The sequence below is a fragment of the Pseudomonas sp. Marseille-P9899 genome, assembly GCF_903166565.1.
GTDB lineage: Bacteria > Pseudomonadota > Gammaproteobacteria > Pseudomonadales > Pseudomonadaceae > Aquipseudomonas > Aquipseudomonas huaxiensis.
This window is the reverse complement of record NZ_CAESCG010000001.1, coordinates 858766-916436: the sequence shown is the minus strand read 5'-3', so window position 1 is coordinate 916436 and position 57671 is coordinate 858766. Positions and strand designations below refer to the sequence as shown.

Here is a 57671-nt window from a genome sequence, read left to right as displayed (position 1 = left end):
GGATCTGCGCACGCACCGCCTGGTCGTGGACGTCGCCATAGGTATGGTCGTCCACCAGATTCTTCAGTTGGCCATCCTTGCTCTGATCGACGAAGGCCACTCGCGCTGCCAGCCGGTCCTCCACCAGGGTGCCGCCGTAGGCGCCCTCGTAGAGCCGCGAATCGTAGTTGCCGGCGTCTACCTTGAAGTAGCCATTGCCCTCTTCGAAAGCCGGCTTGCGCGAAACGAAGTTGATCGCCCCGCCGGTGGTGTTCTTGCCCCACAGCGTGCCTTGCGGACCGCGCAGGATCTCCACCCGTTCCAGATCATAGAGCGGACCGCCGGTGGCGATATGCGGGCTGATATAGGTGTCATCGACATAGATGCCCACCGGGTAGACCGTGGTCGACGCCATATCGCCCGAGCCCATGCCGCGGATGTACCAGCGCGGCCGCTGGTTGCCGGCGAACTCCGGGGCGATGGCGTTGGGCACATCCTGCAGCGCCTTGCCGGCAGTGAAGCCGCCGCCGGTATTGCGGATGCTGTCGCCGGACACCGCAGACACTGCGGAGGCCACATCCTGCAGCGACTCCTCGCGCTTCTGCGCGGTCACCGTGACCGTGGGCAAAGCGTCCTGGTTCTTCACCGAAGCGTCTTCGCTTTCAGCGGCCAGCACCCCCTGGACAGGCAGCACGGCGGCAGCGATCAACAACGCCAGGCTATGGCGACGGAACGGAACATTCATGTGGGCAGATCTCTTTTTTCAAGTTTCTGCCCGTATGGCAAGGCCCGTGCCAAGCGCTGCAGGCCAAGCAGGCCGTGGGTTCGGCCGGCGTGATGAAGTTGACTGCTGCGTCAGAAGCAGTGTGCCAGCAGCGGTGTGTTGCCTGGGATGCAAGTTGCCATCATCCTCTTGAGTCCGCGCACGGCCCGCCGTTAACCTGCATGCTGCGCCTCGCGGCGAGAAAGCCCCCTCCACTCAGCAAGGACGTGCAAATGGGTCAGCTCAAAGAAGTACTTAGCTCGTTTAACGGTGATGCGTTTTCAGAAGCACGGGAGCAGGTAGAGACGCTGTTTGAACTGGGCGCCACGCGTGCCGCGCTGATGGAACTTGAACTGAACCAACACCTGAACGCCCTGCTGGCGAACGATGACGGCGACCAGAGCATTCCTGTGTCGAGCATCATTGGTGCGTACTCGCACGTTCACGCAATGACCCGCTATACAGACCCGAATCATATCGTCGCCACCTTCAGAAACGCCCTGACCAAGGCCGTGACGGTTGGGCGTTTCAGGGCCATCGACAGCATCAGCGTCCTGCTTGCCGAGAGCCTGAAGTCGGCCTTGCAAGACCCCAACACCCACACCGAGGGCAAAGCGCTATATGTGGTGCTGGCGGATGGGCAGTCGCTGGTGAGGCTGGACATCAAGATGTGGTACGCCGATGTACCGTCCCACACCCTGCACAAGGCCGCGGAGAAAATCGTGGTCGTCTCTGCGGTCAAATCGACGATCGACGTTACCCGGCTGACGCTGAATACCTTTCTCAACATCTATCAGCGCCAGTTGAGGGGCGGCTCCGTGGGAGGGAGTGATCTCATGAGAGAAATCGAAGACATTGCCGCGTTGTTCAGGGCGTTGAAGCGGGTTCACGAGGCGTAGTCGGTGTTGCTCGCGATACTGTCATCGCGAGCAAGCTCGCTCCTACGGGAGGAGGCGTGCGTGCAGCCAATGGGCAATGTCGTCCCACAGTCGCTCTACCCGCTCTACCCCGAACGCCCGCAACCCGGAATGCACCAGCCCTTCCACCACCCGCACTTCGGCTTCTCCACCCGCCTCCCGCAACGCCTCGCCATAGGCGACCCCGTGATCCCGTAGAGGGTCGATCCCGGCCACGCCGATAAAGGCCGGGGCCAAGGCGCTGAAGTCGCTGGCTTCCAGCGGCATGGCGCAGGTGTCGAGGCGCTGGTGGGCATTTGGCAGGTAGCCCGCCAGCGATTTGTTCAAGCCCACGACGTTGAGCATCGGCGCCTGGGCGTGTTGGTGCATCGACGGCAGGTGGTCCCGCGCGGTCAGCACCGGATAGGCCAGCATCTGGCCCAGCGGCTGGGGCTGGGCATCGCGACGCAGGGCCAGGCACACGCTCGCCGCGAGGCTGCCGCCAGCGCTGTCGCCGCCGACGACCAGACGCTCGCGACTCAGCTCGACATCGATCAGCCCACGACGCAGCCCGTGCCAAGCCGCCAGGCAATCGTCCAGCGGCGCCGGGTAGCAATGCTCCGGCGCCAGTCGGTAATCCGTGGCGACGATGGCGATCTTCACTCGGGTTGCCAGGGCGTAGGCGAACCAGTCGTGGGTGTCGAGGCTGCCCAGGTCCCAGCCGCCACCATGCAGGTACAGCAGCGTCGGCCAGCCACCGTCGGGAGTCTCGCCTTGTGGTTTGTAGAGCCGCAGGCGCAGGCCATCGAGCGAGTGATCGGCCACCCGCAACCCCGCCGGTTTTGCCGGGGTGCAGGCCAGGCAAGCGCGCAGGAAAGCTTCGCGGCGGGCGTTGATGTCGCCGCTGACGGGAGCAAAGCGCTGCGCGGCTTCGACGTAAGCACGGATATCAGGATCAAGCGTTTTCATTGGGACTCCGGAGAAGCAGTTGCAAGCGGCAAGCGACAAGCCGCAAGTAAAGGCAGGCCGTGTCGCCGCCGCTTTTCTATTGCCGCTTGAAGCATGCAACTTGAAGCTCGCCGCTAGAAAAGCGGCAAGGTGTACGCCAGGATCACCCGGTTTTCATCGCGCCGGCCGGTGGCGTCGCCTTGCAACTGGACGTTGCGCCAGCGCAGGGCGAGGTTTTTCAGCGGGCCGTTTTGCACGACGTAGGTGATGTCGATGTTGCGTTCCCACTCGCTGCCGTCTTCGCCCGCAACCTTGAAGTTGTCGCCCTTGACGTAACGGGCGAAGGCGCTCAGGCCGGGCACGCCGAGTGGCGCGAAGTCGAGGTCGTAGCGGGCCTGCCAGGAACGCTCCTGGGCGCGGTCAAAGCGCAGCACCTGGACGGCGTTGGCCGCCGCCGGCAAGTCGGTGTCGTGAATGAACGGCAAGGCGCTGTCGCCGGCGTTGTACTGGTAGCCGAGGCGGAAGGTCTGCGGGCCGAGGTTGGCGCTGAGCATGCCCGAAGTCATGCGACTGTCCAGCTTGCCGGCCTTCTCGGCGCCGGACTCGCCGGTGTCGAGGTAGTTGAGGGTGCCGCCGAGGGTCCAGTCACCGAGCTTGCGGCTGTGGGTGACGGTAGCCAGGTTCTGCTGGTAGACATCCTCCAGACGCCCGCCCCACAGGCCCGCCGACCACTGCGGGGTGATGCGCCAGGTGCCGCCGAGGTAGTTGAAGCGGTCGCTGAACACGCTGTAGTAGTTGCCCACCTGGATATCCCGGGCGCCGGCGAATTCCCGCTGGTTGACCTGACGCATCTGCCCGGCGCTGAGGTCGAGGTTGTCGATCTCGCGGACATCGAGCATGGCGCCTTCGAAGAATTGCGGCAGCAGCCGCGCATCACCGGAGCTGACCAGCGGGATTTTCGGGAACAGGCCACCGACCTTCAGCTCGCTCTTCGAGTACTTGAACTTGATGGCCGCGGTGGCTTCGGAAAACTGATCCACCGAACGCGGATCGGCGTTGCGCGGGCCACCGGCGCGGTCGTAGGCGCCTGGCAGCAGCGCGGTACCGCTGCGCGAGGGCGAAGAATCCAGCTTCAGGCCCAGGCCGGCGTAGAAGTCCACGCCGACACCAATGGTGCCCTCGGTGTAGCCCGACTCACCCTTGAGGATAAAGCCCTGGGCCCACTCCTCAAGCTTGGACTGGGCCGGCGCGGTGGAGTCGCGCAGGTCGTGGTTGTAGTAAAAGTTGCGCAGGGTCAGGTTGGCCTTGGCGTCGTCGAAGAACGCCGCGTGGGCGCCCAGTGGCGCGAGGCCGAGCAGCAGGGTGAGGGGTTTTGCGGTGCGAGCGAAGCCCGCCCCTTTCGAGGAGTCTTTCATTGTTTTTGTTCTCGTTTGTGGTGTTGGATCAAGGTTGCGCGGCAGGTCTCAAGGGCCTTGCCAGGTAAACGTCAGGGTTGCCTCCAGCGAGGCGCCGGGCGCCAGTTCGCGGGTGCCGGTTTCAGCCCAGGCGTCTCGCGGCTGATTGAAGGCATCAGCCAGGTGCGACACCGGTTCCAGGCACAGGTACGCGGAACCGGCCGGGGCAAAGGCGACGAAGTGGCTGAGCACGGGCGAGGCTTCAACGCTCAACCGACCTTGCGGGTAGTCCAGCTCAAGCTGGCCGTCCCAGCGCGACTGGTAGTGCGCCCGTCCAGCGCGGTCGTCGGCGGCGAGGGTCCAGGTCTGCGGCGCATCGTCGAACGCGCCGGTCGCCAGGTATTCCTCGTCGATCCGCCACTCACGGCCCGTCCGCCACCGCGCGCACATCCCCGCATGGCGCTGGAAGTACGGGTGCAAGCCGAGCCCGGCCGGCATCGATGTGTCACCGTTATTGCTCAGGCGCAGGGTGACGATCAGGCGGTTACCGTCGAGGACGAACGCCTGCTCGGCACGAAACGCCCAGGGCCAGTGCTCGCCCTGGTAATCGCAGCGGATCAGCGCCTGCCCGGCATCGGCGCTCAGCACTTGCCACGCTTGCGTGTGGCTTACGCCATGCAGGGTGTGCGGTCGCGCCGCCGGATGCGCCGGCAACGCATGCTCGACACCGTTGAACGCCAACCGCGCATTACGCAGCCGGTTGGAATACGGCACCAGCGGATAGGCACCCGCCCTTGGCCAGTCCAGCGGATCGAAGGCGTCGCTGGCGATCGGCAACAGCAGCTCCAACCCCTCGGCGCTCAGCCCGGCGATGCGCCCGCCCCACGCGGGCAGCAGGCGCAGGTTCCAGATCGAATTGCTCAGTACAACGGCTTGCATGGGACCTCCACTACCCGAAATCGGGCATGACCAACCCCTGCCGCCACTGGAAGCCAGTGGCGGAGGTTGACGATGGAATGAAGAGCCGCGATCAGTGGCGGCGGAAGCGCTCGATCACCTGCAGGTCGATATCCACGCCCAGGCCTGGGCCCTGCGGGATCTGCAACTGGTGGCCGCTGCGCAGCGCCTCGACCGGGTACAGCCAGTCCGCCGGCTCGACGAACAGGTACTCGATCTGCGGCACCCACGGCTGCACCGCTGCCAGGTGCAGGGTGGCGATCAGGCCGGGACCGAAGTACGGGCAGTGCGGCAGCACCACGGCGTCATGTTGGCGGGCCAGTTCGCCGATGCGCAGGGCTTCGGAAATCCCGCCGACCTTGGTCACGCTGGGCTGCACCGAGTCCACCGCGCCACGGAGGATGGCCTGTTCGAACTGCACCGCGGTGCACCAGTTCTCCCCCGCCGACAACGGCACGCCCTGCCCGCGCAAGCTGGCCAGGGTGGCGAAGTCTTCGGGCGGGAAGATCGGTTCTTCCAGCCAGGCCAGTTTCATCTCGCGCAGCGCCGGCAGCCACTCGCGGGTGTCGCTGACGCTCCAGCCGCAGTTGACGTCGGTAGCCATCGGCACCGCGTCGCCGATGGCGCGGCGGCAGGCGGCGATTTCATCGAGGGTCACTTCGTGCAGCTTGATATCGCGAAAACCCATGTCCAAGGCTTTTTCGCAGATGGCCGGGGCCACCTCGTTGTCGGCGTAGCGCACCAGGCTGGCGTAGGCCGGCACCTGCTCGCGCATGGATTCGCCCAGCAGACGATGCAGCGGCACGCCCTGGCGGCGGGCGCTCAGGTCCCACAGGCCGATGTCGACGCCGGAAATGGCAAACATCGTCACGCCGTAGCGCCCGAACAGGTGCAGGCGCAGTTGCAGCTCGCGGTTGAACGCCGGGATATCGGTAATCTCGCGGTTCAGCAGCAGCGGCGCGATCAGGCGGTCGATCAACGCCTTGGTCGCGTCGGCGACGAAGTAGCCGAACGCCTCGCCCCAGCCAACATTGCCGTGTTCGTCTTCAAGGCGGATCAGCACGTTTTCCAGGCTGTGCCAGGTGGTCGGGGTGATGCCCTGGCCCTTGCCGCCATCGTGGAAAGGAATCTCGACCACCTGGGTGTCGATGCGGACGATCTTCATACGCGCTCCAGCACACTGGCCAGGGGAACGCCGGCGTAGGCACCGCCGACATGGTCACGGCCCGAACCCACCGGGGCCATGGCTTCGTAAGGCAGGAAGTTGTCGGCCAGGTGCTCGCCGGCGTTGTCCTGCGGCGCATAGCCCAGTTCGCGGGCGCGGCGGTTGTGGAACAGCGGGTTAGGGCTTTCCGAGACGCCATAGACAATCTCGTTGCGCACCGCCGGATGCTCCAGGCCGATCAGCAGCAACTGCGCCAGGTCGCGGGCGCTGGTCCACATGCGCAGACGGCGGGCATCGGAGACTTTGGCGTCGGCATTGCCGATGCGCACGATGAAGGTCGCCAGGTCGCTGCGCAGGGAGAAGGTGGTGCAGGTCGCCTCGCCGAACACCTTGCTCAGGGCGTAGTAGCTGTCCGGGGCGACCGGCATGTCATCGAAATACTCGGCCTGGTCGCTGCGGTACTGGCCGAGCACATGGTGGCTGCTGGCAAAGACGAAACGCTTGACGCCAAAACGCTGCGCGGCTTCAAGCAGGTAGAGGGTGGCGTGGTAGTTGGGCTCGACGGTGCTCTGGAAGGCAATGTCGGTGCCGTGGGCACAGGCCAGGTGGACGATGCCATCGACGCCCTCGACCGCCTGTTGCACGAAGGCCGGGTCGGTCAGGTCGCCGACCAGCGCGCTTTCGCCGCTGACCAGCCCTTCGACGGGCTTGCGGTCCAGCAGGCGCAGCGTGTAGCGCTGGCGCAGGAAGGGCCGCAGCGCGGTCCCGACGATACCGGCGGCGCCGGTGACAAGTAGCGTAGGCATGACAGATTCCTGAAGATCATGTTGCCGCCGGCTCGCGAGCCGGCCATTTACAGGGTCTGGCGGTGATCCACCGCCGTCCCTGTCACCTTGGCCGGCCCGGGTTGGGGTCGGCCTTGCGCGGCGCACCGCGCTACGGGTTCCGGCCCGAAGGCCGGTGGTCAAGTATCAGGCCGCGGCGATAACCACGCCCTGCTTCGCCGGTTTCTGGCCGACAAAGAACGCCACGATCAATGCACCGAGAATGCCCAGCCCGCCGGCCAGGACAAAGCCGCTGCCGTAGGTGCCGGTGGCCTGGATGATGAAGCCGGTGACGGTCGGTGCAACGATACCGGAGAGGTTGGCCAGGCCGTGCATGAAGCCGCCGGCAGTGCCGACCTGATGATCGGGCACGGCGTCCTGGATCAGCGACCAGTAGGCCGGCGCGGTGAGCATCAGGAAGCCGATGGCGACGGTCATCACCGCCACGGTGGCGGTCACGCTCTGCACCTGGCCGGTGAGGCCGATGCACACCGCGGCGATCAGCAGGCAGGTGACCAGCACCACCTTGCGCGAGAACAGTTGCTTGCCGGTGCGCTTGAACACCCAGTCGATCAGCAGGCCGCCGCAGATGAAGCCGACGGTGCCCACCAGCCACGGCAGCGCAGTGACGATGCTCATGGCTTTCAGGTCGATGCCCTTGGCGTCGATCAGGTAGCTGGGGAACCAGGTCATGAAGAAATACAGGATGTAGTTGTAGCAGAACAGCGAGACGCCAGTGACCAGCACCGAGCGCTGCAGGATGATCTGCAACACCGGGGTGCGCGGCGCCTGCTCGGCCGTCATCACCGGCGCTTCGCGGCCTTCGTTGATATCAGCCAGTTCTTGCGGCGATACCTGCGGGTGCTCTTGCGGGGTCGAGGTTGCCAGGCGGTACCAGGCGATCGCCCAGAGCACGCCGATGACCGCGATCACCACAAAGGCCACGCGCCAGCCCAGCCACAGCGCGAGGAAGCCAACGATCGGACCGGCCAGGGCGCCGCCCAGCGGGCCGCCCGCCTGGTTGATGCCGATGGCGCGGGCGCGTTCCTTGATCGGGAACCAGCTGTTGACGGTCTTGTTGGCGGTGGTGGACACCGGACCTTCGCCGACGCCGAACAGCGCACGGACGATCAGCAGCGACCAGAAGTTGAAGGCCAGCGCGGTGGAACCGCACAGCAGCGACCAGAAACTCATCGACCAGGTCAGCACGCGCTTGGGCCCGAAGCGGTCGGCCAGGTAGCCGCCGACGAAGCAGAACAGCGCATAGCCAAAGAAGAAACTGCTGAAGATCATGCCTTTCTCGGAAGGCGTGAGGTGATATTCCTGGGTAATGAACGGCATGGCGATGGACAGCGCGGCCCGGTCGACATAGTTGATGATCATGGCGATGAACAGCATCGTCAGGATCGTCCAGCGGTAGTTCTTTTTCTTGTTCATGTACGTCTCCGTCCGGCGCCAGTGGCCACCGGATCTTGTTGTTATAGCGCCTGCCCCGAGGCAGCGGAACAGGCGCCTCTGAGGTCTAGACGCTGTAATCCACCGCCACCCACTCGAAGTACTGCTTCAAGTCCGCCACCAGGGCCTGGTGCGCGGGATGTGGCAGGTAACGCTCCACTGCGGCCGCGTCGTCGAAGCCCGCGTCGAGGATGTAGTCCCAGCAGATCGGGCGCTCCAGCTCGTTGGCGGCGACCTTCCAGTCACGGATGAAATCGATCTCCCCTTCCAGCGTGCGCATGCGCTCGACCAGGCGGGTTTCCAGCTCTGGCTGCGGCGCGACGCCGGCCAGGCGGCGGAACAGCACGACATGTCGCATCATCGCCCTGCCCTCCGTCAGCCCAGCACCCAGGCCGGCGCATCCTGCAGCGCGACGGGGCGCAGGAAGCGCTCCAGCGCGGCATAGCCGACCGAGGTGGTTTGCGGAGTGGTCGACGACGGCCACGGACCGCCATGCTGCTGGGCATGGCAGACCGCAACGCCGGTCGGCACGCCGCCGAACAGCACGCGCCCGGAAATCGCTTCGGCGGCGCGCAGCAGTTGGCGGTTGTCCTCGCTCGGCGCCTCCGCGCCCCACAGGGTGGTGGTCAGGCTGCCGCCCACCGCCTGCAGCACCTCGATGATCTGCGCGGGCGACTGGGCACTGACCACCAGCGCGGCCGGGCCGAACATCTCTTCATGCAGGTGCGGATTGGCAATGAACGCTGCCGCCTCGGTCGCGAACAAGCGTGGCGCCGGACCGACGCCATCGGCCGCCGGTTCGAACACCGCGCGGGCATGGCTGGCGACCGTGGCCGCGGCGGCTTCGAAGCCCTGCTGCATGCCCGGCGTGAGCATACGATGCGTGGCGATCGGCGCAATGGCCGTCGCCAGTTGGGCGACGAAGCGCTCGCTGAGTTCCGAGGCCAGCAGCACGATCAGGCCCGGGCTGGTGCAGAACTGACCGCAACCAAGGGTGATCGACGCCGCCAGGGTCTTGGCCAGGCCTTCGCTGTCTTTTTCAAGAGCCGCGGGCAACGCCACCAACGGGTTGATCGAGCCCAGTTCACCGTAGAACGGCACCGGACGCGGGCGGTCATTGGCCGCCTGCCACAGGGCCTTGCCGCCCTGATAGGAGCCGGTGAACGCCACCGCGGCGATTCCCGGGTGCTGGACCAGATAGGTGCCGCCAGCGCGAGAGGTGTTGTCGATCAGGGTCAGCACGCCTTCCGGCAGGCCCTGTTGGCGCACCACGGCGGCGGCCAGTTCGAACACTGCGCGGGACAGTTGCGGGTGGCCGGAGTGAGCCTTGACCACCACCGGGCAACCGGCGGCCAGCGCCGAGGCGGTATCGCCGCCCAGCACCGAGAAGGCGAACGGGAAGTTGCTCGCGGAGAACATGGCGACCGGGCCGAGGGCCCGTTGCACCCGCACCAGCGCCGGACGCCCGGCTGGCGGCGCACCGGCAACGGCTTCACTGACGACCTGGCGGTACGGCACGCCAGCCTCGACTTCGCTGGCGAAACCGCGCAGCTGGAACGCCGTGCGCGCCACTTCGCCATTCAGGCGCGCTTCGCCCAGGCCGCTTTCGCGGTCGGCGATGGCGACCAGTTCAGCCTGTTGGCGTTCCAGTGCATCGGCCAGCCCACGCAGCAGGCCGGCGCGCACGGCGGCGCTGGATTCGGCCCAGAAACCGGCGGCGGCAACCGCCTTGGCGACGGTCTGGTCGATGATCGCCAGGGAAGGGTCTTGATGATCGGTCATGGCAGGCTCCTTCAGCGTGCGTTCGGTTCGAGGTGATAGCCGCGGCCGGTGTAGTCGAAGGCCACCAGCTCGTTGATCGGCACCTCCTTGTCCGCCGGCGAGGCGTAGTAGGCGCGGATTTCCTTGATCAGGCCGGTGGCTTCGTCGAACACGTACCACTCGTCACCGCGCAGCGCGGTGCCTTGTTTGCTTTTCCAGTGGGTCCACTCGATCACCGCTTCAAAGCTGTCGTGGCTGACCAGGATCTTCTCGATGGTCCACTGCGAACCGAGGTTCTCCACGCACCAGACCCATTTGCGGGCGATGGTGTCGGCGCCGCGCCACGGCACTTCCGGCAGGCCGGCGGGGAAGTAATGCACGGCGTCGGGAGTGAAGCAGGACACCAGCTTGTCGTAGTCGGCCTCGTTGCAGGCATCGAAGTAGCGACGGATCAGTTGCGCGTGTTGGTGCTCGGCCACGGCTCAGCCCTCTTTCTTGTCGATGATCGACGGGATCGCCGGGCGGCCGCTGGCCACCCAGGCGTGGTAGTCGGAAACCGACGTCGGGCTCGGCGGGTACACGCCCCATAGCGGTTCGCCGGAGGCGATGCGCATCGCCAGGTAGTGCTCGATGTCGTCCTGCACGGTGCAGACCTCGGCCAGTTCCTCGGCCAGGTGCGCTGGGACCACGGTCAGGCCGTCGGCGTCGCCGACGATGATGTCGCCGGGGTACACGGCAACACCGGCGCAGCCGATCGGCACTTGCAGGTCGGCAACGTGGTGGTAGGAGATGCGGGTGGTGGCGGTGATCTCGCGGGCATAGGCCGGCAGGTTCATCGCGGCGATCTCGCTGCCGTCGCGCAACGCGCCGTCGGTAACGATGGCCTTGGCGCCACGGGCCAGCAGGCGGGTCACCAGGATATTGCCGGCGGAGGCCGCGGCCGGGTCGTTGCGGCTGTCGATCACCAGCACGTCGCCCGCTTGCACCTGCTCAACGCCGACCCATTGCAGGTTGTCGTCATTGGGCTTGGTGGTCATGGTCTGGTAGGTGTCGATGTCTTCGCGGGCCGGGATAAAGCGCATGGTGAAGGCACGGCCGGCGAACGGCTTGGTGTCGCGGCTCATGGCGCGCAGGCCGACCAGCGCCGGCTGGCGGAAGCCGCGCTTGAACAACTGGGTGGTCAGCGAACCGCTGCTGCAGGCGGCCAGTTTCGCCAGCGTCGCATCGCTGACTTCGACCTTCTTGCCCGAGGCGCTTTCGTGGGCGTCGGAATAGGTGTGGATGACGGACATTCTTATAGGTTCTCCAGGCAGGATTTCATCCGATGGGCGGCCGGCAGAAAATCCCACAATGTGGAACAAAGGCCGGCTTCAAGCCCCGCTGAGGTCGATTCTATGGGGGAAAAACTGCCCGGAAAGGGGCAGAATCAGCCCCATGACAGTCGCGTTCCAACTGATGGGAATTACCGATGAAAACAGGTGAAGGCACCGCCGCCCTCGAAAAAGCCCTCGATGTGCTCCAGGCCATTGGCGCCATGCCGTCGGGCATCACCCAGGCGCGGCTGGCCGAGCAGGTGCAACTGCCGCGCACCACGCTGTACCGGATTCTCGCGACCTTGGTGGAGCGCGGCATGATCCGCCGCGACCCGACGCGCAAGGTTTACCGGCTGGGTTTCAACTATCTGGAGATGGTCCGTAACGCCTACCTGGAGCCGGACCTGGTGGCCGCCGCCAGCGCCGAATTGCGGGCCTTGCGCGACCTCACCGGCGAGACCTCGTACCTGGCGGTGCTGGACGGCAATCAGGTGTTGTCGCTGGAGCGCTGCGACGGCGCCCACACCCTGCGCTCGGCCGCCAGCCTCGGCCAGGGCAAGCCGGTGTATTGCACGGGGCAAGGCAAGGCGATCCTGTCCGCCCTCGCCCCGCTTGCCCGCGACGAGATTCTCAAAGGCCTGGTGCTGGAGCCGCTGACACCGCTGACCATCACCGACCGCCGTCGCCTGCTGGCCGAATTGCAGATTACCCGCACCCGCGGCTACGCCCTCGACGACGAGGAAATCCGCCTCGGCGTGCGCTGCGTGGCGGCGCCGATCATCGACAAGCAAGGCGTGGTGCGCGGCGCCCTCAGCGTCGCCGGACCTGCGTACCGCTTGACCCTGGAGCGCCTGACCCTGCTCGGCCCGGAACTTGCCGACGCCGCGCGGCGGGTGGGCGAACAGTTACGCCCGGAACCGGCGCAACGCCCGTCCGGGGCGCTGGGCGTGGTGCCGGCGCCCTGGGCGTTTCATGGCGCCTTTGCGCGCTGGCATGCGCCGAGCAAGACGCTGTATTGGGCCGACACCCTGGCGCCGGCGATCCATTGCTGGGACGGACACGCCAGCCGCCTGCTGACCCGCCTCGACATGCCGGTGCGGGCGATGGAACTGCACCGCGACGGTTTGCTGGTGGCCCAGGCCGGTGGCTGGTCATTGATCGACTGGCAGGGTCAGGAGCACTCGATGCAAGACCTGCTCGGCAGCCGCCTGCTGGCGTTGGCCAGCCATCCCGGCGGCGGGCTCTGGGCTTGTGCGCGAACGGCCGGCGGTTGCCAGATCGGCGAAATGAGCGCCGAAGGCGACCTGCGCCACGGCTGGAACCTGAGCGAGCAGATCAGCAGCTTCCGCTGGGACGCCAGCGGCAGCGCGGTATTTGCCATCGCCCCCGAGACTGGCGACATCCTGCGCCTGCAGCCGGGCAGCAACGCGGTGCGCCGCCTGGCCTCACTGCCCCGCGGCGGCGGTAGCCTCAGCGGCCTGGCGCTGGATGCGCAAGGCGGCGTCTGGACCACCCAGCGCGACGGCTGGAGCCTGGCGCGCTTCGACGCCGAGGGCAATCTGGACCGCATGATCGGCCTGCCGGTGCCCTGCCCGACCGACCTGTGTTTTGGCGGCGAGGACCTGCGCACGTTGTTCATTACCAGCGCCCGGCAGGAGTTGAAGCTGGAGGCGCTGGGCAGTGCGCCGGATTCCGGGTGCGTGCTGCAAGTGCAGACCGAGGTGAGTGGGCAGGTGGGCGTGGCGGTCAGCGGGGTGTTTTAAACCGCAGCGATGAAGCCCTGAAGATCAATTCCATAAAGCTATTAATAAATACGAATTCATTATTTCTGGTTCTAACCGGAAATCCGTAGTCTGCGCTCATGGCCCCACGCTTCAGACCAAGGAATTCTCCATGAGCCACGCCGCCAACATCGTCGACTTCACCCTCTACCGCAAACGCAAGCACGCGCAACAAACCGGTCGTCTGCTGTGGGCGATGTACGCGCAACAGGCCGGCTTCGCCGCGCAACCAGGGAGCGTCGCGGTATCCGCCTCGAAAGCCCCGCGCCAGGCGTGAGGCGATGAATACACCCAACCGTTTTCTGGTGACCTCGGACGAGCCGCCGCTAAGCCTGCCGGAAATCCCCGGCCAGGACGACGATGGTGTCGGCTTGCGGGTCGCACGTAACCTGCAGCGGCTGCGCAGCAAGCGCCAGTTGTCGTTGGATGCACTGGCCAGGGCCAGTGGCGTGAGCCGTGCGATGCTGGCGCAGATCGAGTCCGGGCGCAGCGTCCCGTCCATCCGCGTGCTGTGCAAGATCGCCCACGGGCTGAAAGTCTCGGTCGCAGCGTTTCTCGAACAGCGCGAGTGCGAAGGCGTGACGCTGTTGCCGGCACGGGACAGCAAGCGCCTGGTCAGCGCCAGCGGTGCATTCGTCAGCCGCGCGCTGTTTCCCTACGATGCCGCGCATCAGACCGAATTCTACGAGTTGCGGATCAGTCCGCTGGGGGAAGAGCACTCCGACGGGCATGGACCCGGGGTGCGGGAGAACCTGGTGGTGGCCCAGGGGGCGCTGGAAATCAGCGTCAACGAAGAGCGCTTTCTGCTCTCCACGGGGGATTCGATCGTTTTCTACGCCGACCAGCCCCACCGCTACCGCAATCCGGTAGACAGTGAGGCCGTGGCTTACCTGGTGGTGACCCACCCCGAACGCCGCGACTGAACCGCGCGGCGGTGCTGCATCAGCAGGTGCAGCACATCATCGGCATGCCGTTGCAGCTCATCATCATCGGCATGCTGCAGTCGTTCATCATCTTCATCATCAGCATGCAGCAGTTGTTCATCATTTCCATGCTCATGCCCGCCATCGGCATCATCTTGCAGGTCATGCAGTCGGCCATCAGGGTGCATTCCATCATGCACTTCATCATCGGCATGCCGTTCATTGGCATCATGCCCATCATCGGCATCATCATGCCCATGGCCGCCTGAGACATCCCCATCATCGACAGGTTGCCGCACTGCATCATCATCGGCATGCCGCAGTTCATCATCATCTGCATCATTTCCGCGCTGTTGCGGAACATCGCCATGTCCATGCCGGCAGCAGGCTTCATGGTGCACATCATGCCGTCTTCGACCATCTTGCAGGTCATGGTCGCCATCATCATCGGCATGCCCATCATTGGCATCATCGGCATGTTGGCGCTCATCGGCATCTGCATCTGCATTGCGTTCATCATGGTGAAATCCTCTTCAAATTCGACGATAGGGTGTGGAGTTGATGGCGCCGATTCTAAGCCCGCCCGGCGGCGCGACAAGATGACAGCCCAGCAGCGCCGAGCGCTGCCGGAACGGCCTGAAAACCGGCAATCACATCACCGGAAGACGCCATCGCGTCGCTATCGAAGCAATGACAGATAAAGGCTCCCGTTTCATGACGAAAGCGTCGCGATGGATATCGCCAACGCTTCCATGCTCATAACCCAGATGCATATTTGATCTAAGCCTCTGCAAAAAAATCGCCGATCGCGGCGCAGCTCCCGTACTACGCGCCTCTTCACCCCGCCACGGATCACGGCTAACCTTGGCGACCGGCCAGGACGGCATGTCGCGCCGACCGTTCACCCAGCTTTCGGAAACCACTGTCACGATGGAAATTTCTTCGACTCAACCCGCGCACAGCAGCAAGGACAGCGGCGGGCGCGTTCAGGTCATCGACCGCTCGATCGTGCTGCTACGCACCCTCGCCGGCCTCAAGCACGGCGCCAGCGCGCTGGACCTGGCACGGCTGACCGGCATCGATCGCTCCACCATCCATCGTCTGCTCAAGACCCTGACCCACTGGAGCCTGATCGAATCCCGCGGCGCCACCTACCACATCGGCCCGGAAAGCCTGATCTACTCGGCGGCCTACCTGAACCGCCTGAACCTGCGCCGGCTCGCCCTGCCCTACGCCATCGAACTGCAACGGGTGATCGGCGAAAGCCCGGCGATCGTCTCGCTGTCGGTGCCGGTGGGCGACCAGGTGGTGTTGATCGAACGCATGTGGACGCCGGCCACGCCGCTGAACGTGATCGTCGACCTGGCGGACCAATTCCCCATCGAAGGCAGCCCTAGCGGCCGTGCGGTGTTGGCCACCTACAGCGAGGCGACCGCGCTGGGTGTGCTGGGTGAAGAACGCTATGCCAAGGCGTTGCCGGCGCTGGAACTGATCCGTAGCCAGCAGGATTTCGCCTTTGGCCATGGTGAGTTCAAGCCGGGGTTGTCGTCGGTAGCCTTCCCGATCCGCGTCGAAACCGGCCAGGCGCTGGGCGCTGTGGTGGTGGCGGGCCTGGGCATGGAAGAAGAAACCCACCCGGCTTCGCCGCTGGCCGCCCATGTGCGGCGGGCGTGCGAGGGGATTGCGGCGCAGTTGGGGAATCTCTAGAGACTGTAAGGAGTGGGGCCGCAGGCGCGGCCCTTCGCTGGCAACGCCAGCGCTCACAGCCGGCCGAGCGGTGCTCCGCTTGCCGGCAATGAGGCTCTGGAACTCAGTGAACGATCACTGCACCGCAGCAAACGCCTCAGCCACCTGCTGCAGATTGTCCGGACGCACGCCCGACATGCACACGCGACCGCTGTCGATCAGGTACACGCCGAACTCGTCACGCAGGCGACGAACCTGGGCCACGCTGAAGCCGGTGTAGCTGAACATGCCGCGCTGGGACAGGAAGAACGAGAAGTCCTTGCCCGGCAACAGCACCGCCAAAGCGTCCACCAGGCCCTGGCGCATGTCCATGATACGCAGGCGCATCTGCTCGACTTCAGCCACCCACTGGGCATTCAGGCCGGCATCGTTCAGCACCGCCGCCACCAGTTGCGCGCCAAACGCGGGCGGGCTGGAGTAGTTGCGGCGCACGGTGGCCTTGAGCTGGCCGAGCACGCTTTGCATGGTGTCGGCGTCATCGCAGACCACCGACAGCCCCCCTACCCGCTCGCCGTACAGCGAGAAGATCTTCGAGAACGAGTTGCTGACCAGGCACGGCACGCCGGCACGGGCCGCTTCGCGGATGGCGAAGGCGTCTTCCAGCAGGCCTTCGCCGAAGCCCTGATAGGCGATGTCGAGGAACGGGATCAGGTTGCGCGCCTTGACCACCTCGATCACCTGTTGCCATTGCCCCTGGTTCAGGTCGGCGCCGGTCGGGTTGTGGCAGCACGGGTGCAACAGGACGATGCTGTTAGCTGGCAGGGTCTGCAGCGCCGCGAGCATGCCGTCGAAGTTGACGCCGCCGGTGTTCTGGTCGAAGTACGGGTAGGTGTGAACCTTGAAACCGGCACCTTCGAAGATCGCGCGGTGGTTGTCCCAGGTCGGATCGCTGACCCAGACCTGCGATTCAGGGAAGTAGCGCTTGAGGAAGTCGGCACCGACTTTCAGTGCGCCGGAACCGCCGACGGTCTGCACGGTGGCAACGCGGCCACCGGTCACCGCCGGGTGATCAGCGCCGAACAGCAGATTCTGGATCGCCTGACGGTAGCCGGCCAGGCCTTCCATCGGCAGGTACAGCGAGGCTTCGTGGGGCTTGTCGGCCAGGCGCTTCTCGGCCTCGCCCACCGCCGCCAGTTGCGGCACCACGCCGGCAGCGTCGTAATACAAGCCGATGCTCAGGTTGACCTTGTTGGCCCGAGGATCGGTCTTGAAGGTCTCCATCAACGAGAGGATCGGATCGCCGGCATAGGCATCGACATGTTTGAACACAGCGCGCAACTCCTTGGGACAGGGTCAATCGAACAAAGTGTGTCGAGGATACCCGGAGTGCGAGCGCAGGAACATGCCCTTGGTGCAACCGTTCAGTGCAGAACTGCACGTGGAACGTTTGCATCCGACAGTCGCCCTGCCGAATGCAAACACTCGGTCAATTGCCGGCGTCTGGGTTCAGGTCCGGGTCGGCGTTGCCGGTCTTCTGCCCCAGCGGATCGATGTTGTCCGGATTGGCCGGATCCTGGCGCTGGTCAATGCCCGGCGCCGGCGCCAATTGCAGCACCTCGTTGGTGTAGGCCCACTCCTTGGCGACCAGGTCAGGATGGTCGTTCAGGTGCACGCCGTAGCTGGGGATGATCTGCTTCAGCTTTTCCTGCCAGGCCGACGACGCGAGACGGTCCTTGAACACCTTCTGCATCAGGTCGAGCATGATCGGCGGCGCGGTGGAAGCGCCCGGCGAGGCGCCCAGCAGGCCGGCGATGGTGCCGTCCTTGGAAGCGACCACTTCGGTGCCGAGCTTGAGCACACCGCCCTGGCCCTCGTCTTTCTTGATGATCTGCACCCGCTGGCCGGCCTGCCACAGGCGCCAGTCTTCCTTCCTGGCTTTGGGGAAGTAGGTCTGCAACGCGGCAAAGCGGTCGTCATCGGACTGCATTACCTGGCCGACCAGGTATTTCACCAGGTCGAACTCACGCAGGCCCACGCGCATCATCGGCCAGGTGTTGTGCAGCGACATGCTGGCGAACAGGTCGAGGTAGGAGCCTTCCTTGAGGAACTTGGTAGAGAAGGTGGCGAACGGCCCGAACAGGATCACCCGTTTGCCATCCAGCACCCGGGTATCCAGGTGCGGCACCGACATCGGCGGCGCGCCGGTGGAGGCGATGCCGTAGGCCTTGGCCATGTGCTGCAAGGCGATGTCCTGGTTGTCAGTGACCAGGAACGAGCCACCGACCGGGAAGCCCGCGTAGTCCTTGGCCTCGGCGATGCCGGATTTCTGCAGCAGCGGCAAGGCCGCGCCACCGGCACCGATAAACAGGAACTTGGCGTCGGTGGTGGATTTGCTGCCGTCCTTGAGGTTCTTGTACTCGACGCGCCACGAGCCATCGTCGTTGCGGGTGATGTCCTCGACCTCGCTGGACAGCTTCAGGCTGAAGTTCTGCCGGGTCTGCAGATAGGCCACGTACTGCCGGGTGATTTCGCCGAAGTTGACGTCGGTGCCGATGGGCGTCCAGGTGACCGCAAGCTTCTGCTGCGGATCACGCCCGTCCATCATCAGCGGCACCCATTTCTTGATCTGCTCGGGGTCTTCCGAATACTGCATCGGCCGGAACAGCGGGCTGGCCTGCAGCGCTTCGTAGCGCTTCTTCAGGAAGCGAATGTTGTCGTCGCCCCAGACAAAGCTCATGTGCGGCGTGCTGTTGATGAACGAACGGGGATTTTTCAACACGCCGTTCTTCACTTGCCAGGCGAGGAACTGCCGGGTGATCTGGAAGGATTCGTTGATTTCGACGGCCTTGGTGATGTCCACCTTGCCGTCTTTTTCCGGCGTGTAGTTCAGCTCGGCCAGGGCCGAGTGGCCGGTGCCGGCGTTGTTCCAGCCGTTGGAGCTTTCGTTGGCGACCTTGTCCAGGCGCTCGACCAGTTCCATCGACCAGCCCGGTTCCAGTTCGTTGAGCCAGATCGCCAGGGTCGAACTCATGATGCCGCCGCCCACCAGCAGCACGTCGACCTTCTTCGCCTCGGCGGCCTGCACGCTGGCGAAACCGCACAGCAAGGTCAGCCCGGCGAACGCCGCTCTCCATTTCATCCCGATCGTCATGTTTTCTCCCACGAGGCGAGCCTCGATGTGATTGGCGTGAATTCCCTGCCCATTGGACCGTGCCGCGGTCTTCGCGCCCTGGTGCACGCAAGGCAAGCGAAGCCCGAAGGCGGCCCTCAGGCTTGGAGGGCCACCATCGACGAACAGTTCAAAGGTTAGCTGAGCCCGTGCGGCCTGCGCTGTGTTTGCACAGGTGCAGCGCCGCTGCTCTGGAGAAGAAACGAAACAGGCAGGGATTTGTTCAGGCTCGCGCCGATTCAGGATGCGCCAGGTTAGGCGGGTCTTGAGGCACGGCGCGCAAACCATGCAACGCCTGGACCGCATGAATTCGCGCCACCAGCGCCAGTGAAGCCACCGCCAGGCAGGACAGGCTGGTGTTGAAGGCGACGCCCAGCAGGTTTGTCAACTTCTGCTGGGCAAGGTCGGTGCCGGCAGCGGAGAGGAATAGCAGCCAGCCCAGCACCACCACCAGCACCCAGGACAGCCACCAGCACAGCGGTAACGCGCCGGGCCTGACAGAGTCAGAGGCATTCGGCGCATGACTGACTGCCCAGATCTCATTCATGGCCTGCCAAGGCCGCCAGAGCATCATCGGCGGTATGAAGAACGCCGCCACCACCTTGCCCGGAACAAGGCGCAATGCAGCACCGTTGAGCTGCCAGGCATTGAAGCTGGCGCGGTGAATCCAGCGCAGCATCAGAAACGCCGATACCAGCATGACGGCAAAGCCCCACAGGCCGAACTGCTCCCAGCGTTCGCTGTTGGCTTGTTCATCGAGCATGGCCTCGTCGAGGGAGAGATACACGCCTAGCTCGTAGTTGCTGACCAGGCCGTATCCCATGACATTGCAGACGGTCCCCGCGACCGCGAGCAGAATCTGCGCATACAGTGCCCAACGCACCAGGGCGGTAAGGCCGTCCATTTCGACGAAGGTCTTCACCACCTTGACCCGCCGGGCCGGCTCCGTCCTGCCCCGAGGGTACTGCCAGGCAAACCAGCAGCAATGGATCAGCGCCGCAACGAACGCCAGGGCGTAGTTCTGCAAGAGCTGCAAGGCGCTGGTGAACTGCTCGGCCGGCAGGGTTTTCGAGGGGGCCAGCAGCACCGAGGCATCGAACGCAACCATGCCCAGAACTAGGACGAGGAAGGGTATCGAGGCGTTGGCCCGGCGCCCGCTCAACTGGTTGAACAGCGAACCGGCAACGACGAACAGCAACCACAGCCAGAAGAGCCAGGTGAATCGTTCGCCATACACAGCGACGAAATCGGTCATGGGCAAGTGTCCTTGGAGCCAGTGTGGCATTGGCGCGATCCGTTATTTGTTCAGCAGCGGTTGAGCATCCCGGTACACGGGGTCGTAGCCCTTCTCCCAGGGGAATTTCCCTGTGGCGTCAGGCCAGACCATCTGCACGAAGGGCACATCGGTATCCATGGAGTAGTAAAACCACCCGCCATAATCGAAGTGATCCGGGAAATGATGCATGGCGACGGGGACAAAGGCGATTTGGCTGCCCTCGGCAATGCCGTCATAACCCTTGTACATCTCGAAGGGCGGTGCAGCCTCGATCACGCGCTCGGCAAGAATACCGAGGAACTCCTGGGCAACCAGTGGCGGCAGCCCGACCACCACCACTTCCGCCTGACCGTAATTGGCGTAGAACCCCAGCGAGTACGAGAAGCCGGGGGTCGGACCTTGGGGCGCCACATGCACGGGGTACCAGCCGTTGTTACTGATCTTTCCCAGAATGTGCACATCCAGCCGGGTTTCGGCTCGTGGTGCTTCGAACCCGGGGACGATCGGCCGGATGAATTTCGCTTCGGCAACCAGCGGGAAGAGGCAAAGAAGCAACGTGAAAAGGGTCATACCATCCTTGGACATCTGTGCGTAGCTCTTCCTTGAATGCTGTCTTGTCATGACGTCCCGCGCCGGGGAAGTCCGCATCTGCGCTGTCTATTGAGCAGGCGCGCGGAAGGCTAGCAAATAGCCATCTAGGTGTCGATTGGTTGAACTGCGGCCAACAAGGCGTTGAATATCTCGAACAGATCCAGACAGAAACAAACATCAATAAATCCTGATGCCAGCCGCAGCAATCATGAATTTTTCCTTACGCGACACCGACTTACTCTGGGCCCGAACCTCGAGTGCCCACAGAGGCACCGGATCTCGATAACAATTCCAATACCTGCCGAGGATCCCCAATGCCCGTCCCTCTTCCGTCCAACCAAGACGAGCACCTGCTCGCCAGCCACGGCTACCGCCAGGAGCTGGATCGCGGTCTGAGCCTGTGGTCGTCGTTTTCCGTCGGCTTCGCCACCATTTCGCCGGTGGTCGGCATCTATTCGGTGATGTCCCTTGGTGCTATTAGCATCGGGCCGTCCTGGGTCTGGATCGTGCCGCTGTGCCTGTTGCTGCAACTGAGCGTGGCCCTGGTCTATGCCGAACTGTCGTCGCAGTTCCCGCTGGCTGGTGGCTGCTATCAATGGGTGCGCCGCCTGGTGGGTGACCGCCTGGCCTGGTTCACCGGCTTCCTGTATCTGGCCGCGGCGCTGGCGTCGCTGACCACCGTGGCCTACCTCGGCGGTTTCTGGCTCGGTCTGTTGATCACCAACGAACCGCCCTCGGCCAACACCCAGGTGGCCTGTGGCGCGGCGCTGCTGGTGCTGGGCCTGGGGGTCAACCTGCTGGGCATCAACCCGCTGAAGTACTTCGTCAACGCCGGGATCTTCGCCGAAGCCATCGCCTCCATCGGCATCGGCGTGCTGTTGCTGCTGTTCTTCCGCAACCATGATTTCAGCCTGCTGTTCACCAGCATGGGCGCCGAAAGCGCGTCCGGCGGCTCTTACACGAGCGGCCTGCTCACCGCGCTGGCGGTGTGTGGCTGGGCCTTCCTCGGCTTCGATGCCTGCTCGCAACTGTCCGAAGAAACCACCGACGCCCGCGTCTCCACCCCGCGCGCCATCCTGCGTTCGATGCTGGTGGTGGGCCTGACCGTGATGCTCACTGCCTTCGCCGTGACCCTGTCGTTCAAGGACCCGGCCGCAGTGGTCAGCGGCCAGATCATCGATCCGGTGACCCCGGCGGTGGTGGATGCCTTTGGCGCCTGGGCCGAGCGGCCGTTCGTTGCCATCGTGCTGATCGCATTCGTCGCCTGTGTGGTGTCGGTGCAGACCTACATTGGCCGGGCCATCTTTGGCATGGCCCGCGACGGCATCCTGCCAGGCTCGGCGCTGCTGCGCCGGGTTGACCGACGCAAAGTGCCGATGGCAGCGATGGTGTTCAGCACCCTGGTGGCTAGCCTCGGTCTCGGCCTGGGCCTGAACGCCACGGCGGTGGGCACGTTGATTGCCTTCGGCAGCGGCGGCTTCTTCTTCGTCTTCCTGATCGTCAGCGTCAGCGCCCTGTATGCCCGCCTGAGCGGTCGCTGGGACCCGGCCAAAGGCGCCCTGCAACTGGGCCGCAAAGGTTTGGTGATCAATATCATCGCGGTGTGCTGGCTGCTTTTCGAAGCGATCAACGTGGCCTGGCCGCGGGAACTGCTGGCTCCGCCCGGCGCGCCGTGGTTCCAGGTGTGGGCGGTGGTGGTGGTGTTCTCCGTCCTGGCCCTGTTCGGCCTGGCGTACTTGCTGATCGCCAAGCCCCATCGCCGTATCGCCACCAGCCTCAGCTTCGCCGGCCGCGCCGTCGACTGATTCAACCCCCTGCCCCGCCCGCCTCCTTCACCGGCCTGTTGCTGGCGGGGCGGGCTTGTGCCTGAAAAGAGGAATTCGCCATGTCCACCCTGCATTACTGGAACTACCCCACCGAGATTTTCTGCGGCGCCGGCGCCCTCGACCTGCTGGCCCAACGCTGCGCCCTGGCCGGCATGCGCCGCCCGTTGCTGGTGACCGACCCCGGCATGCTGGAACTGCCACCGCTGCGCGCGGTGCGTGAGCACCTGGAGGCCCAGGGCGTTGATTACGCGCTGTTCCACGGCCTGTCCGGCAACCCGAGCCTGGACGAGGCCCGCGCTGGAGCCCAAGTGTTCGCCGACGGCCAGCACGACTCGCTGATCGCCCTCGGCGGCGGCAGTGCGCTGGACGCTTCCAAGGGCATCGCCCTGCTCAGCCGCGATCCGCATGGCCTTGAGCGCTTCGAGTGGACGCAAATGCTGGAGCACTTCCCGACCCTCGCCGACTACCCCGCGCTCGGTCTTCCCGCGCTGATCGCCATTCCCACCACCGCCGGCACGGGCTCGGAACTTGGCCGTGAAGCGGTGCTCACCGACACCGTGCAGGGCGTGAAAAAGGTCATCGGCCACCGCGAACTGCTGGCCCGCTGCGTGATCCTCGACCCGGCGCTGACCACCGGCCTGCCGGCAAAACTGACCGCTGCCACCGGCATGGACGCCCTGACCCACCACCTGGAAGCGCTGTTCTCGCCGCTGCATCACCCGATGTCCGCCGGCATCGCCGTGGAAGGTGTGCGGCAGGTGAAACTGCACCTGGAAAACGCCGTGCGCGATGGCAATGACCTGGTTGCCCGCGAGGGCATGCTGGTGGCCTCGGCCAGCGCGGCGGTGGCGTTCCAGAAAGGCCTGGGCGGCGTGCACGCCCTCGCCCATCCGCTGGGTGCGCGCCATCACCTGCACCACGGCTTGCTCAATGCGGTGTTGTTGCCGTATGTGCTGCTGGCCAACCGCAGCGCCATCGAAAGCGACGCCGCGCGTCTGGCGCGTTATCTGGAACTGGACGATGCCAGCTTTGACGGGCTGCTGGCCTGGGTGCTGGAACTGCGTGGCCGGGTGGGCATTCCCGACACCCTCGCCGAACTGGGCTTGACCGGCGAAGATGCCGCGCTTATCGGCGAGCTGGCGCTGGCGGATATCTCGTCGTCAGAGACCAATGCGTTGCCGCTGACGGCTGCCGACTATTCGCGGATTTATCGCAATGCGGTGATCGGGAAGTTGATCTGAGCGTTTTTCTTGGGGCCCACCGCTGCACTCAAGCTGCACACAACTAAATCCCCAACCCATGCACCGCCAGCAAATCCTCGATAAACGCCCGCGCCGCCTCACTACGCGGCCGGCCGGTGTAGGTGATCATGCTGTGCACCACCTCGTAGCGCAGCCGCTCGGGTTGCAACGCCCTCATGCGGCCGCGCTCGATCCAGATCTGCGCATAGTGGGTCGGCAGGTAGCCCAGATGAGTACCCGCCAATACCGCGTGGGCCACCGCTTCCATGTGATAGGCGGTGGCCCGGCTGCGCTCGGGGCGCAGCGGCAGGTCCTGGTTCTCGGGAAGAAAGCCGTGGCTGATCCAGTTGCACGCGGCAATACGCTCCAACGCCGGTTCTGCCTCGTCGAACAACGGATGCCGGTCACCGCAGAACACCCCGATCTCCTCGGTGTACAACGGCAGGTAATCCAGGCTCGGCCGCGAGCGGCTGAAGTACGACACGGCCAGGTCCAATTGCCCGTCGATTACCGCCAGTTCCAGCTCGGTGGGTGAGTTGACGTACAGGTTCAACTGCACGTCCTGCTCACGCTGATAGAAGGTCGCCAACGCCTCGCCGAAGCGCGCCTGCGGCAACGTCGCCACGTTGTCCGCCAGCCCCACATAGAGATCGCCCACCAGATTGCCCGACAGCGCCTGCGCCTCGTCGCGGAACAGGCCGATGGCGTCGAACATCGCCTGCGAGGCATCGAGAATCCGCTTGCCCTTGGCGGTCAGGCGAAAGCCACCCTTGCCGCGTTCGCACAGGCGATAACCCAGACGCTTTTCCAGGCTGCCGATATGCATGCTGATGTTCGACTGGCTCATGTTCAGTTCGGCCTGGGCCGCGGTAAAGCCGCCGCACTTCACCACAGTGGTGAAGATGCGCAGCAGGCGCAGGTCGAGGTCGGTGACGGTTCGGAGCATTGGGTTAATGGCCTGTAGCAGGGTGCAACAGTGTAGAGGAAGCGGCATGAGCGAAGGAGTGGTTTGCACACTGACAAAACGGTAGCAAAGTGCCATTGACTTTAACCCAAGCCTATCTACCCTAGCAGCAATAGGCGCCGTGCCTTTACTCAAAGGAGTGAGTCATGAACGGACGGAAACTGCCCGTACTCTTCAGGCAAGTGGCCCTTGCAGGATTGTGGGTTTCTTGGGGCTTGCTGGTACAGGGCTGCACCGGGCCCTCCGGCTCGGCCTCGCTGTTCAAGGCCGGTTCAGATGGCGTGCTCGGATCGGTTTTCGTCGGCTCGGACATGCAGGACGCGGTGAAGAAAACCAATCCCGACGTCGACATGCAAGGCGAGGATGTCTACCAGATTTTCCTCTCCGACGGTTATTTCAAATACCTGCCGGACTTCGGCGGGGTCAATGAAGTCGTGATCATTGCCGAGTTCACCGAAGTGAGCTCCGGCACCAAGGGCGACACCGTCACTACCGTCCTCGGTCCGTTTGAAGGTGTCGCCGACAAGTCCAAAGCGCCCGCCTTCAGCAAACTGCTCTACGGCCCCAAAAAGATGGAGTCTGATCAGGTCAGCGTGACGATTTCGGTCATTGAGTACGACCAGGGCGAGAATGAAGACGCCGCCGCCTTCCTCGACTTCATCGCCTCCGCCAGCCAGGTCTTTTCCTTCATCAACCCTGTTACCGCCACCGAACGCGCCTTCACCAAAGAAATCGCCAAGAATCTGCTGGCCCTGAACAAGGACGAGGTGGTTTTGCGGGTCAGTTTCGATCTGGTTGCCGACTCCGGCCACCTGAAGCAATACAGCAACGTCAACGGTGCGCTCATTCCTTTGGCCCCTGGCAACTACGTGCTGGTCAATCAGGAAGGTTGCGCGGTGACCTCTTGCTTCGGTTACCTGAGTGAAGATCAGCGCGGCAATCCAGTGGCCTTGCTGGGCGATGCAGTGCTGGCCATACCGGTCGCGCTTCGCCAAGGGCTGACCGATACACCGGACGGCATTTCACGAAAGGACATTGCCCCCTCTGAAATGCGCCTCGCCGACCAGCGCCTGACCAATGTCAAGGATGGTACCCGCTTCAGCGACAAGACCTGGTTGACACTGTCGGTGGTCAAGGGCGGCGATCCGAGCTTGTGGGCAAAACGCAAACTTCTGCTCAGTGCCGAGGAGGCCGTCCAGCGCATCGGTAAATCCGCGGGCAACAGGATTCAGACAAGCAATGATTACGACGCAGCGCTAGAGGCGTTAAAGGCGGCCAGACAACAGGAGCAGGCAGACAAAGGCACTCTGAAGCTGGCCACCGCACTGGACAAGAACGGCAACTACACCTTCAGCAATGCCGCCAGGGAGATTTGTCTGTTTCATCCTGTGACGGTCAATGCCAGCACACTGCAGGCGCACTTTTATCGACTGGTCGACGGCAAGCCGCGGCAACCTGTCGTGTCGCCGGAAATCAAACCCGAAGCCGGTCGTTCAACGCCCAACAACTCGTGCTTCAGCGCAACACCCTCGGCGATGTCTCCAGGGAACTACCAGGTCGAATCGCTCTACAGTATCGACACGCAAAATCACCATCAAACCCTCACCTACACCATTCCATAGACCAGCACAGGGCGACCGTTCCGACACCTCGGCACGGCGCCGATCGCTCAAGAAACATGATCCGGACACCAAGGAGGCGTGCCATGAGGGAACAGTGCGATCTTGTCATGAAAGGAGGCATCACCAGCGGGGTCGTCTACCCCAAGCTGATTGCCCAGTTGGCGAAGCAATACGACTTCAAGAATATCGGCGGCACCTCCGCAGGGGCTATCGCTGCGGCAGCCTGTGCGGCAGCGCAATATGGCCGGAACAACGGCAACATCAACGCCTTCGATACCCTTGAGGCGCTACCTGAAGAGCTGGGCAGGCTCAACAAGGATGGCAAATCCAGACTTTTCAGCCTGTTCCAGCCTAGTGAACAGGCCCGCCAACATTTCTCCGTACTCACCGAAGCGCTGAATCAGGACAAGGTGGCCGGCGGGCTGGCGATTGCCAAGGCGCTGGTGAACATGTACCAGGGATTACTGCTCGCTGGCCTGTTGCTGGGCGGCGTGCTGCTCAGTCCCTTTGTCGCCGCCTTGCAACTGGGTTTCGGGTACGGCGCAACCCTGCTAATCGCGCTGTTGCTGATGCTGGTTGTCGCCGGTTTTACCGCCCATGGCTTGAACGGCGCGATAAGGAAACGAGGGATCAATCCGGCCTATCTGTTCGGCCTGTGGGGGCTGATGGCGCTGACGTTAATGGTCGTCGCCAACCATCCTCTCACCTGGCAAATGCTCGGCACGGCTGCGGCCATGTCGATCGTGGCGCTGCTGGTCATCGCACTGCTGGCTGGGGCGCTGGTAGTGCTGTTCCTGCGCGGTTTGCTCAAGGCGCTCCATGCCAACCATTACGGGCTGTGCAGCGGTCGCAACAGTGAGGCGGGCGACGAAGGCTTGACGGACTGGCTGACGCATTACCTCAACAGCCTCGCGGGGCTTGACCCGAAGGGGAAGCCGCTATTGTTTCAGGATCTGTGGGGCAATGACTGGAAAAAGCCGACCATCAACCTCGAAGTGATGACCTCCGCTATCAGCCAGCAAATGGTCTATGCCATCCCTTTTCGCGCGCAGACCCCCGAGTTTTTCTACGATCGTGACGAATGGGCAAGGCTGTTCCCCACGCAGGTCATAGCGCACCTGGATGACTATCAGGCAAAGAGGGCCGGTCGCAGCCCGCAGCCTGTTGTGTATTGCTCCACAGGCAAGCCTCTATACCGCCTGCCCATGCGCGCCAATCTGCCAGTCGTCGTGGCGGTCCGCATGAGCCTGAGCTTTCCCCTGCTGCTCTCGGCAATCCCGCTATACGCCATCGACTTGAGCGTCAAGGAAACCGCCGAGAGCAAAAACAGCAAAAAGCCGGTCAAGGCCAAGCGCGTCTGGTTCTCCGATGGCGGCATTGGCAGCAACATGCCCCTGCACATGTTCGATTCGATGCTGCCCCACCACCCCACGTTTGCGATCAACCTGAAGCCGGAGCACCCGAGCTATCCCATCCAGCCCGTCCCCGGCAAAGACAACAAGGATGGCCGTATCTACCTGCCAGATGACAATAACGGTGGTCGCCAGCGTTACTGGCCGATGCCGGACGACAGCAAGCCGGTCTCGGGCTTGGCCAGTTTCTTCGGCAGTATCCTCAACACAATGCAGAGCTGGCGCGACGAACTGATGTTCCCCTATGCAGGCTTCCGTGACCGCATCGTCCAGATCAGCCTCCAGGGACATGAGGGCGGGCTGAACCTGAACATGCCACCTGCGCATATCACAGCCTTGGGCGACGCAGGAAAAATGGCTGCCGAACGCCTTATCGACAAGTTTCACCCCCAAGGGGCTCAGACAGGAAAAGGCTGGGAGGAGCACAGGGAGATACGCCTGAAGGCCTTTCTGGGCGTCATGCAACCGGCGGTGGACTCGCTTGAGCACTCAATGGCCAATCACAACTGGAGCACACACCTGTCTGGCTACAACCCGAAGCAAAGGCAGGTAGCGGTGAACTTCCTCGTGGGCGTCCAGCAGTTGTCGATCCTTGCTAACGGAGGAGGCGTCAACTTTCAGGAGTCCGCGCCCAAGCCACTGGGCCACATGAAAATCACGCCCAAGATCTGATCCTGCCAAGGTGCAAAATACATGCAGCACATACCCAGAGATGTACCACCGCCCGCGATCCTGACGGGTAGCGCGGCAAAACTGCACCGAGAATCGGCTGCCCATTTCATGATGGGTAGCAGTGAACAGCTCTCCCAGCAGACCATTTCACCTTCGGCGCTGAACCTCGGCCATTCCAGCATGCGCCAAGCCTTGGAAAAACTGTTCAGAGGCCGCTGTGCATTCTGCGAGGCCAGAACCCGAACCCAGCCTTATCGCTTTCGCCCCCTGGAACAGGCGCAACCCTACCAGGCCAGTGAGCACGCACACCTCTACTACAGTTGGCTGGATATTGCCTGGGAAAACCTGTACCCCATCTGCAAATCCTGCCTCCCCAAGGAAGCCAACTATTTTCCCGTTATCGGCAAGCGAGCGCCATTACCCACACTTGAGCAGTACACCCGCTATGCCCAGGAAAACACCGCACTCTGGCCCGACTACCCGCTCAAGGAGCGCCCGGTTCTGCTAGACCCGTGCATCGACCACAACTTTCACAAGCACATCGACGTTCAGAGCGACGGTAACCTGGTGGGGATTTCAGAACACGGTGTGCTGACGATCAGACACTTCCAGTTGAACGCCCCCGAGCGTGTGAGCGGGCGGCTGAATCGCTATCAACGCTACTACCGGATTCTTCTGAAATGGGTGGGCTATCCAGGGAGTAAAACTGCCGTTCCGATTTTCAATTTTTCCGAGCTTGAGTTCGGGGGCACCTGGTACCTGCTGCTGCGCCGGCTGGCTGCGTCGGTTGGCGCCAAAAGAAGCTTGCGCCCAGTGCTATCGAAGACAAGGATCGATCAAATTTTCATCCAACTGCGCCAAACCCGGGACGCCCGTCAGCACCTGGAGAGCTGCTGGCAACAGATCACCATGGAGCACCTCACCGAGTTCAGCAACAGCCGGACAGGAGCCCGGCGCCCCAGTGATGCCAACATCCGCGAGATTCACATCAAGAATTTCAAGGCCATCGAACAACTCGAGATACGCCTACCCACGCCCATCGTGACGCCTGTCTCGGAAGATGAAAACGGCAACAATACCAACCAGCGTACTCCGTCTCTTTTGATCATTGGCGAGAACGCCGCAGGCAAGAGCTCAATCCTGGAAGCTGTTGCCCTTGGGCTCTCTTCCACATCCGCAATCAAAGGACTCGGACTGACAGCGCGCAACTTTATCCTCGACCCGCGCTTCATGGGTGGCGAGGCATCAGCGAAGAGTTCCGGCGCCAGAGTGGAGATACGGCTTTCGAACGAGGCCAGATGCATTTTGCACATCGACCCCGGGCGCATCCATGTCCCGGACGAGCATATCCAGGAGAGCATCCCGGTATTCGCCTATGGCGCCTTTCGTCAATACCAGCACAAACTCAAGCGCAAACCCTCACCCGATGCCTATATCCGCAATCTGTTCGACGGCAGCGTCCTGCCCAACCCTGAGCAGTGGCTGCTCGACCTGCGCCCGGACCGTTTTGCCATGGTCGTTCGAGCACTGCGGCATATTCTGTCCATAGACGGCGGGTTCGAGGTCATCAGGCGAGATACCGACAACCGTCAGTGCTTTGTCGTCACTGCCATGACCGAGAAGGGTGCCGTGCTCTCGCAAAGTACGCTCAATGTTGCCTCTTCAGGCTTTCGGTCCGTTCTGGCCATGGCCTGCGACGTGATGCGCGGAATGATGGATCGGAAGGTCTACCCCAACTTTGAAAGTCTGGAAACGGCCCGCGGCGTTGTATTGATCGACGAAGTCGAGGCCCACTTGCATCCACGCTGGAAGATGAGAATCATGCATGGCTTGCGCCTGGCATTGCCCAACGTGACATTCATCGCCACCACGCATGACCCGCTGTGCTTGCGCGGCATGAACGACGGAGAGATCGTGGTGCTGCGTCGCGTCAAGGCGGGTAGCGAGATCTCCAGCCTCCCGGCACGGGTAGAAAGCCAGATCGATTTGCCACCTGTATCCGGACTGAGGCTCGAGCAGTTGCTGACTTCCGACCTCTTTCAGTTGCACTCCACCGACTAGCCGGAGATGGATCGCCACCTCGCCAGGGTCGCAGACCTGCTGGCCAAGCCCCCACAGACGTTGACGGTCACTGAGCAACAAACCCTCGCCCGCTTCAACCACGACGTGGCATCAGCATTGCCCATCGGGACATCAGAAGCCCATCGAGTGGTTCAGGAAGCCGTCGCCGAGTACCTGAAAGAACGCGCCAGCGAGTCCATCGAAAGGATCGCGAGCACCAAGCATCGGGTCAAACAACGCATTATCGGCGCCCTGCGGGAGATCCTCTGATGCGCCGCGTTGACAGAGGGCCAATCAGTGCCCCCGCCTGCCTGGAAGTCCCGGACAAGACGGGCAAGACCGAGCGCGACCGTGCTCGCGCCCACCAGTCAGATCCTGACCCCCAAAAAGGCACGTTTTCGTTCACCCTCTACAAGCACGAAGACGTCAGACGTGCGCTCGCCAGGCTGTTTCACAACAAATGTGCTTACTGCGAAACCTTCTTCTCCGCTTCCGCGCCAGTGGATATCGAACACTTCCGCCCCAAGTCCTCAGTCAGTGAAGATGCCGCGCATCCAGGGTACTGGTGGCTAGCCATGAGCTGGGACAACCTGCTGCCGAGTTGCATCGACTGCAATCGCAGGCGCAAACAGTACATTCCCACTATTTCGAGCAGCCTTGAAGCGCTGTACGACACCAGCGAGACATTCCATGTAGGCCTTCAACAGACCCAAACCGGCAAACAGGATAGTTTCCCCATCAAGGACCACACCAAGCGCTTCGTTGCGGAAAGCTATGGCCACGACGCTGAAGAACCCTATCTGTTGGACCCTGCGCGAGATGATCCGCGAAAGCATCTGCGCTTCCATATCGACCCCGCCTCTCCTGTGAGCCTAGTGCTACCAACCAGCGAATCAGGACAGCCCAGCGAACGCGGCGCGGTCTCGATCCAGACCTACGGACTGAACCGCCTCGGCCTGGTACAAGACCGGACCCGGTTGCTTCGGCGGCTGGAGTTCCTGGGAGAGTTGCTACTTGAGTTGGGCACAGTCCTCGATGAGCTGGAAACCGCTCCCGCGACGTTGCCCGAACCGACGCTGGCCAACGTACTAAAGCGTCTGAAGCTGCTTCAGGAGCGCACACTGGCGGAGATGCAGGACATGGCCAGGCCGCAAGCCCCCTATTCGGAGATGGTTCGCACCTGGATAGAGCAACTGATGACGCGATTGACATGAAAGGAACCGCTGCTTCGTGGGATGACGTTGCCTTCAACGGGTGAACGCGACAGTGGCCAACTTGTGTTATGAAAGGCGTCTTTCGCTCATCAGCCAGTAGAAAATCCATCGCCATGAACGCCCCCTCTCTCAACGCCCTGCGCATCTTCGAAGTGGTCGCTCGCCACGGCAATTTCCGCCTTGGCGCCGAGGCGCTAGGCGTGACCCAGGCCGCCGTGGCGCAGCAGATCCGCGGGCTGGAGGCCAGCCTCGGGCTGAAGCTGTTCGAGCGCCTGCCCCGCGGCCTGGCCCTGACCGAGGCGGGGCGCTCCTATGCCGTGAGCATTCGCAAGGCCTTCGAGCTGATCGACGAAGCCACCCGTGCGCTGCGGCCGGAGCCTACCCACCTGACCATCAGCGTCACCCCGAGTCTTGCTTCGCGCTGGCTGATCCCGCGTTTGTCCGGGTTCACCGAACGCCACCCGGAAATCGATCTGCGGGTGCTGGCCACCGAGCGCCTGTCGCATTTCCAGACCGACGCCGTGGACATCGCCGTGCGCTACGGCAACCCGCCGTTCGGGCCGGGCCTGAATGCCGAGTTGCTGTTCGACCAGCGCATCGTCGCGGTGGGCAGCCCCGCACTGTTGCAGGCCCACGGCATGCCCAAGGGCTTCGCCGACCTGCGCAATTTCGTCCTGCTGCACGATGCCCACAATTTCTGGCCGCAGTTCATCGCCCAGGTGTTCGAGCATCCCGCCGAGGTCACGCCGAAAAATGTGCGGTTCAACCAGACATCACTGGCGATCGAAGCGGCCATCGCCGGACAGGGGCTGGCGCTGGCCAGCCATTTCTTCGTCCGCGACGATATCCGCGCCGGCAGGCTGCAGGCCGCCGTCAAGGGCGAGCTGAGCGCAGAAACCGGGTTCTGGCTGGTGTGGCCGCGCAAGTCCCGACACCCGGCAGCGCAGGCGCTGGTACGGCAGTGGCTGGAAGAACAGGCAAGCCAGTAGTTTTTCTATCGAATCAGAGAGTTTGCACTGGCTCTCTCCCAAGGCGCTGCGTTGATAGGCTGGAGACCTGTTCATCCTTGCCGGAGCGTGCTTGTGTCAGCCGAAAAAGTCTCACCTTCCGCCGTGATCGCCTTCGTCTTTCTGGGGGTGATCTGGGGTAGCAATTTCATCTTCGTGAAATGGGCGGCGCTGCATGTCACGCCGCTGCAGATCACCCTGTTGCGGGTAGCGTTTGGCTTCCTGCCGGTGCTGGTCTACGCCGCTGCCAAAGGCGTGCTGCGGCGCGAACACCTGCGCCATGCACCGCACTTCATCGTCATGTCACTACTGGCGACGGCCTTGTATTACTACGCTTTCGCCAAGGGCACGGCGCTACTGCCGTCCAGCGTCGCCGGGGTGCTCAGCGGCGCCATTCCCCTATTCACCTTTCTCTGCGCAGCGCTGTTCCTGCGCGGCGAGCGGATCAACGTGACACGGATCATCGGGGTGATTCTCGGCTTCGTCGGCGTGGTGCTGATCGCCCGCCCTTGGTCGGTGCATGGCACCATCAGCCTCGCGGGCGCTGGCTACATGCTGGCCGGCTCGTTCAGCGTCGGAGTTTCCTTCGTTTATGCGCGGCGCTTCGTCAGCCCGCTGGGCCTGCCGGCGGCAGCGCTGACCACCTACCAGATCGGCTTCGCCCTGTTGCTCCTGCTGGCGGTCACGCCGCTCGAAGGGATTGGCGCGGTGTTCGACGACAGCCGCGCCTGGATTGGCCTGATTTTCGGCCTTGGCCTGCTGGGCACCGGATTGGCGTATATCGCCTACTACCACATCGTCGAATCCCTCGGCGCCATCGCCGCCTCCAGCGTCACCTACATCCCTCCAGTGGTAGCGTTGCTGATTGGCGTGCTGGCTGCAGGCGAGAAGGTCGACGCCATTGCCCTGCTGGCCATCGCCTTCATTCTGGCCGGTGTGGCCTGTCTTCAGTGGGGAGCAATGGCGCGGTCGCAACCGCGTGGGTCGCTTGTCAGCAGATAAGCGAACCCGCCAGCGCCGTGCCGTACCAGAATTTCAGGATCTGGCACGTCGGCGCACTGGAGACGCCTGCTTGTCGGCCTCAGCACGATATTGTCTTTGTACCGCTGGTGGTTTACGAAAGCGTAACCATTTTGACGCCGAGCTTATCCATCAAGCTCATCATCCTGGCGTCTGAACTGATCGAGTCATTGAATTCCTGGTGCAGGCGATCGTTAAGCCCCGGAATGGACATCGCTTTGTAACGGGCATTTATGTCAGTAAGCCCGCTTCTTTCATAAACGTCGCTCAAATGTTGTTGCAGAAGTTCCGAGTACTCGGACAATGTCGCCGGAGATGCCGACGCGAAGCCGACATTCTTGGGATCTACATAAGTACCAGGCGTACCGACTTTTCCTTCATTAGTCAGATCGCGCCCGAAACCTTGCAACCAACCAGGAAGTGCATACGCCTCCAGTGGCGTTTGCCCGGACGACTCAGTCACTGCGGAGGATTTGATACTTCCCGCGTCAGTTTGTGTTTGAGTCGTTGCCTTGGCTTGATCGTAAGTAACGGCATCTGCTTTATCCACCTTGGCCTTTTGGCTCGCCGAGGCCGAAGAAGGATAGGTAACAACCGCCGGGTTGATTTTCATCTGAAGCTCCTTGCGCCAACGCGCTCATTCATTTGAGGGGTACGTTGTCGCCCTCACCATTCCATTGCTGACAAGCATATTGCCCTTCCAAAACAGGAAAAATATCTGTTTCTTATTGCTCCTGCGGAAGATAAAGATCGATCAAACATTGGACTCACTTGAACCCATCGCTTGGACAGGATCCATGCCCGCCCTTAACCGGCAGACATTTGCGATGATTTTCGATGATCGCTCGGTAAAACCAGTGAGTTACTTTCCTTGAAGATAGGTCCTGACCAACCACACAGGCCACTCCCGCACAAAGATATTTCAAATCATTACAAGGACTATTTCTTGCCGCATGCGGGAAGAGTTTTCCATGTTGAAGAAAGCAAACGGCAGCGCTGAGACCTTCCTTTTCATAAGCTAGCGAGCACTACAAAATCCTTCATATGAATGTATTTAACGGTTACTTATCGTTGCCATCCTGCTTGAACAAAGATGATCTGCTGACCCCGTCGAAACATAGGCAGGCTCGTTAGCCTGCAATTGATCGGTCCACCGCTGCACAACCCAGGTTCACTCTGCGCTGCTTGACGCTGCATCAACCCACCCCCAATGATCTCGCCCCAACGTCACACCAACCCAAAGGAAAAACCCACATGGACGCATGCTGCACCTCCCTCGACGAAGTCCGCCAACACATCGACCGCATCGACCGCGATCTCGTCACCCTCCTCGCCCGACGCGGCAATCTGGTCGCCCAAGCAGCCGCTTTCAAAAAAACCTCCGATGACGTCCGCGCCCCGGCGCGGGTCGAACAGGTGATTGCCAAGGTGCGCGGCATTGCCGAGGAAACCGGTGCCTCGGCGCAGGTGGTGGAACAGGTCTACCGGGCGATGATCGATGCGTTCATTGCCGAAGAACTGAACACCCATGCGGCGCTGGCCGAAAAGGCGGCACGCCCGCTGGCATGAGCGCTAGCCAGTAACAGGCCCTTCTAGAAACGGATTTCCAGAGTACCCACCATGCCCCGTACCGCAGCCGAATCACTCGATCTCTATTACAAGCACCGTTATCTGCTGATGAATCCGCTGTGCCGGATCATCACCGGCAATGCCGGCTTGCGCAGTTTTTTCGAGCGGCACGAAAAAGAACCTGGCGATGACACGGCCTCGGAAAAAGTCCGACAGGTCCTGATCGACAACAACCTGTTCGGCAACGAGAAGGCACGCGCGTTGCTGGGTGAGTACGGGGACGTCAGGGCAGCGTTCACCCGCAACGCCAACGAACAGATGGAAGCGTTCGTCAAAACCATGCAGAAAGAGCCCGGACAGGAGAATTTCGCGCCCTCCGAAGCGCTGCACAACGCATTGCTGACGGGCATCGACAATGAACTCTACGCAACCATGCTCGAGTACTGGATCGACATCGAAAACGTCAAGACCGCCCTGGGCAACCGGCCCCAGCCGGTGCTGTCGCAGGATGGCAGCAATCACCCCGCCTACCTCATGCGCGGCGACTCGCAAAGCATGGTCGAGTACCTGAACAGGGTCGTTCCCGACTTTCGCAACGACGTTGCCGCACGCACAGCGGTGGCCATGAACACCCACTGGGAGACCAACCAGCCCTTCTCCACCAGCAGCGGCGACAAGCTCGCCTCGCTGGCTGGACGTTCGATGATCTGGCTAATCCGCATCGACCCGCAGACCACCAAAGGCCGCACCGGCGGGCTGTATGTGGGCGAGGACGAGGTGCTGCTGCCGCACGATGTGAAGCTGGCGTTCAAGGGCATGATCGGGGTCAATTCGAGCGATGACGTCGCCAACGTGGATATCTCGCAGTTCGCTGACAGCGCGGGGTTGAGAGACAAGATGGGCGCGATCTACAGCGCCGAAAGCAATAACCTCGGCGACAAGAAGGTCTGTTTCCTGGTCAGCGAAGAAGAAGCGTAGAAAGCCGTGAAACGGGGGAGCCTTGCGCTCCCCCGTGACCGGTCAGAAGTCCCAGCGGGTGGTGACCATCACGTTGCGCGGGTCGCCGTAGGACACCGAGCTGTAGAAGCCGACGTTGGTGTAGTAGGTCTTGTCGAACACGTTATTGAGGTTGACCGTGGCCGACAGGTTGTCGGTGATCTTGTAGCGGGCCATCAGGTCGACCAGCCAGAAGTCGTCCTGGGTGAATTTCTCCTGAATACCTTTGGCGCGGTTGGTCAGGATTTGCCAGGACTGGCCCTGCCAGCGCGCACCGCCGCCGACGGTCAGGCGCTCCAGCGGACCCTGCAATTTGTAGGTGGTGTAGACGTTGAACTGGTCCTGCGGCTCCCAGGTGGAGACCTTGTCGCCATGCTGGTCACGCACGATTTTGTGGGTGTAGCCGCCCATGAGGTTCCAGCCGGTGGCCAGTTCGCCGCTCATTTCCGCCTCGACGCCCTTGGTGGTCGCGGTGATGCCGTAGTAGGCGTCGTAAAGGTTCGGCAGGGTCGGGTTGGCGTTGTAGTCGCTGTCCGATTCCGGGCGGTTTTTCTCGTGGACTTCGAAGTACGCCAGGCTGGCATTCAGGCGACCGTCGAAGAATTCGCCCTTGATACCCAGCTCGTAGTTCTGGCCTTCGTCGGGTTCGAGCATCTTGTTGGTGCGGTCGCGGTAGTCGGTCTGCGGCAGGAAGATGTCGGTGTAGCTGGCGTACAGCGACAGCTCATCGTTGAGGTCGTAGGTGACGCCGACATAAGGCACGAGACGCCCGGTTTCGCGGGTGTCGCTGGTGCCGGTGATCTTGTAGTTGGCCAGCCGCGCGCCCAGCAGCAGGTGCAACTCGTCGCTGAGGCTGAAGCGCGAGGTCAGGTAGCCACCGGTCTGCCAGGTGGTCTGGTCGGTGCGGTAGCTGACATCGCCCCAGTCCGGCTCGATGCCGCTGCCGCCATCCCAGTTCCAGAAGTCATAGGAGTTGTTGTCGCGGTAGGTCGCGGTCCAGTAGTCCTTGCCCTTCCAGTGCGCCTTGGACGCGGCCGCGCCGACCACCAGTTGGTGCTCGCGGCCGAACAGCGAGAACGGCCCGCTGAAGTAGACGTCTGCCGAGTCGGTGGTGGTTTCGCCGGTGTACTTGTTGCCGTAGATCGAGGTCACGCCGGTGATGGCGTTGGGTCGACCCTGGATCGAGCCGAGCGGCGCGTAATAGCCGTTGATCTGGTGGTGCACTTGCGCCTTGCCGACCCATTCGTTGGCGAAGCTGTGTTCCAAAGTGGCGAACACGGTACGGGTGTATTGCTCCCAGCGACTCCATTCGGCGCCGTTGTTGAACGAGCGCGAGGTGCTGATGCGGTTGCCCTGGCTGTCGTAGATCGGGACGCTGCCGGACCAACTGGAGCCTTTCGGGTCGTTGTCCTGGTAGTCGGCGCCGACGCTCAGCAGGGTGTCGGGGTCGAGGTCGAATTCGAGGATGCCGTAGTAGACGCTGGTCTTGCGCTCGTAGTGGTCGATGAAGGAGTGCTTGTCCTGGTAGGCCGCCACGGCGCGGCCGCGCACGTTGCCGGACTCGCTGAGCGGGCCGCTGACATCCACCTCGGAGCGGTAGCTGTCCCAACTGCCGGCGCCCAGTTCGACATGGCCCTTGAAGTCGGCGGTCGGCTTCTTGCGCACCAGGTTGATGGTGCCGCCGGGAGCGCCCGCGCCGGTGAGCAGGCCGGTGGCGCCCTTGAGCACTTCGACCCGGTCATAGATGGCGATGTCGCTCAGGGTCTGCCCCGCCGAGTAGGCCGCAGTGCGGGTGGTGGGGATGCCGTCGTACTGGAAATTCTGGATCGAGAAGCCGCGGGCGTAATAGTTGCTGCGGTCGGAGTCATAGGAGGCAACGGTGATGCCCGGGGTGTGGCGCATCACGTCGTCGATCGAATTGAGGCCGAAGTCATCCATATGCTGGCGGGTCACCACGGTGATCGACTGCGGGGTTTCCCGCGGCGTCAGCACCAGCCGCGTGGCGGTGGCGATCGTGCCCGGCGTGTAGGAGCCGCTGTCTTCAGTGATGGTGCCGAGCTGGTTGGCAACCACGCTGGTGGCGCCCAGTTCCATGGCGCTACCGCTGACCGGCACGGCTTCGATCTGGAAACCGTCCGCGTTGGCCCGCGCGACCAGGCCGCTGCCCTTGAGCACTTGGGCAAAGCCTTCGGCGACGGTGAAGCGGCCGTGGACACCCGGGCTGACCAGCCCCGCCACCTGCTGCGAGCTGACCGAAATCGGCGCACCGGCGGCCTGGGCGTAGCGGCCCAGCACTTCGCCGAGCGGGCCGCCGGCGATATCGAACGCCAGGACCTGCTGCTGGGCGAAGGTCAATACGGGGGCGACAAGGGCAATGCCGCCGAGGGCCAGCCGCAGGCTGAGGCACAGACGGCTGGGACGCAGGGACAGCCGCAGGCTGAGGCACAGACGGCTGGGACGCAGGGACAGCGCGCGCAACGATGAAGCCATGGTTTCGGTTCTCCTGAGTGTGTTGGCCCAGGGGAGGACGGGCGAAAATCGAAAACGCGAAGCGGAATTGCAAATTATTTGCGTTCTTCTTCATCCAGTGGTGTCACCCGGGTCAGCCACGGCGTGAAATGCGTGACCTGCAACGGCAATGTGCGCTCTAGCAGGCGCAAGGCGCGGTCGCTGTCGTCGGTCGGCAACATCACCGTGACCCGCATGCCGGCCAGCGCCTCGCGGTCGAACGACAGCAGTCCCGGACGATGCCGCGCCAGACGTTCCAGCACATCGCTCAACGGCTGGTCGGTGACCAGCAACTGATGGTGATTCCAGGCGCCCTCCTGCGCCGCGACATCCACCCGCTGCACCGCGCCGATGCCGCTGGCATCCACCCGCACCTGCTCGCCCGCGTTCAGCACCAGAGTGCCGACAGGGCTTTCGATCCGCGTCGACGATTCAAGCATGGTCACCCGCGTGGCGTCGTCGCGGCGCTCGACGATAAACCGCGTACCCAGCGCGCGGATACTGCCCTGCGGCGTGTCGACATAGAACGGCCGCTGCGCATCCTTGGCCACCTGCACGCGCAGTTCGCCACGCAGCAAATGGACGCGCCGCTCCTGCGCATCGAAATGCCAGTCCACCGCCGAGTCACCGTTGAGACTGATCTCGCTGCCGTCGTCCAGGCGCTGCTCGGTCCAGCTGCCACGGGCGGTGCTCAGGTCCGCCAGCAGGTAGCCGCGCTGCCAGTGCTGATACCCCAGCAACCCCGAGCCGACCAGCAAACCCACCAACGCCAGCGCCTTGATCGCCTGCCCTCGCGGACGGCCCTGGTGCGCACGCCGCAGCGCGGCGCGGGCCGGCTGGCTCGGCAGTTCGGCAAGGGGGCTGAGATGGCCCTGCAAACGGGCGATGGCGGCGGCATGCTGAGGGTCGGCGGCCAGCCAGGCGTGATAGGCCTGACGTGTGGCGGCGTCAGTCTGGTTGTCGAGGCGCACCAGCCATTCGGCGGCCTGACGCAACACGGAAGCGGAAACGGCGACGCTCATCAAGCCTCCTGGGCGACGAGGTCGCAGATCAACAGGGCTTCCACCAGATCCTTCTGCACCGTTCTGATCGACACGCCGGTCTGGCGGGCAATCTGCTCCTGGCCCAGTCCTTCCAGATGGCGCAACACAAAAGTCTCGCGCCCCCGTGGATGCATGCGCGCCAGCGCCCGGTCGATGCCTTCCAGCACCTGGATCGCCTGGAGAATCTGCTCCGGCGACGGCGCTTGCTCAAGGTACGACGCGCAGCGCTCCAGCTCTTCGCGGTAGGCCTGCTCCAGGCGCTGGCGCCGGCCGTTATCGATCAGCAGCCGGCGCGCCACCGTGGCAAGAAACGCCCGGGGTTCGCGCGGCGCGACATAGGCACCGGCGGTGAGCACACGAATGAAGGTGTCCTGCGCAAGGTCGGCGGCGTTATGCGGACACTGCATCCGCCGCCGCAGCCAGCCCAGCAACCATCCGTGGTATCCCTGGTACAACGCGTCGAGGGTGTCGCTCCGGGGTGGCGGGCTGGAGTCCATGGCAGAATTCACACAAATGAGAATTATTCATATTAATGCTGGCCATGGAAATGCCGCAAGTGCCATTACGCTGCCACCGCCCTCTCACGTGTCGCCTGCCAGCAGATCAACGACCCCAGCGTCACCAGCAACGCGCCCTGCCAGAACTGCCCGCTCAGGTGCGCGCCCAGCCAGATCGAGGCGAACGCCGAAGACAGCACCGGGGAAAAATACGACGCGGTGGCCAGCAGCGTCAGGTTGCCGCGCAAGATGCCCAGGTTCCACAGCGCGTAGCCGCCGGCCATGGCCACACCTGCGGCGAGCAGCTCCAGGCTGTTGCTCGCGGTGAACGCCGGCAACGGCGCCCCGCTGAAAGCGAACTTGATCCACAGCAGGCAGGCGGTGAGGAAGAAGAACAGCACCACCAGGTTCTGCCCGTTGGCATAGCGGCGGGTGACGTTGCAGTACAGCGCGAAGGTGACCGCGCAGCTCAGTGCCAGGCCGTAACTCAGCGGGTTGGACTGCACATTGGCGATGATCTGCGCCAGCGAAAAACCGTCGCCACTGACCACCCAGAGAATCCCCGACAACGCCAGCGCCGTGCCCGGCACAATCAGCCAGCGGGCGCGCTGGCCGTTCATGAAAATCGCCAGCAGCACCGTCAGGCAAGGCCAGAAGTAATTGAGCACCATCAACTCGATGGCCTGTTGCGCGTCATTGGCGAAGCCCAACGCCAGCGACAGGCAGATTTCATAGGCGACGAACAACGCGCTTCCGCTCAGCAAGTAAACCCGCGGGACCGAGCGCAGCCGCGGTCGCCCGAGCAACGCCAGAAGCATCAACGTACCCAGCGTGTAGATCAGCGCCGCGCCGCCGAGCGCGCCGAAGATTTCGCTGATGCTCCTGATCAAGCCGGACGCCGTGCTCCACAGCAGGATCGCCAGCAAACCACACACCGTTGCCGCCCGCGTTCCGCTGATTGTCATGCTTGCTCCCCGCCAAAAGGCGTCGAGTCTAACGGAAACCTCGCACAAGATCGGTTAAAAAACCGCACAGGCAAAGCAACCAACAAGCGACACGGCGGTCTGGATAAAAATGATGGCACTTGAACCTGCCATCCAACACAGCGACGTTTCAGCCGGTGCCATCATTGGCACGGGGGCGCGCAAAAATTCAAGGTACCGGCCAGGCCGGTCGATGGCAGGAAGAGGAACTGTCCAGTGCCAAACACACCTACTCGGGTCGACGACTCTTCGACCGCCGATATCTCCCGTCACCCCAAGGACATCTTTTTCGCGGCGGTGGAAACCACGCGGATGCCGATGATCGTCACCAACCCCAACGCTGACGACAACCCGATCCTCTTCGCCAACCAGGCCTTTCTCGACATGACCGGCTATGCCCCCGACGACATCGTCGGCAAGAACTGCCGGTTTCTCCAGGGCCCGGATACCGATCCCGATGTGGTGACCTCGATCCGCGATGCGATCAAGGGCCGCTACGACTTCGCCACCGAGATCCTCAACTACCGCAAGGACGGCAGCACGTTCTGGAACGCGCTGTTCATCTCGCCGATCTTCAACGAGAAAGGCGAGCTGATCTATTTCTTCGCCTCGCAACTGGACGTCAGCCGGCGCCGGGATGCCGAGGACGCCCTGCGCCAGTCCCAGAAAATGGAAGCGCTAGGCCAGCTCACCGGCGGCATCGCCCACGACTTCAACAACCTGCTGCAAGTCATGGGCGGCTACATCGACCTGATCCGCACCGCCGCCGAGAAACCCGCGCCGGACATGGACCGGATCCGCCGCAGCACCTTCCACGCCCGCTCCGCCGTCGACAAGGCCGCCACCCTGACCAAGCAACTGCTGGCGTTCTCGCGCAAACAGAAACTGCAAGGCCGGGTGCTCAACCTCAACCAACTGGTGGAAACCGTTCAGCCGCTGGTGAGCCGGACCTTCGGCGACAGCGTGCTGGTCGAATACGACCTGGAGCACTCGCTGAAAAACTGCCGCATCGACCCGACCCAGGCCGAGGTGGCGCTGCTCAACGTGTTCATCAATGCCCGCGACGCGCTGATCGGCCGCAAGGCGCCGCGGGTGTTTATCGAAACCCGCAATGTGCTGGTGCGCGACCTCGCCATCGCGTCCTACGACGGCTTGCTGCCGGGGAGCTACGTCAGCCTGTCGATCACCGACAACGGCATCGGCATGCCCGCCAGCATCCGCGACCGGGTGATGGACCCGTTCTTCACCACCAAGGAAGAAGGCAAGGGCTCGGGCCTCGGCTTGTCGATGGTCTACGGCTTCGCCAAGCAGTCCGGCGGCGCGGCGCGGATCTACACCGAGGAAGGCGCCGGCACCACCCTGCGCCTGTATTTCCCGGTGGACAGCGGCACCGTGCTGCCGGTGGAACGGCGGCTGACCTCGGAGGCGAAGAACGGCCATGAAACCGTACTGATCGTCGAAGACCGGCCGGATGTGGCGGAGCTGGCGAAGATGGTCCTGGAGGATTACGGCTACTACACCGAGATCGTGCTGAATGCCCGCGAAGCGCTGAAGTGCTTCGAAGCAGGCGAGCGTTTCGACTTGTTGTTCACTGACCTGATCATGCCGGGCGGCATGAATGGCGTGATGCTCGCCCGGGAAATCCGCCGCAGCCACCCCACCACCAAAGTGCTGCTGACCACCGGCTATGCCGAGAGCTCCATCGAGCGCACCGATATTGGCGGCTCGGAGTTCGAGGTGATCTCCAAGCCCTACCTGCCCCACGACCTGGCGCGCAAGGTGCGGCAGATTCTGGATTCGCCGGGGGGGATTGCTTGAGGGGTGTTTAGCGACTGCCAGCGATGCGCATGGGCATCTACACACCTCATAGGTAAGACGCGGATGAACCTGTGGGAGCGGCCCATCGCGGCTAAAGGCCGCTCCTACAGGATCGCAAGTGGCTGACGGTTTGCGATTGCCTGCGAGATGTGTAGATACCTATGCAGCGATGCCCCTACAAAACCCCCATCAACGTCCACAACCGCCGTGCCTCGGCATCGGAGCTGATCAACTCCCCCAGCAATTCCCGCAGCGGCTTGTTGCCCCACTCCACGCCCCGGCGAATCAGGTACGGCACCGGGCTGTGGGGTTCGGTGCGGGCCAGGTAGTCCGCGATCACCAGCAACTGCCGATAGGCTTCATCACGGGTGCGGGGTTCGGTGGACGGCAGGCGGGTTTCGGTGACGGGGGCATCCATCGTCGGTGGGCTCTCCGGTTGTGGCTCGGGGGTTTCGACAGGAACAACCTGCGGCGGATGCAGGGCGACGAATTCTTTAAGCAGGGTTTCCAGCGTCTGCAGGACCGTGCGCAATTGCGCGAAAGCCGGCGCGGAATCGCCCAGGTGACGGTCGCACCAGCCATCGAGCAGCAGCAGTTGCGCCTGCCCGTTCTGCACCGCCACCAGCCCTTGCTGCCACCAGCTCAGGGGCGTGAGGCGCACCTGCTCGCTGATTTTCTTCTGCAACGCATGGGCCGCTTCGGCGGCGACCTTGGCCGGTTTGCTGTCGTTGACCTGCACCTGGCGAAGCTTCATCTGTTGCCAGTCTTGCAGGCTGAAGCGTTCGACATCGCCCGGCGTCTGCGGCAGCAGTTGCAGACGCGACAACAGCACCTCTTTGTAGCGCGTAGCCACCCATTCCAGCGGCGCGGCTCGCCAGTCGACGTCGCCGTTCTCCACCAGCGGGTGCACCTGGTCGGGGTAGCGTTCGCACAGCCCACCCAGCAACGCCAGGGCGTTGACCACGCCGGCCATGCCTTCGCGGTGCAGCCAGGCCTCGCCGAGCCAGGCGGCGACCATCAGGTCTTTGCTGCGCTCACGCAACACCTGGGTGGCCTGCCGCTCAAGGCCGGCCCAGTCGGCGCGCTTGACCTCGTTGGTGGACCAGACGCCGGTGGGCAACGTGGTGTCTTCTTCGCGGCGCATTTCTCGCATCGCGGCGAAGACCGCGTCATAAGTCAGGCTGGGGCCACACGGCGACTCGACGGAAATCGGTTCGAGCAACTGGCCGACCCGCTGGGAAAAGCCGGGTGAGGTCATGGGTAATCTCCTGTGTCGGCAACCGAACGCGGCGCATAGCCGAACGGTGAAAGCGGTGCCTGGACCGGCAACGGGTGAATGGACAGCGGTGCCTTGCCGCCCTGGCTCATCAGCGACAGGCGCAGGAACATCAAGGTCTGGTTCTCTTCCTCAGGCTGGGCGTGCACCGGCACTTCCAGGCTCAGCGGAAACTCGGTGTAGTCGACGTTCGGCTGGCGCAGCATGGAGCTGTGGGCACTGATCAGGCGCAGCAGCGCCCAAGGGCCCTGGTACTGCCATTCGGCTTCCAGACCGCTGACATGCAGTTGCTGTTGCGACGGGTCATTGACCGGCCGCTGGGTGCCGTCCCGCGCCCAGCGCAGACGCAGGCTCAACGGCTGGCCAACGCTCCAGTGCAGCACTTGCTCCTCGCCGGGGTGGACGATCTCGCGATTACCCGCGCCCAGCGCCCAGGTGATGACCTGATCGGCGCCGCGCTCGCTGTCGCGGTCGGTGCGCCAGCGCACTTCCATGTCGATCCCGGAGAGCCCGGCGTTGTCACGCACCAGCATCGCACCAAGCCACGGCCGCGCCCGCGCCACGCGGTCGAGAAACTCGCTGGCGGCGGCGCGATCGCGGGAAGCCAGCAGGCCGAGGCCATCACGGGCCTGAGGCAAGCGGTTGTCGATCAGGGTCAGGAAGTACTGCACCCGCGCCGGGTCGGCGTCTGGTGCGCGCTGATCGGTAGCGAACGGGAAACGTCCGGCCAGGTACTGGTTGAAGTAGCCAGCCAGCTCGTTCCAGGCGCCGGACACCGCCTGGCGTTGCAGGAACTGGCAGCGCTGCAAGGCGTTCTGCTGCAGGCTGACCCAGCGCTGGGTCAGTTGCCCGGTGGCGTGCGGCGCATTGGCGGAGAGCAGGATCTTCAGGCAACTGCTCTGGTCCATGTCGTTGAAGTCGCGCACGATCAATTGGGTGATCAACGCGGGCGAACTGGACGGGTTCTGCGCCTTGTACTTGGTCATCTCCTCGCCCAGCGAGTGGAACCGCGTGACCAGTTCCGACTCGCTCAGGTTGAGGTTGGGCAACTGGGTCATCAGCCATTCCAGTGCCGGCGCGGTCTGCTCGGTGATCACCGTGATGACGCCGAACTGCTGGTCGAGGCTGCTCTTCAGGTCTTGCGCATCGACGGCGCGGAACAGCCGCAGACCGAAGTCCTTGGTGCCATCCCACTGGTTGATGTCGGCCCGGTCACGGAACACCGGCTGCTGGAACACCTCCTCTATGGCTTGCGCCACATCGGCCAGCGCGCTCTGGTTGAGTGCGGTCTGCAAGCCCCCGGCCAGTTCCGGGCGCTGCAACTGCATCAGCGCGCGGTGCACCGCCACGGCCTGATCGGTGCGCACCTGGAACGACGGCAGGCTTTCCAGTTCGCTCAGCGGCGCCTGCCGGTTGAGGCTCAGCCACATGGCATCGGCGGCGGTGTTCTCGGCAGTCTTGAGCAAGGCGTTGCGGTACACCGGCGGGATGCCCGCCATCGACTCATGGGCGTACGTCTTGTAGCTCTCGTAGTAACTCTGGGCCAGGCGCAGGCCTTCGCTGTCGACATGGCTCAACTGATCGCTGTCGCCCGTTCCGTCATCACGCAGGGCACGGGCCACGAAGTCGCGCTTGAGCAGCAGGTTGATCGCGCTGTGCAGGTGGATGATGCGTTCCTGCAAGGCCAGTTGCCCGGTGGTGGTCTGCACCATCAGGCTTTTGCTCGACGCGCCCTGCGCCACCCACTGTTCCTTGAAGTGGAACTGCATTTGCTCGGCGCGGCGCTCGATTTCCTCGGCCACTGCCGGGCCCAGCACCTTGCTCTGGCGCACTTGCGCGAGCAGGTCGCTGTAGCCGGCAACCAGGTCCTGGCCCTTGCCGCGGCTCCAGTTGGAGTTGGTCAGGTCGATGGAGGCTTGCAGGTCCTCGATCAACGCGTCCATGTGCTCCAGTTCCTTGAGGGTCTGCGGCGCACCGGCCTCCAGACGGTCAAGGTAGAGCTTGAGGTAACCGGCCGAACTGATGAAGCCGTCGGTGCGGAAGTAATGACCCAACCAGCTTTCCATCAATTGGTTGAAGTTGGCGGTGATGGTGCTGCGGTGCAGCGACAGGTCCAGCGGCTTGAGCGGCGAAATGCCCTCCGACACCAACAGGCGGTTGTAGAACCCTTCGCGCGGCAGGGTTCCGGCATTCAGGTTGAGGTCCAGGGTCTGGTTGCTCAGCGGAATCAACTGGTCGAGCGGGGTTTTCTGGTTGGCCAGGGCCTGGGTGTAGAGGCTGGCGGCCTGCTCCAGGCGGTTGACCTTCTGCACCAGTTCGCGGGCCTTGAGGTAGCTCGGCCATTGCGCCGGATCGCCATCCTGCGCCGAACTGCGGCGACTGTTGTCGTTGATTGCCAGGACATCGTTCAGGTCAGCCTGCAACAGGTCGTGGATCGGCTGGCGCATATGGCTCATGGACGTGTGCTGCAACACCTGGTCCAGACGGTCATCCAGCGAGGAGAACCATGAGGTCGGATACGCCAGCGAGGTGAAATGCCAGCGCGGTGCGCGCTCCAGCACAGTCCAGAAGGCCTGCACGTTGTGCCGGGTCAGTTCCTTGCGGTGGCTGTCGTCGCCGACGGCAACGTAGTCGTTCTGCGCGTTCTGCAACAACCGCGACAACTCGCCGGCATCGCGTACCGAGTCGTTCCAGACCCAGGCCATCGCCAGCACCCAGACCAGCCCTACCACCGCCGCGCCGATCGCGACGACCCGCTGCCAGCGCTGGCGCAGTTGCAGCAGCCGCGGGATCGGCTGGGCCAGGCCGCGCTCGGCGTTGATCCGTTGCTGCCAGAGGCCATGGGCGAAGACGTTTTCCTGCAGCGGCTGATCCAGCGCGGTCAACGCCTCGGCATTGCCCTGGAACGCCTGGGCTCCGGTGAAGTACAGCCCGCGCAGAACCGGTGCCTCGCCATGGGTATTGCCCTGGAACACCGGCCACAACAGCATCTGCAGGTTGCGGCGCAAACCATCGATGCGCTGCGGCAGCGCGTCGAGGTCATCGTGCAGTTCACCAGACAGGGTGCCCATCTGGATGATCGCCTCGGACAGCGCCTGGCTGACCTGCTGCATGGCGTCTTCGGTCCACTGCGACTGCCAGGTTGCATCGGCGGCATACGGCGACGACCAGCCCAGCATCTGCCGACGGGTTTCTTCCGGCAGGGCATTGGCCAGTTCCTGGAAGCCCGGCACGGCCTCCATGCCGGTGATCACTACATACACCGGCAGGCTCATGCCCAGTCGGTGCAGCAAGTCGATGAAGCGGCGCCGGGCGTCCAGGCCCAGGGTCGCGGCGCGGTCGGCATCCAGCAGGTCGGCGGCGTCGACGGTCCAGATCACGCCGTCCAGCGGCCGACGCGAACGCAGCCGCAGCAACAGGCCGAGCAGGGTCCACCAACCACCGGCCTGCTTCATGCCCTCGCCGGGCAGGAACACCGACTGCGGCACCACCAGCACCGCGCCGGACGGATCGGACCACCAGCGTCCGAACCAGGCCGGCTTGTCGATGGCATTGAGGTTCCAGCTCGCGCACAACTGCGCACCCTGCACCTCGTCACCGAGCATCAGCATCCACGGCGCCTGATAGCGCCCGCCGCCGCCCTGGTCATGCTCCATCTGCCGCACGGCGAAATAGAAGCTGCGCACGGCGGCGCCATTGCGGTTACGCAGCCAGACCACCAGCAGTACCAGAAGCAGCAGGATGACGACGATGCCGACCACCCAGCCCAGCGTCGACAGACTCATGAGGTTGGCTCCTGGACCTGGAAGGGTGTGGCCAGGTGCAGCACCGGCGACAGCTCGTCGCCGATATCACGCCAGAACAGATGACCGACGCCGATCAGCAACAAGGTGATGCCCAGCACCAGCAAGCCTAGGCGCAGGCCATCGGGCATCGACTCGCGCACCGGCAACTGCTGCGGCACCACACTGGCCGGTTCGGCCAGCAAGGCGCTGACGTTGGCGTAATCCGGATCACGCTGGCGGGTCAGGTTGAACAGCGCATGCCGCCATTTGGCATGCAGCGCTTCGCCGCCGGGGCCGCGCAGGCGGCCGTGGAAACCGAGGATCAGGCACAAGAGGTAAACGTTGCCGAGGTCGCGGCTGGTGGGCGCCTGTTCGTCGAGCAGGCGCTTGATTTCTACCGGCACGCGGTCACCCGCCTGACGGCTGGAATACAAACGCAGTTCCAGCGGCCGCTCCTGCCATTCAGGCTGGCCCGGCCAGTCGGCGAACAACAGGGTTTCGTCCACCAGCGCGACAAAGGCATAGACCATCGCCTTGATCTGCAACGGCGCCGAGTCGCCGACGCTGGCGAACGCGGTGCGCCACAGACGGCGGGTGGCCTGGGTGGACAGTTCGACCACCTGTTCGAGCAATTGCCCGGTGTCTTCGGCGCGCTTGTCCAGTTCGTTCCAGGCTGCCAACCACTCCTGCCACGCCTCGCGAAAGGCGTTGGTCAGCGGAGCGTCCTGCACGCCGCGAAAGCGCGATACGGCAATCCCTTCTGGCATAGGTGTCCTTACCGTGTCAGGCGACTTCTTCGTGGTTGTCGTCAATCAACAAAACAATCTGCCAGGGCTTGAAGGTTTCCCCATTCCCCGGCGAAACGATCTGCAACGGCAATTGCGGGTTGAACCAGTGCTCGCCGGTATCGATCTCGAACAGCCGGGTGTCGCTGCCGACACCGCTGGCAGCCTGCCGGGCGCGGTCCAGGGCAGTGTGCTTGAGGCCCGGACGGCGCTGGCGAGCGAGGTCGGCGACATTGCCGGCCGAAGCGATGATGGTCCGCCCCAGCCACAACGAGGCGTCCTGCTCGGGTGCGCCGGGTGGCATGCGCAGGCCGACCAGCAACGGACGAGAGGGATCGAAGGACGGCAACTGGATTTCGAAGACGTTGCCCTTCTGTTCGAACGGTACGCTACGCAGGCCTTCGCGGACTTTCTTCAGGCTGCGCTCGAGCCAGTCGAGGACTTCGTCATAGCCGCGGTACAGGTCGAGAAACTCCAGCGGCGAAAACGCCGGCACGCCGTTGACCGGGTCAAGCGCCGCCCAACTGCCGGCCATGCCCAACAGCAAACCGTGCAGCGCCTGGGGTGTGGCGATACCGCTGTAGAGCGCGCCCTCCACTTCCGGCAAGCGCGCCCACAGCGCCGCCGACTGGCTGCGCAATGCCTGGGCCCGGGACAAATCGCCTTCGAGTTCGACGCCCTGCAGGCGCACGCCGATCACCCCGCACTTTTCCCGCACCATGGCGCACAACTGCAGCACCCGCTGGCCGAGCACCGATTGCGGCGGAATCCGCGGGCTCGGCGCGACAAAGTCAGGCAAGGCCTTGAACACGCCGTTTTCCTTGCGCACGCGGATCAGCGGCAGGCACACGCTGTCGGCCTTGTCGCGGTCGGTAACCAGGCGCGGTGCGGGCTTCCAGACGGTGACGCGTTCATCGTCCAGGCCGCTGTCGAGATTGGGCACCGGCTCGCTCAGTTCCGACTGCCAACGCCCCTCCATCGGGCGCAGGCGCTGGCCTTGCCAGAGCGGGTTGAACGCCAGGTAGACAGTGACGGTGGAGGTCTCGGAATCTTTCACCGGCTTGGCCAGGTCCAGCTCAAGCTGGGTTTCCTGCGCTGCACCGAGGCTGACCGGCATGCCGTCGGGCATGGTCGCCTCCAGGCTCAGCAGGCGCAGTTTGCCGGCCACCAGCGCGGCGGGGTCGTGTTCGAAATGCGCTACGCCCCAATACCAGGGGTTGGCAGCCAGCGCCAGGTGGGCCGCCATGGCCTCGGCCCGCAGCCCTTGCAACTGAAAATGCTGGGGCAGCAATTGCATGCCTTCGTACCAGCAGACCACATCAGGTCGCACGCTCATAAAGTCCCTTCACATCCTGTATCTGGCGTATGGCCAAGCGCGGCGGCGGCCGCGGTCAGCGTGTGTTCTGGTCGAGCAGGGTCATTTCACGGCTGTCGAATTTCAAGCGGATGCTGCGCTGGTCTTCAAGACGCAACCGATGGGCGCCCGGACTTTGATAATTGGCAAATACCAGAAGTCCAACCGACGGCTTTCCATCAAGCGGGAAAGTTGACGATTCAATCAACTGTCCAGGCACTAGTTCCATGCCCCAAACATGCAAGTACTGACGAAAGTCGCGCTGATATTGTTCACGCGTGGCAAACCATTGTTTTGCTGTCAGCCCGGACAACTTTCCAAGCAGGTCAACATCGTTGGCGGCCACGAAATCCACGGCGATCGGCGAATCATCGTTTGCGCGCAAAGCAACATCCAGGGTGACGCCATCGACACTAACCTTGGATCCAAACAATGAACATCCGGCCATTGCCGAGGCTGTCAAAAGTACCGCCAAAATCTTGATGGATATGAACTTTTTAAGACGCATGATGATCCAAGAAAAGTTTTATTTGCATTTCGGCATGCCTGTTATAGCATCCATGCCAATTCGCCACCATGACGAATTGAGGTGATTGCGGAAAACAGGAACCTCGACAAGAGCGTGTCCACGCCGCGGTCTAGCAAGGGATTGCGATCAGTGGGAAACCGTTGCATTGCGCCCGCCTTCTGCATCGGAGTCAGCCACTATGGTAGAAAGTATTCAGCACAAGCTGGACAGGGTCCGTCCGCCTCGCGTGCAGATCACCTATGACGTAGAAACCGGTAACGCCATCGAGAAAAAGGAATTGCCTCTGGTGGTTGGTGTTCTTGCCGATCTGTCGGGTGCCACGAAGAACGAGACCAAGCTCAATGAGCGCCGTTTCGTCGACATCGACAGCGATAACTTCGACAAAGTCGTCGAATCCATTGCCCCCAGCATCACCGTCAACGTCACCAACACCCTCAAGAAAGATGACGCCCCCCTCAGCGCGAAGCTCAGCTTCAGCAAGATCGAGGACTTCGACCCCGTCAATGTGGTGAAGAAAGTCGAGCCGCTCAAGGTGCTGTTCGAAGCCCGTGAACGCCTGCGCGACCTGCTGACCAAGCTCGACGGCAACGACAAGCTCGACGAACTGCTCAAGGAAGTGCTCAAGAGCACCGAAGCAGACCTGGAAGCGATCAAGGCCGCCCGCTCCGGCACCACCGCCACCACTGGCGAAGTCAAGAAAGACGAGACGCCGCCCGGGAAAAAAGACGATGACGTAGTGCCTGGCGAGAACACCGAGACCAAGACCGAGTAATCGGTCCCGCCCCTCCTGACTCGCACGTCTGATCCCCCCTCTGCTCCCGGAGACACCACCATGCCCGCGTCAAGCACCGAGAATCAAAGCGAAGGCAGCACCAAGACCCTCACCCTGCTGGAAAAGATCATCAAGGAAGGCCAGATCGTTCATGACGACAGTCAGAAGGTCTATGCCCAGGACATGATCGCCGAGTTCGCCAGCCAGGTTCTGGAAAAGGCCGTCGCCGCCGTCCAGGGTCAAGACACCGACACCCGCGCCCTGATCAACAACCGCATCAGCCAGATCGACAAGCTGATCAGCGACCAGCTCAACGAAATCCTCCACGACGAAGCCTTCCAGAAGCTCGAAGCGTCCTGGCGCGGCCTGCACATGCTGGTGAGCAACACCGAAACCGGCACCCGTCTGAAACTGCGCCTGCTCAACGTCTCGCAGAACGAGCTGAGCAAGGACCTGACCCGCGCCGTCGACTTCGACCAGACCGTCCTGTTCAAGAAGATCTACGAAGAGGAATACGGCACCTTCGGTGGCTACCCGTTCAGCGCCCTGGTTGGCGACTACTACTTCGGCCGTCACCCGCAGGACATCGCCCTGCTGACCAAGCTCTCCGAAGTTGCCGCTGCCGCTCACGCGCCGTTCATTGCCGCGGCCAGCCCGCTGCTGTTCGACATGAAACAGTTCAACGACCTGTCGGTTCCCAAGGACCTGGCCAAAGTCTTCGAAAGCCTGGAACTGGGCCCATGGCGTGACTTCCGCGCCACCGAGGACTCGCGCTACGTGTCCCTGGTGTTGCCGCGCTTCCTCCTGCGCCTGCCTTACGGCAAGGACACCCTGCCGGTCGACGGCATGGACTTCAACGAAGACGTCGCCGGCGCCGATGGCAAGAAATACCTCTGGGGCAACGCCGCCTGGGCCCTGGCCCAACGCCTCACCGACGCCTATGCCAAATACGGCTGGGGCGCGGCGATCCGTGGCGCTGAAAGTGGCGGTGCGGTAACCAACCTGCCGCAGCACACCTTCAAGACCGCCTCCGGCGACCTGACCTTGAAGTGCCCGACCGAAATCGCCATCACCGACCGCCGCGAGAAAGAGCTGAACGACCTCGGCTTCATCTCCCTGTGCCACAAGAAAAATACCGGCACTGCCGTGTTCTTCGGCGGCCAGACCACCAACAAGCCACGCGCCTACAACACCAACGAGGCCAACGCCAACGCGCGCGTCTCGAGCATGTTGCCGTACGTGCTGGCATCGTCGCGCTTCGCTCATTACCTCAAGGTAATCATGCGCGACAAGGTCGGCAGCTTCATGACCCGCGACAACGTACAGACCTACCTGAACAACTGGATCGCCGATTACGTGCTGATCAACGATAACGCCCCTCAGGAAATCAAGGCCCAGTACCCGTTGCGCGAAGCCCGTGTGGATGTTTCCGAGGTGCCTGGCAAGCCAGGCGCCTACCGTGCCACCGTGTTCCTGCGTCCGCACTTCCAGCTGGAAGAACTGACCGCTTCGATCCGCCTGGTCGCGACCCTGCCGCCTTCGGCAGCCGCCTGACCGTGACTCCCGCGGGTTCGCCCGCGGGAGCCGCTCCCCCTCTTTCATTCCAAATTTCTAGCAGCAGGAGCTTTACGCGATGGATGCGATCATTCTGGACCTGGGCGACGACATCAAAGGTGACAGCCAGCTCGAAGGCTACAAGGACAAGATCGAGATCATGTCCTACAGCCACAACGTCGCCATGCAGGTCACCAACGACGTCAGTAACACCGAGCGGACCTCGGGCAAGCCGCATGTCGGCGAGTTCACCCTGACCAAGTTCGTCGACACGTCCACCCCCAACCTGAACCTGTACTGCACCTCCGGCAAGGCGATTGCCCAGGCCAAGATCACCATCGGCCGTAACGCCGCCGAAGGCAGCGGACAGATTCTTCCGTTCATCGTCTACACCCTCGACAACGTCGTGTTCTCCAACGTCAGCGTCAGCGGCGGTACCGGTGGCAAGCCGGTGGAAACCATTTCCCTGAACTTCACCAAGATCAAATGGGAACTGACCACGCAGAAATACGACGGCGTCAAAGAAGGCACGGCCGCCACCACCTGGGACATGAAACTCAACAAGGCAGGCAGCTAAGTCGCGGTAGTCGATCATGTCCTCCACGGGCAACCGCCCGCTGCTGTTCGAACGCCTGGCCGGGGCCGGCGACGCCGCGCCGCAACTGGACCGTCACGCCCTGGCCACGTCGGTCCGCGAAGAACTGCTGCGCCTGCTCAACAGCCGGCGCGCCGGCCCGGCGCGGACCTCTCCGCCAACGGTGCTGGACTACGGCCTCGGCGACTGGAGCGGTCTGCAGGCGAGCAACCCCGACGACCGTCGGCGCATCGCCCGGGAAATCCGTGCCGCGATCACGCACTTCGAACCGCGCCTGCAACTGGGCGAGGTGGAAGTGCGGCTGGTGGCCGGGCAACCCCGCAGCCTGAGCATCCTGCTCAGCGGACTGCTGCGCCAGGGCGGCCAGCAGTGGCCGGTGGCGTTCGTGGTGGACAAGACCGACACGGGCCTGGAGGTCAGCCATGAGCGACTCGATTGACCCGTTGCTACTGGATTATTACCAACGTGAACTGACTTGGCTGCGCAACGCCGGCAGCGCCTTCGCCAACCGCTACCCCAAGGTGGCGCGGCGTCTGGAGCTGTCGCCGGGAGAAAGCCAGGACCCGCATGTCGAACGCCTGCTGGAAGGCTTCGCCCTGCTCTCGGCGCGCCTGCAACGGCGCCTCGACGACGACTACGCCGAATTCAGCGACGCCCTGCTCGAACAACTCTACCCGCTGGCCCTGCGGCCCCTGCCCTCCTGCACCATCGTGCGGATCGAACCCGCCGAGGGCAAAGGCAACCTGGACAGCGGCTACACCCTGGCGCGGGACACCTCGCTGTTCGTCACCACCACCCGCGGCGAAAGCATCTATTTCCGCACCGGCGCAGAAGTGACCTTGTGGCCGTTGAAAATCACCGACGCGGTGCTGCTCGACGGCGACGAAGCCCGCAAGCTGACCGGCCAGTACAACGCCGGTTCCGCCCTGCGCCTGCGCATCGACTACCAGGGCAAGGCGGCCCTCAACGCACTCGATGTGCGCCAGTTGCGTCTGCACCTGGACGCCTCGCCGATGGTCAACGCCACCCTGTATGACCTGCTCGGCGCCCACACCATCGGTGTGTTCAACAGTGCCCCCGGCGAACGCCCGCAACGCCTGAAGCGCCCGGACAAACAGGCCCGGCTGCCCGAGGTGGTCGGTTTCGCCGACGACCAGGCCCTGCTGCCCGAGGAGGACGGCGTCCACCCGGGCTTGCGCCTGCTCACCGAGTACTTCGCGTTTCCGGAGAAATTCCACTTCTTCGATGTGCCGCTCGACCCGTCCCGCATCGACGGCAACAGCCTCGACCTGTACCTGGTGTTCGACCGCCCGACGCCGCCGCACCTGCACCTGCAGGCCAGCGATATCGCGCTGGGCTGCGTGCCGGCGATCAACCTGTTCCGCCGCACCTCCGAGCCGCTGCGCCCGGATGGCAAGAACAGCGAGTACCGCCTGGTCGCCGATGCCCACCGCGAAAACAGCGTGGAAATCCACAGCATCCGCGGCATGCGCACCCTGTCCGCCGATGGCGTGGTGCGGCCGGTGGCGCCGTACTACGGCAGCCAGCACAGCAGCAACGCGCAGATGTACTGGCATGCGCGGCGCATCAATGGCCTGACGCCGAACCGGATCGGCAGCGACATACTGGTCAGCCTGGTCGATCCCGGCTTCAATCCGCGTAGCCAAAGCTGGGACTTCAGCCTCAGCGCCGACCTGCTGTGCACCAACCGGCACCTGGCGCAGAGCCTGGCGGCCGGCACCGTGCTGGCGTTCGAGCGCCCTGGCGCGCCGGCCACCGCCCGCCTGGTCAACCCGCCCAGCTCGCAAGGCGTGCCGAACCTTGACGGCCAGTCGCGCTGGCGACTGGTGTCGCAACTGACCCTCAATCACCTGTCGCTGGTCGAAGGCGAACACGCGCTGGATGCCCTGCGCGAGATGCTGACCCTGCACAACCTGCGCAACGAAGCCAGCGCCGGCCGGCAGATCGACGGGCTGAAAAGCCTGGCCTGCGAACGCATCGTCGGGCATGTCGGCAAGGACGCCTGGCGCGGCTGGCGCAAGGGCCTGGAAGTGCGGATTCAACTGGACCCGGCACATTTCGCCGGGCACAGCACCGTGCTGTTTTCCGCGGTACTGGCGCAGTTCTTCTCGCTGTACGCCACGGCCAACCGCTTTATCACCACCGTGTTGGTCGATGCCGACGATGCCACCAAGGAGATCAAGACATGGAGCCCGCAAGCCGGCATGCCGCTGTGCCTCTGAGCGAGACGTTGCGCGCACGGCCCGAAGGCTTCGAGCTGCTCCAGGCCTTGCTGATCCTTGAGCACGAGAACCAGAAGGCGACCTCCTTGGGCCGCGGCAGCGTGCCGCAAAACGAAGCGGTGCGCCTGCGCGGCCCGCTGACGCCGGTGTTTCCCGCCAGCCAGATCGAAAAGATCAGCCACGACGCCCATGATCCACGGCCGATCCTCAGCACGCCGATCTTCGGCCTTGGCGGCCCCGACGGTCCGCTGCCCTACGCCTTCCAGGAGTGGCTGCAACAACGGGCGCTGGAGCGCGACCACGCGCCGGCGGAATTTCTCGACCTGTTCCAGCACCGCCTGCTCAGCCTGCTCTACCGCACCCTGCGCAAGCACCGAGTCGCCCTCGGCTTCGCCGAAGCCCGCGACACCCCGGTGCAGCAGCAACTGCGCGCCCTGGCCGGTCTGCTGCCGGCCGGCCTGCAGGATCGCCAGAAACTACCCGACGCCGCGCTGCTGGCGCGCACCGCGCTGATCACCGGCGGGCGGCGCTCGCTGGCCGGCTTCGCCTCGATCGTCCGCCATCATTTCAACCTGCCGCTGCGTGTCGAAGGCCATGACGGCGCCTGGTGCGACATCCCGCCGGCGAGTCGCAGCGTGCTCAAACGTGGCGGGCGCAACCTGCAACTGGGGCACACGGCGATCGCCGGCAAACGCATGTGGGACGAGCACGCCGGCATCCGCCTGCACATCGGCCCGCTCAGCGCCGAACAGGCCGAGCCGCTGCTACCCGGTGGCGACACGCATCACCAACTGGCCGATCTCGCCGCCCTGTATTTCGGCCCCGATCTAGACTGCGCATTGACGCTGTTGATCGACGGCGCACAGCCGATGTTCCTCAAGCGCGACAAGCGCCCACGGCTGAACTGGAACAACGGGCTACAGCTCAAGAGCGACCCGACCCGTCGTCAGGTATTCAATACCCGGCTACAACAGCCGGCAGAGGTGTGAACATGGAACTCGGCAGCCTGATCGGATGGTTGAACAGCGACACCCACAATGCGCTGGAACGGGCCGCGCAGCGTTGCCTGCAACGCGGTCACCACTTCATCGAGATCGAACATTTCCTGCTGGAGTTGCTGGAAATCCCCGGCGGTGACCTGGCCTGCCTGCTGCCGCCGCTCAAGGTCGAGCGTGATGCCCTGGGCGAACAGATCAATCGCGCCCTGGAGCTGTTCAAGTCCGGCAATACCCGCACGCCGTCGCTTTCGGCGCAGACCGTCAACCTGCTCAAGGACGCCGTGCTGCAAGCCGGCGTGCGCGAGGAGCAGAGCATCCGCTCCGGGCTGTTGCTGCTGGTGCTGCTGGAGCGCGAGGAGTACCGCAGCCTGCTGCTCAACAGCGCCGCGCCGCTGCTGGCCATCCCGCTGGACACCCTGCGCGGCAAGTTCCAGGAATGGACCGCC

Annotated in this window: 51 protein-coding genes (2 of these 51 only partly in view); 24 read left to right on the top strand and 27 right to left on the bottom strand. The window is 63.5% G+C overall.

Going from position 1 to position 57671, the window contains the following annotated elements; all coding sequences use genetic code 11:
- On the bottom strand, positions 1-724 hold the 5' portion of the coding sequence (locus HWV67_RS04135) for a TonB-dependent receptor (protein ID WP_175650048.1). It extends 1520 nt beyond the left edge of the window; the window shows 724 of its 2244 coding nt (coding positions 1-724); the start codon lies at positions 722-724; the stop codon falls past the left edge of the window.
- A 251-nt stretch (positions 725-975) separates the two neighbouring features.
- Between HWV67_RS04135 and HWV67_RS04130 the strand changes: the two genes are divergently transcribed.
- Positions 976-1641 (top strand): hypothetical protein, encoded by a 666-nt coding sequence (locus HWV67_RS04130; protein WP_175650047.1) that lies wholly within the window; start codon positions 976-978, stop codon positions 1639-1641.
- Positions 1642-1683: 42 nt separating this feature from the next.
- Here HWV67_RS04130 and HWV67_RS04125 read toward each other — a convergent pair whose 3' ends face one another.
- From HWV67_RS04125 to HWV67_RS04080, 10 genes are all read right to left on the bottom strand, one after another.
- The gene (locus tag HWV67_RS04125; protein ID WP_175650046.1) at positions 1684-2607 is read right to left on the bottom strand and encodes an alpha/beta hydrolase fold domain-containing protein; all 924 of its coding nucleotides are present in this window, start codon (positions 2605-2607) and stop codon (positions 1684-1686) included.
- Positions 2608-2720: 113 nt separating this feature from the next.
- Complete coding sequence (locus tag HWV67_RS04120; protein WP_175650045.1) at positions 2721-4001, bottom strand: OprD family porin; 1281 nt, start codon at positions 3999-4001, stop codon at positions 2721-2723.
- 48 nt (positions 4002-4049) lie between these two features.
- Positions 4050-4919, bottom strand: a complete 870-nt coding sequence (locus HWV67_RS04115; protein WP_175650044.1) for an aldose 1-epimerase — start codon at positions 4917-4919, stop codon at positions 4050-4052.
- Between the two features lie 91 nt (positions 4920-5010).
- Positions 5011-6102, bottom strand: a complete 1092-nt coding sequence (locus HWV67_RS04110) for a mandelate racemase/muconate lactonizing enzyme family protein (protein WP_175650043.1) — start codon at positions 6100-6102, stop codon at positions 5011-5013.
- Positions 6099-6908, bottom strand: coding sequence for an NAD-dependent epimerase/dehydratase family protein (locus HWV67_RS04105; protein WP_175650042.1), 810 nt, complete (start codon positions 6906-6908; stop codon positions 6099-6101). The genes HWV67_RS04110 and HWV67_RS04105 overlap by 4 nt, the downstream gene beginning before the upstream one ends.
- Before the next feature lie 165 nt (positions 6909-7073).
- On the bottom strand, positions 7074-8363 hold the full coding sequence (locus HWV67_RS04100) for an MFS transporter (RefSeq protein ID WP_175650041.1): 1290 nt from the start codon (positions 8361-8363) through the stop codon (positions 7074-7076).
- A gap of 85 nt (positions 8364-8448) precedes the next feature.
- On the bottom strand, positions 8449-8742 hold the full coding sequence (locus HWV67_RS04095) for a Dabb family protein (protein ID WP_095155167.1): 294 nt from the start codon (positions 8740-8742) through the stop codon (positions 8449-8451).
- 14 nt (positions 8743-8756) lie between these two features.
- Entirely contained in the window at positions 8757-10163 is a 1407-nt protein-coding gene (locus tag HWV67_RS04090; RefSeq protein ID WP_175650040.1) for an aldehyde dehydrogenase (NADP(+)), read from the bottom strand.
- Between the two features lie 11 nt (positions 10164-10174).
- A complete protein-coding gene (locus HWV67_RS04085) occupies positions 10175-10621 on the bottom strand; it encodes a nuclear transport factor 2 family protein (protein ID WP_175650039.1) in 447 nt (148 codons plus the stop codon).
- Positions 10622-10624: 3 nt separating this feature from the next.
- Entirely contained in the window at positions 10625-11434 is an 810-nt protein-coding gene (locus HWV67_RS04080) for a ribonuclease activity regulator RraA (RefSeq protein WP_095155170.1), read from the bottom strand.
- 176 nt (positions 11435-11610) lie between these two features.
- On the opposite strand from HWV67_RS04080, the gene HWV67_RS04075 reads away from it, so the two are divergent.
- The 3 genes from HWV67_RS04075 to HWV67_RS04065 all read left to right on the top strand — a co-directional run bounded on the left by HWV67_RS04075 (position 11611) and on the right by HWV67_RS04065 (position 14159).
- Complete coding sequence (locus tag HWV67_RS04075; protein WP_175650038.1) at positions 11611-13218, top strand: IclR family transcriptional regulator domain-containing protein; 1608 nt, start codon at positions 11611-11613, stop codon at positions 13216-13218.
- A 130-nt stretch (positions 13219-13348) separates the two neighbouring features.
- The gene (locus tag HWV67_RS04070) at positions 13349-13513 is read left to right on the top strand and encodes a hypothetical protein (RefSeq protein ID WP_175650037.1); all 165 of its coding nucleotides are present in this window, start codon (positions 13349-13351) and stop codon (positions 13511-13513) included.
- A 4-nt stretch (positions 13514-13517) separates the two neighbouring features.
- Complete coding sequence (locus HWV67_RS04065; RefSeq protein ID WP_175650036.1) at positions 13518-14159, top strand: helix-turn-helix domain-containing protein; 642 nt, start codon at positions 13518-13520, stop codon at positions 14157-14159.
- Between the two features lie 19 nt (positions 14160-14178).
- Here HWV67_RS04065 and HWV67_RS04060 read toward each other — a convergent pair whose 3' ends face one another.
- Positions 14179-14679 carry a hypothetical protein gene (locus tag HWV67_RS04060; RefSeq protein ID WP_110971093.1) on the bottom strand — a complete coding sequence of 167 codons (501 nt, stop codon included), beginning with the start codon at positions 14677-14679 and terminating at the stop codon, positions 14179-14181.
- A 344-nt stretch (positions 14680-15023) separates the two neighbouring features.
- Here HWV67_RS04060 and HWV67_RS04055 point away from each other — a divergent pair, with 344 nt between their 5' ends.
- Positions 15024-15866 (top strand): IclR family transcriptional regulator, encoded by an 843-nt coding sequence (locus HWV67_RS04055; protein WP_256680002.1) that lies wholly within the window; start codon positions 15024-15026, stop codon positions 15864-15866.
- 114 nt (positions 15867-15980) lie between these two features.
- Here the strand turns inward: HWV67_RS04055 and HWV67_RS04050 are convergent, their stop codons facing one another.
- From HWV67_RS04050 to HWV67_RS04035, 4 genes are all read right to left on the bottom strand, one after another.
- Positions 15981-17174 (bottom strand): amino acid aminotransferase, encoded by a 1194-nt coding sequence (locus HWV67_RS04050; protein ID WP_175650035.1) that lies wholly within the window; start codon positions 17172-17174, stop codon positions 15981-15983.
- A 157-nt stretch (positions 17175-17331) separates the two neighbouring features.
- On the bottom strand, positions 17332-18984 hold the full coding sequence (gene mqo, locus HWV67_RS04045; RefSeq protein ID WP_256680057.1) for a malate dehydrogenase (quinone): 1653 nt from the start codon (positions 18982-18984) through the stop codon (positions 17332-17334).
- A 253-nt stretch (positions 18985-19237) separates the two neighbouring features.
- A complete protein-coding gene (locus tag HWV67_RS04040) occupies positions 19238-20269 on the bottom strand; it encodes a DUF4328 domain-containing protein (protein WP_175650033.1) in 1032 nt (343 codons plus the stop codon).
- A gap of 42 nt (positions 20270-20311) precedes the next feature.
- Positions 20312-20875: a DUF4262 domain-containing protein gene (locus HWV67_RS04035; RefSeq protein ID WP_175650032.1), complete on the bottom strand. Its 564-nt coding sequence runs from the start codon at positions 20873-20875 to the stop codon at positions 20312-20314.
- A gap of 320 nt (positions 20876-21195) precedes the next feature.
- Between HWV67_RS04035 and HWV67_RS04030 the strand changes: the two genes are divergently transcribed.
- Positions 21196-22686 (top strand): APC family permease, encoded by a 1491-nt coding sequence (locus HWV67_RS04030; protein ID WP_175650031.1) that lies wholly within the window; start codon positions 21196-21198, stop codon positions 22684-22686.
- 80 nt (positions 22687-22766) lie between these two features.
- A complete protein-coding gene (locus tag HWV67_RS04025) occupies positions 22767-23948 on the top strand; it encodes an iron-containing alcohol dehydrogenase (RefSeq protein ID WP_175650030.1) in 1182 nt (393 codons plus the stop codon).
- Positions 23949-23991: 43 nt separating this feature from the next.
- On the opposite strand, the gene HWV67_RS04020 is transcribed toward HWV67_RS04025, so the two are convergent.
- Positions 23992-24894, bottom strand: a complete 903-nt coding sequence (locus tag HWV67_RS04020; RefSeq protein WP_175650029.1) for a LysR family transcriptional regulator — start codon at positions 24892-24894, stop codon at positions 23992-23994.
- A 164-nt stretch (positions 24895-25058) separates the two neighbouring features.
- Between HWV67_RS04020 and HWV67_RS04015 the strand changes: the two genes are divergently transcribed.
- The 7 genes from HWV67_RS04015 (at position 25059) to HWV67_RS03985 (ending at position 33902) form a co-directional block, all read left to right on the top strand.
- Positions 25059-26534, top strand: a complete 1476-nt coding sequence (locus HWV67_RS04015; RefSeq protein WP_175650028.1) for a hypothetical protein — start codon at positions 25059-25061, stop codon at positions 26532-26534.
- A gap of 83 nt (positions 26535-26617) precedes the next feature.
- Entirely contained in the window at positions 26618-28618 is a 2001-nt protein-coding gene (locus tag HWV67_RS04010) for a patatin-like phospholipase family protein (RefSeq protein ID WP_218585582.1), read from the top strand.
- 21 nt (positions 28619-28639) lie between these two features.
- The gene (locus HWV67_RS04005; RefSeq protein ID WP_175650026.1) at positions 28640-30679 is read left to right on the top strand and encodes an AAA family ATPase; all 2040 of its coding nucleotides are present in this window, start codon (positions 28640-28642) and stop codon (positions 30677-30679) included.
- Between the two features lie 6 nt (positions 30680-30685).
- On the top strand, positions 30686-30949 hold the full coding sequence (locus HWV67_RS04000; RefSeq protein WP_175650025.1) for a hypothetical protein: 264 nt from the start codon (positions 30686-30688) through the stop codon (positions 30947-30949).
- Positions 30949-31893 (top strand): HNH endonuclease, encoded by a 945-nt coding sequence (locus HWV67_RS03995; RefSeq protein WP_175650024.1) that lies wholly within the window; start codon positions 30949-30951, stop codon positions 31891-31893. The genes HWV67_RS04000 and HWV67_RS03995 overlap by 1 nt, the downstream gene beginning before the upstream one ends.
- A 113-nt stretch (positions 31894-32006) precedes the next feature.
- On the top strand, positions 32007-32882 hold the full coding sequence (locus HWV67_RS03990; protein ID WP_256680001.1) for a LysR substrate-binding domain-containing protein: 876 nt from the start codon (positions 32007-32009) through the stop codon (positions 32880-32882).
- Positions 32883-32975: 93 nt separating this feature from the next.
- Positions 32976-33902, top strand: coding sequence for a DMT family transporter (locus HWV67_RS03985; RefSeq protein ID WP_218585581.1), 927 nt, complete (start codon positions 32976-32978; stop codon positions 33900-33902).
- A 112-nt stretch (positions 33903-34014) separates the two neighbouring features.
- Here the strand turns inward: HWV67_RS03985 and HWV67_RS03980 are convergent, their stop codons facing one another.
- Positions 34015-34533 (bottom strand): hypothetical protein, encoded by a 519-nt coding sequence (locus tag HWV67_RS03980; protein WP_175650021.1) that lies wholly within the window; start codon positions 34531-34533, stop codon positions 34015-34017.
- Between the two features lie 641 nt (positions 34534-35174).
- On the opposite strand from HWV67_RS03980, the gene HWV67_RS03975 reads away from it, so the two are divergent.
- Together HWV67_RS03975 and HWV67_RS03970 are read left to right on the top strand one after the other, a co-directional pair.
- Positions 35175-35489: a chorismate mutase gene (locus HWV67_RS03975; RefSeq protein WP_175650020.1), complete on the top strand. Its 315-nt coding sequence runs from the start codon at positions 35175-35177 to the stop codon at positions 35487-35489.
- 51 nt (positions 35490-35540) lie between these two features.
- The gene (locus HWV67_RS03970) at positions 35541-36467 is read left to right on the top strand and encodes a hypothetical protein (protein ID WP_175650019.1); all 927 of its coding nucleotides are present in this window, start codon (positions 35541-35543) and stop codon (positions 36465-36467) included.
- A gap of 42 nt (positions 36468-36509) precedes the next feature.
- Here the strand turns inward: HWV67_RS03970 and HWV67_RS03965 are convergent, their stop codons facing one another.
- The 4 genes from HWV67_RS03965 to yddG all read right to left on the bottom strand — a co-directional run bounded on the left by HWV67_RS03965 (position 36510) and on the right by yddG (position 41498).
- A complete protein-coding gene (locus HWV67_RS03965) occupies positions 36510-38975 on the bottom strand; it encodes a TonB-dependent siderophore receptor (protein ID WP_175650018.1) in 2466 nt (821 codons plus the stop codon).
- A gap of 74 nt (positions 38976-39049) precedes the next feature.
- The gene (locus tag HWV67_RS03960) at positions 39050-40015 is read right to left on the bottom strand and encodes a FecR family protein (RefSeq protein ID WP_175650017.1); all 966 of its coding nucleotides are present in this window, start codon (positions 40013-40015) and stop codon (positions 39050-39052) included.
- Positions 40015-40533, bottom strand: coding sequence for a sigma-70 family RNA polymerase sigma factor (locus tag HWV67_RS03955; protein ID WP_175650016.1), 519 nt, complete (start codon positions 40531-40533; stop codon positions 40015-40017). Before HWV67_RS03955 ends, HWV67_RS03960 begins: the two co-directional genes overlap by 1 nt.
- Positions 40534-40598: 65 nt before the next feature.
- A complete protein-coding gene (gene yddG / locus HWV67_RS03950) occupies positions 40599-41498 on the bottom strand; it encodes an aromatic amino acid DMT transporter YddG (protein ID WP_175650015.1) in 900 nt (299 codons plus the stop codon).
- A 234-nt stretch (positions 41499-41732) separates the two neighbouring features.
- On the opposite strand from yddG, the gene HWV67_RS03945 reads away from it, so the two are divergent.
- Complete coding sequence (locus tag HWV67_RS03945) at positions 41733-43334, top strand: hybrid sensor histidine kinase/response regulator (protein WP_175650014.1); 1602 nt, start codon at positions 41733-41735, stop codon at positions 43332-43334.
- A gap of 175 nt (positions 43335-43509) precedes the next feature.
- Here HWV67_RS03945 and tssA read toward each other — a convergent pair whose 3' ends face one another.
- From tssA to HWV67_RS03920, 5 genes are read right to left on the bottom strand one after another with little or no spacing between them, the layout of a single operon-like run.
- The gene (gene tssA, locus HWV67_RS03940; protein WP_175650013.1) at positions 43510-44592 is read right to left on the bottom strand and encodes a type VI secretion system protein TssA; all 1083 of its coding nucleotides are present in this window, start codon (positions 44590-44592) and stop codon (positions 43510-43512) included.
- Positions 44589-48395 carry a type VI secretion system protein gene (locus HWV67_RS03935; RefSeq protein WP_175650012.1) on the bottom strand — a complete coding sequence of 1269 codons (3807 nt, stop codon included), beginning with the start codon at positions 48393-48395 and terminating at the stop codon, positions 44589-44591. Before HWV67_RS03935 ends, tssA begins: the two co-directional genes overlap by 4 nt.
- Positions 48392-49162, bottom strand: a complete 771-nt coding sequence (locus HWV67_RS03930; protein WP_095155230.1) for a DotU family type IV/VI secretion system protein — start codon at positions 49160-49162, stop codon at positions 48392-48394. Before HWV67_RS03930 ends, HWV67_RS03935 begins: the two co-directional genes overlap by 4 nt.
- A gap of 16 nt (positions 49163-49178) precedes the next feature.
- Positions 49179-50516, bottom strand: a complete 1338-nt coding sequence (gene tssK / locus HWV67_RS03925; protein ID WP_175650011.1) for a type VI secretion system baseplate subunit TssK — start codon at positions 50514-50516, stop codon at positions 49179-49181.
- A gap of 55 nt (positions 50517-50571) precedes the next feature.
- Positions 50572-51042 carry a type VI secretion protein gene (locus tag HWV67_RS03920; protein ID WP_095155232.1) on the bottom strand — a complete coding sequence of 157 codons (471 nt, stop codon included), beginning with the start codon at positions 51040-51042 and terminating at the stop codon, positions 50572-50574.
- Between the two features lie 199 nt (positions 51043-51241).
- On the opposite strand from HWV67_RS03920, the gene tssB reads away from it, so the two are divergent.
- The 7 genes from tssB to tssH form a co-directional block, all read left to right on the top strand.
- Positions 51242-51835: a type VI secretion system contractile sheath small subunit gene (gene tssB, locus HWV67_RS03915; protein WP_175650010.1), complete on the top strand. Its 594-nt coding sequence runs from the start codon at positions 51242-51244 to the stop codon at positions 51833-51835.
- Between the two features lie 60 nt (positions 51836-51895).
- Positions 51896-53389, top strand: coding sequence for a type VI secretion system contractile sheath large subunit (gene tssC, locus HWV67_RS03910; RefSeq protein WP_175650009.1), 1494 nt, complete (start codon positions 51896-51898; stop codon positions 53387-53389).
- A 79-nt stretch (positions 53390-53468) separates the two neighbouring features.
- On the top strand, positions 53469-53966 hold the full coding sequence (locus tag HWV67_RS03905; RefSeq protein WP_110970488.1) for an Hcp family type VI secretion system effector: 498 nt from the start codon (positions 53469-53471) through the stop codon (positions 53964-53966).
- Positions 53967-53982: 16 nt separating this feature from the next.
- Positions 53983-54423 carry a type VI secretion system baseplate subunit TssE gene (tssE, locus tag HWV67_RS03900; RefSeq protein ID WP_175650008.1) on the top strand — a complete coding sequence of 147 codons (441 nt, stop codon included), beginning with the start codon at positions 53983-53985 and terminating at the stop codon, positions 54421-54423.
- Positions 54407-56227 (top strand): type VI secretion system baseplate subunit TssF, encoded by a 1821-nt coding sequence (gene tssF / locus HWV67_RS03895; RefSeq protein WP_175650007.1) that lies wholly within the window; start codon positions 54407-54409, stop codon positions 56225-56227. Before tssE ends, tssF begins: the two co-directional genes overlap by 17 nt.
- On the top strand, positions 56191-57216 hold the full coding sequence (gene tssG, locus HWV67_RS03890) for a type VI secretion system baseplate subunit TssG (RefSeq protein ID WP_175650006.1): 1026 nt from the start codon (positions 56191-56193) through the stop codon (positions 57214-57216). The genes tssF and tssG overlap by 37 nt, the downstream gene beginning before the upstream one ends.
- A 2-nt stretch (positions 57217-57218) precedes the next feature.
- Positions 57219-57671, top strand: partial view of a type VI secretion system ATPase TssH gene (tssH, locus tag HWV67_RS03885; RefSeq protein WP_175650005.1) — the beginning only. It continues 2103 nt past the right edge of the window; only the first 453 of its 2556 coding nucleotides appear in the window; it begins with the start codon at positions 57219-57221; its stop codon lies off the right edge, out of view.

Coding starts and splice junctions, on each gene's coding strand:
- HWV67_RS04080 (WP_095155170.1), bottom strand. CDS start 11,434: ATGTCCGTCATCCACACCTATTCCGACGCCCACGAAAGCGCCTCGGGC.
- HWV67_RS04070 (WP_175650037.1), top strand. CDS start 13,349: ATGAGCCACGCCGCCAACATCGTCGACTTCACCCTCTACCGCAAACGC.
- HWV67_RS04025 (WP_175650030.1), top strand. CDS start 22,767: ATGTCCACCCTGCATTACTGGAACTACCCCACCGAGATTTTCTGCGGC.
- HWV67_RS03955 (WP_175650016.1), bottom strand. CDS start 40,533: ATGGACTCCAGCCCGCCACCCCGGAGCGACACCCTCGACGCGTTGTAC.
- HWV67_RS04060 (WP_110971093.1), bottom strand. CDS start 14,679: ATGATGAACGCAATGCAGATGCAGATGCCGATGAGCGCCAACATGCCG.
- tssE (WP_175650008.1), top strand. CDS start 53,983: ATGTCCTCCACGGGCAACCGCCCGCTGCTGTTCGAACGCCTGGCCGGG.
- yddG (WP_175650015.1), bottom strand. CDS start 41,498: ATGACAATCAGCGGAACGCGGGCGGCAACGGTGTGTGGTTTGCTGGCG.
- tssC (WP_175650009.1), top strand. CDS start 51,896: ATGCCCGCGTCAAGCACCGAGAATCAAAGCGAAGGCAGCACCAAGACC.
- HWV67_RS04100 (WP_175650041.1), bottom strand. CDS start 8,363: ATGAACAAGAAAAAGAACTACCGCTGGACGATCCTGACGATGCTGTTC.
- HWV67_RS04030 (WP_175650031.1), top strand. CDS start 21,196: ATGCCCGTCCCTCTTCCGTCCAACCAAGACGAGCACCTGCTCGCCAGC.
- HWV67_RS04000 (WP_175650025.1), top strand. CDS start 30,686: ATGGATCGCCACCTCGCCAGGGTCGCAGACCTGCTGGCCAAGCCCCCA.
- HWV67_RS03990 (WP_256680001.1), top strand. CDS start 32,007: ATGAACGCCCCCTCTCTCAACGCCCTGCGCATCTTCGAAGTGGTCGCT.
- HWV67_RS03930 (WP_095155230.1), bottom strand. CDS start 49,162: ATGCCAGAAGGGATTGCCGTATCGCGCTTTCGCGGCGTGCAGGACGCT.
- HWV67_RS04110 (WP_175650043.1), bottom strand. CDS start 6,102: ATGAAGATCGTCCGCATCGACACCCAGGTGGTCGAGATTCCTTTCCAC.
- HWV67_RS03975 (WP_175650020.1), top strand. CDS start 35,175: ATGGACGCATGCTGCACCTCCCTCGACGAAGTCCGCCAACACATCGAC.
- mqo (WP_256680057.1), bottom strand. CDS start 18,984: ATGAAATGGAGAGCGGCGTTCGCCGGGCTGACCTTGCTGTGCGGTTTC.
- HWV67_RS03920 (WP_095155232.1), bottom strand. CDS start 51,042: ATGCGTCTTAAAAAGTTCATATCCATCAAGATTTTGGCGGTACTTTTG.
- HWV67_RS04105 (WP_175650042.1), bottom strand. CDS start 6,908: ATGCCTACGCTACTTGTCACCGGCGCCGCCGGTATCGTCGGGACCGCG.
- tssF (WP_175650007.1), top strand. CDS start 54,407: ATGAGCGACTCGATTGACCCGTTGCTACTGGATTATTACCAACGTGAA.
- HWV67_RS04090 (WP_175650040.1), bottom strand. CDS start 10,163: ATGACCGATCATCAAGACCCTTCCCTGGCGATCATCGACCAGACCGTC.
- HWV67_RS04005 (WP_175650026.1), top strand. CDS start 28,640: ATGCAGCACATACCCAGAGATGTACCACCGCCCGCGATCCTGACGGGT.
- HWV67_RS04125 (WP_175650046.1), bottom strand. CDS start 2,607: ATGAAAACGCTTGATCCTGATATCCGTGCTTACGTCGAAGCCGCGCAG.
- HWV67_RS03960 (WP_175650017.1), bottom strand. CDS start 40,015: ATGAGCGTCGCCGTTTCCGCTTCCGTGTTGCGTCAGGCCGCCGAATGG.
- HWV67_RS04035 (WP_175650032.1), bottom strand. CDS start 20,875: ATGTCCAAGGATGGTATGACCCTTTTCACGTTGCTTCTTTGCCTCTTC.
- tssK (WP_175650011.1), bottom strand. CDS start 50,516: ATGAGCGTGCGACCTGATGTGGTCTGCTGGTACGAAGGCATGCAATTG.
- HWV67_RS04040 (WP_175650033.1), bottom strand. CDS start 20,269: ATGACCGATTTCGTCGCTGTGTATGGCGAACGATTCACCTGGCTCTTC.
- HWV67_RS04120 (WP_175650045.1), bottom strand. CDS start 4,001: ATGAAAGACTCCTCGAAAGGGGCGGGCTTCGCTCGCACCGCAAAACCC.
- HWV67_RS03905 (WP_110970488.1), top strand. CDS start 53,469: ATGGATGCGATCATTCTGGACCTGGGCGACGACATCAAAGGTGACAGC.
- HWV67_RS04015 (WP_175650028.1), top strand. CDS start 25,059: ATGAACGGACGGAAACTGCCCGTACTCTTCAGGCAAGTGGCCCTTGCA.
- HWV67_RS03995 (WP_175650024.1), top strand. CDS start 30,949: ATGCGCCGCGTTGACAGAGGGCCAATCAGTGCCCCCGCCTGCCTGGAA.
- tssA (WP_175650013.1), bottom strand. CDS start 44,592: ATGACCTCACCCGGCTTTTCCCAGCGGGTCGGCCAGTTGCTCGAACCG.
- tssG (WP_175650006.1), top strand. CDS start 56,191: ATGGAGCCCGCAAGCCGGCATGCCGCTGTGCCTCTGAGCGAGACGTTG.
- HWV67_RS03980 (WP_175650021.1), bottom strand. CDS start 34,533: ATGAAAATCAACCCGGCGGTTGTTACCTATCCTTCTTCGGCCTCGGCG.
- HWV67_RS04130 (WP_175650047.1), top strand. CDS start 976: ATGGGTCAGCTCAAAGAAGTACTTAGCTCGTTTAACGGTGATGCGTTT.
- HWV67_RS04010 (WP_218585582.1), top strand. CDS start 26,618: ATGAGGGAACAGTGCGATCTTGTCATGAAAGGAGGCATCACCAGCGGG.
- HWV67_RS03965 (WP_175650018.1), bottom strand. CDS start 38,975: ATGGCTTCATCGTTGCGCGCGCTGTCCCTGCGTCCCAGCCGTCTGTGC.
- HWV67_RS04020 (WP_175650029.1), bottom strand. CDS start 24,894: ATGCTCCGAACCGTCACCGACCTCGACCTGCGCCTGCTGCGCATCTTC.
- HWV67_RS04115 (WP_175650044.1), bottom strand. CDS start 4,919: ATGCAAGCCGTTGTACTGAGCAATTCGATCTGGAACCTGCGCCTGCTG.
- HWV67_RS04095 (WP_095155167.1), bottom strand. CDS start 8,742: ATGATGCGACATGTCGTGCTGTTCCGCCGCCTGGCCGGCGTCGCGCCG.
- tssB (WP_175650010.1), top strand. CDS start 51,242: ATGGTAGAAAGTATTCAGCACAAGCTGGACAGGGTCCGTCCGCCTCGC.
- HWV67_RS03970 (WP_175650019.1), top strand. CDS start 35,541: ATGCCCCGTACCGCAGCCGAATCACTCGATCTCTATTACAAGCACCGT.
- HWV67_RS04065 (WP_175650036.1), top strand. CDS start 13,518: ATGAATACACCCAACCGTTTTCTGGTGACCTCGGACGAGCCGCCGCTA.
- HWV67_RS04075 (WP_175650038.1), top strand. CDS start 11,611: ATGAAAACAGGTGAAGGCACCGCCGCCCTCGAAAAAGCCCTCGATGTG.
- HWV67_RS03935 (WP_175650012.1), bottom strand. CDS start 48,395: ATGAGTCTGTCGACGCTGGGCTGGGTGGTCGGCATCGTCGTCATCCTG.